We start from the raw sequence: 54,311 nt of genomic DNA on the forward strand, positions 1-54,311 counted from the left end.
CGGACATATGGATGCAAGCGATCCGATCAGACCCTGAAAAAAACTCTTGTGGCACGGGGGCCGTCCACATATGGGTCCCGGCCCCTTACGCGCAATCGCGCGCTAGGCCGGGACGACGATGAATTTAGACCCGCGCCTCACATCGCCGACAGCAGTCTGTCGCCGCAATAATTTGCCGAAAATTTTCCGCCACACTGCCGCTTGATCGCGGCGCAGCGGGCTGCGGGGGAGGCGTTGGCGGGAACGCTGAAGGCGCAGCTCAGGCCGTCGGCGCTGCGGCCGATCTTGCCACCGGTGGCGAAGGCAGCACTTGAGGCGCTGATGCAGCATACCAGCAGTGCGGCGGCGGCAATCTCGATGATCAATCTCATGCGCAAACCTCCCTGAACCAAGCCTCCCGAATTATCGCGCGATATCGCGGCCTTGCTACGGGTCTATATCATCAAAGCGGCAGACGCAGATGGTGGTAAATCGGCCCGGTATTTGCATAAAAACCATGCATGCATTGCACAACGAGACCTGTAGCGGGTTTCGATCCCGATGCAAGACGCGTATCATTTCGAAGAGGTGCTTCGGGTTTGGGGCACTTCAGGTTCACGAGACTTCAGTTCAAGGGATCGAGCGTTTGTCAGATCAAACTCCCCCGGTACATTTCCCGGCGCTCGGCGAGCCCATCGATGAGTTGGCGCTGGCCGAGATCAAGGGCGCGATCCTGGCCAAGCTGCGGCTGGCGATCGGCAAGGACGCCGGCATGGCCACCCGGCACGACTGGTACAAGGCGGCAGCATTGGCGCTGCGCGACCGCATCGTGCACCACTGGCTCACCGCGGAGAAGAAGAGCTACGACGCCGGGCGCAAGCGCGTCTATTACCTCAGCCTGGAATTCCTGATCGGTCGTCTCTTCACCGATGCGCTCAACAATATGGGCCTGTTGCCGGTGTTCGAGGCCGCATTGGGCGATCTCGGCGTGGCGTTGTCGGACTTGCGCAAATGCGAGCCGGATGCGGCGCTCGGCAATGGCGGCCTGGGGCGGCTCGCCGCCTGCTTCATGGAGAGCATGGCGACCTTGGCGATCCCCGCCATCGGCTATGGCATCCGGTACGATTTCGGGCTGTTCCGCCAGATCATCGCGCAAGGCTGGCAGCACGAATATCCCGACGAATGGCTCGGCTTCGGCAACCCCTGGGAATTCCAGCGGCCGGCCGTGATCCACCACATCCATTTCGGCGGCGGCGTCGAACGCGTCACCGACGCCAAGGGCCGCGAGCGCGTGATCTGGCATCCGGCGGAAACCATCCAGGCGGTCGCCTATGACACACCGATCGTGGGCTGGCGCGGCCAGCACGTCAACGCCTTGCGGCTGTGGTCGGCGCGCTCGCCCGACCCGCTCAAGCTCGACGTGTTCAACACCGGCGACTATCTCGGCGCCGTCGCCGAGGAAGCCCGCGCCGAATCGATCTGCAAATTCCTCTACCCGAACGACGAAAGCCCGGCCGGACGCGAGCTGCGGCTGCGCCAGGAATATTTCTTCGTCTCGGCCTCGCTGCAGGACCTGGTCGATCGCCATCTGGCCTCGGACGGACAATTGCGCAGCCTGGCGACCAAGGCCGCGGTGCAGCTCAACGATACCCATCCGAGCCTCGCCGTCACCGAGCTGATGCGCATCCTGGTCGACCTGCATAATTTTCGCTGGGACGAGGCCTGGCAGATCACGGTGGCGACGCTGTCCTACACCAACCACACGCTGCTGCCGGAAGCGCTCGAGACCTGGCCGATCGAATTGTTCGAGCGCCTGCTGCCGCGGCACCTCGACATCATCTACCGCATCAATGTCGCGCATCTGGCGCTGGCGGAACAACACTGTCCCGGCGACATCGATTTCCGCGCCTCGGTCTCGCTGATCGACGAGAGGTCGGGGCGCAAGGTGCGGATGGGACAGCTCGCCTTTGTCGGGTCGCACCGCATCAACGGGGTTTCGGCGATGCATTCCGACCTGATGAAAGAGACGGTGTTTCACGACCTCAATCATCTCTACCCCGGCCGCATCACCAACAAGACCAACGGCATCACCTTCCGCCGCTGGCTGACGCTGGCCAATCCGAAGCTGACCGACCTGTTGCGCCAGACCTGCGGCGAGGCGGTGCTCGACGACCCCTCGCAGCTTTCGCTGCTCGAAGCGCGCGCCAGCGACGCTGTGTTCCAGCAGCAATTCCGCGCCGTCAAATATCACAACAAGATCGCGCTGGCGCGGCTGATCGGCGAGCGCCTCAACGTACGGGTCGATCCGGCGGCGCTGTTCGATGTCCAGATCAAGCGCATCCACGAATACAAGCGCCAATTGCTCAACATCATCGAAGCGGTGGCGCTGTACCAGGCGATCCGCGACGAGCCGCAGCGCGACTGGGTGCCGCGGGTGAAAATCTTCGCCGGCAAGGCGGCGGCGAGCTACCGCTATGCCAAGCTGATCATCAAGCTGATCAACGACGTCGCCGAAATCGTCAACAACGATCCAGTGGTCGCCGGGCGCCTGAAGATCGTGTTCCTCGCCGACTACAATGTCAGCCTCGCCGAAATCATCATCCCGGCCGCCGACATCTCCGAACAGATCTCGACCGCGGGCATGGAAGCCTCCGGCACCGGCAACATGAAGCTCGCGCTCAACGGCGCGCTCACCATCGGCACGCTCGACGGCGCCAATATCGAGATCCGCGATCACGTCGGCGCCGAAAACATCGCAATCTTCGGCATGGAAGCGATGGACGTGGTGGTTCGGCGCAAACAAGGCCTGGACGCGACCGACGTGATCCGGCGCTCGCCGCAGCTTTCGCGCGCCATCAACGCGATCGGCGGCGGCGAGTTTTCGCCCGACGATCCCGGCCGGTTCGAATCGATCGCGCACGCGCTGCGCTATCTCGACCACTACATGGTCAGTGCGGATTTCGATTCCTATTACGAGGCGCAGCGCGGCATCGACGCGCGCTGGCAGGTGGTACCGGCATGGACCCGGGCCAGCATTCTCAATGTGGCGCGGATGGCCTGGTTCTCGTCGGACCGCACCATCCGCGAATATGCCGAGGAGATCTGGAACGTGCCGGTGAACGGGACACAGCCCGCAGCCTTGCACGAGCCCACCGCGCAGCGCGGGACGCGGTGAAATCATAATCCGTCATTGCGAGGAGCGAAGCGACGAAGCAATCCAGTTCCTGCTTGCAGCCCCTGGATTGCTTCGCTTCGCTCGCAATGACGACTAACGCCCATGCCCCCCGGAACCTCCGATGCTGACGAAAGCTCCACATCTGTTCGACGACGCCACCCGGATCACCGCTGGCGATTCCAGTTGGCAGGGCAGCGCGGGCGAGGATTACTGGGCGTTCGTCGGCCAGTTCGGAGGTGCTACCGCCGCCGCCATCCTGCGGGCGCTGATCGATCACCCGCAACGCGCAGGCGACCCGCTGGCCCTCACCGTCAATTACTGCGCGCCGGTCGTGCAAGGCGCATTCGACCTCGACATTCGGCTGGTCAAGGCCAACCGCTCCTCGCAGCATTGGTCGGTCGAGATGACGCAAGGCAGCGCCGGCGTCGTGACCTTGGCGACCGCCGTATTCGCCGAACGCCGTCCGTCGTGGTCGCATCAGCCGGCTACGCTTCCGCAGGCGAGCCCCTTTGAACAAACGCTGCCCTATCCCTCAAAAATCGCAGCGTCGTGGGTGAAGCAATACGACTTCCGCTTTGTCGAGGGCGAGCCGAAATTCGGCTCCTCGTCGCCGGCCCCGCAGGGCAGCGCACAGTCCAAATTGTGGATCGGCGACCGCACGCCGCGCAAGATCGACGCGCTGTCACTGATGTCGATGTCGGATGCGTTCTTTGCCCGCATCTTCCACGTCCGAAGCGAACTGGTGCCGTTCGGCACGGTCTCGCTGACGACTTATTTCCACACCGATCTGGAAAGCCTCGCCGCGGAGGACATCACCCGCGTCCTCGCGGTCGCCGACGCCAAGATCTTCCATCGGAGCTATGGCGACCAGAACGGCGAATTATGGTCGCCGGGCGGACGCCTGCTGGCAACCACGACGCAGATCGCGTATTTCAAGGCGTAAAGCCGGTTCATACAAATGCCTGACGCCGACACAAACAATAATCCCACGATCGCCTTGCTCGGCGTCCCCATCGAGATCGGGGCGTCGCAGGCCGGCACCTTGATGGGACCTGCGGCGCTGCGCACCGCGGGGATCGCGCGGGTGCTCGAGCAACTGGGCCTGACCGTCGAAGACCATGGCGATCTGGCCACGCCCGGCAAAGCCGCCACCCAGGTTTCACCTAGCGATCCATCGCCCGCGAACGCGAAATATTATGACGAGATCAAAGCCTGGGTTCGCGCACTGAGCGAGCGCGCCTTTCAGATCGCGGGCAGCGGTGCGATCCCGATCTTCATGGGCGGCGATCACAGCCTGTCGATGGGATCGGTCAACGGCGTCGCGCGCTACTGGCAGCAGCAGCAACGGCCGCTATTCGTGCTGTGGGTCGATGCCCATGCCGACTACAACACGCCGGCGACCACCATCACCGGCAACATGCACGGCATGTCGGCGGCGTTCCTGTGCGGCGAGCCCGGCCTCGATGGGCTGCTCGGCGACCAGCCGCGGGCTTCGATCACGCCCGATCAACTCGATTTGTTCGGGGTCCGCTCGATCGACCCTCTGGAAAAGAACCTGGTGCGCGATCGCCGCGTTGCGATCGCCGACATGCGCGCGATCGATGAGTTCGGCGTCGGCGTGTTGATCCGAAAGGTGATCGAACGGGTCAAGGCCCGCAACGGCGTCCTGCATGTCAGCTTCGACGTCGACTTCCTGGACCCCGCGGTAGCACCCGGGGTTGGCACCACGGTGCCGGGCGGCGCGACCTATCGCGAGGCCCATCTCATCATGGAGCTGTTGCACGATTCAGGCCTGGTGCGATCGGCTGATATCGTCGAACTCAATCCGTTCCTCGACGAACGCGGCCGCACCGCGCGGGTCGCGGTCGAACTGATCGGCAGCCTGTTCGGCGACCAGATCACCGACCGGCCGACGCCCAGCAACGCGATATTGCCGGACGAGGGGTGAAGGCCCATTGGGCCGCGCGACCCGCGCATTTCATAGTTTCTGCGACAGGCCGACATAATAACCGCGGCGCGCGCCGAACTGCGGCGCGAACACGCCGATGCCGCTGCCGTCGCGGAGCTCGTAGGTCTTGTCGAACAGATTGACGACATCTAACCGCACCGTCAGCGGCTTGGCCCCGGGCAAGGCTTGAATCTCGCGCGCGACGCCGAGATTGAACGTGGTGTAGGGCTCGTCGAACGAAGAGTTGGCGAAACCCGTCGGCAGCCCGCTGCCATACTTCATGTTGACGGAGAACAGCATCTGGTTCCAGCGGTAGGCCGCACCCGCCGAGCCCGTCCACATCTGCATGTCGTCGGTGTAGTGATAATTGTTGAGGAGAAAAGCGAATTCATCGCTGTCGAGAAGATACTGGTTCGAAACCGGATCGGTCGCCCTGGTGATGTTGAAGGCGATATTGGCATAGGCGCTGAAGTTGCCGTTCTGGTATTTGACCTTGGCTTCCGCGCCCTCGCTATAGGCATGGGCCCAGTTGAACTGGGTGAGGACGACGGCCTGGCCGAACTGGCCGTCGTCGATCAGATCGGTGGCGATCTTGTAGTAGGCATCGAAGCCGATTGTCAGGCCCGGAATCACCGTCTGGTCGATGCCGGCGTCGAAATAATGCGAACGCTCCGGGAGCACCGGATCGTTATTGGTCTGGTCCGGCTGGTTGGTGGTGTTGGCAAACAGCGCGAGGTTCGATTGCGTCGCCTGCGCCTGCATCGGCGGCGTGAAGTAACGGGCGTAACCGATATGGAGGGTGGTGCCGTCGAACGGCTTGTACACGAATGCCGCGCGCGGACTGAACTGGTTGGCGTCGACGAACTGATACAATTGATCGAAGCGAATGCCGTAATTGAAGGTCAGCTGATTGGTCAGCTTCCACTCATCCTGCACATAGGTGCCGATGTTCCAGCCCAGCAATTTGTTGGTGTCGGAAACGGTGAACGGAGCTCCCGTGGGGTTACCACTGTCGGGATCGACATTGAATACGGTCGATATGTTGGAAACGTCGGTCTTCTCCGCGGTCACCATGAAACCGAACCGCAACGTGTGCGCGCTGTTCACATCGTACGACGCGTCGAATTGCGTCCCGTACATCTGGCTGGCGCGGGTGACATCGGAGGCAACACCATTGAAGATGAGGTCGTTGGTCACGTCGGGAATGAAATGAACGTTGGCATAGCGGGAGAACACCGAGATTTGGCTGTCGATCAGTTCGCCATGCGATTGAAGCGCGACGATATTGTAATAGTACTGATCGATTTCTCGCTCGTTGAGGTTTGACGAATTTGCAGTATTTGCGAGATTGCTCAGGGTGGTCAAACCGAGACCATTGGGCAAAATGCCGTTGGAATCCGGGAATACCGGCTGATTGGGATTGTTCGGTATCTGGAACGCGCTGTAGGAGGCTCCCGAAATCACGCTCACCCGCTGTGTGTCGTTGATGGCGGTCGACACGTAGGCAAAGAACTTGCCCTGATCGGTGTGATCGTGGATCGCATTGATCGACGAGGTCGGATTTTCGATCCCGAGGTTATTCCAGTTGCCGCGGCCGGAGAAAAAATACTGCGTGCCGCCAACGCCACCGCCATAGTCGAAACTCGGCGTAATCGTTCCCTGGCTGCCGCCATAAATACTGACGCTGCCGCCGGGCGTGGAAAAGCTTCGGCTGGTGATATCGAGGATGCCCGCGGTGCGGCCACCATACTGGGCCGGCAACGTGCCCGTCAGCAGCGACAGGCTGCCAATGAAATTGGTGTCGATCACGGGACCGAGACCCGACACGCCTTCCGGAAGCACAAAGCCATCGATCCGGGTCTGGACGTTGGCGTATTCGCCGCGAACGTGGAAGTTTGGATTGGAGGCGGCCGAATCGTAGTTCACGCCGGGGAATTGCAGAACCAGTTTGTCGACCGGGGTATTATCACCCTGCGGCGCGGCCTCGATCGCGGCACGGTCGATCGTGTAGGACGACGCGCCCAATTTGGGCAGCATATGATCCCGCGACTGATCGAAGCCCTGCATCTTTCGATCCAGCGCCGCCTCAGCCGGCGTGGGAGCGCCCGCCCCGGCCACCGGCGCCTCCTGCACAGGCTGGTTGGTGCGGCCGACGCCACGACTTGCGACCGCGCGTTTTGAAACGACACGTTTGGCGACCTCACGCTTGGGCTTTTTTCCGGGATCGGCGATCACGACCGGCGGCAGGTCGCTCGTAGCATCGGCTTGCGCCATCGCGGCGTGCGGATTCACGAGATATAGCAAACCCGCCACGATCATTGGCGTGAGAACGGCCGCCGAGCTTTGATACGGCCTGCTGCTGCGTCGGTGATGGTTGAATGGCAACGCTGTCGTCGCCGCGCGGGAGACGATCAGCTCCGAACAAGGGCGACAATCGCCGGATGCAATTTTTACGACAGAGATAGCGTCAAACGCCGACATAGGTCCCCCAAACCGCGGAGATCGAATTCTCCGACAGCATGAGAACCAACGCGGAGGCGCGGTATTCCGTCGCACTTCAAAAGCACGACTGGAATCGATCTAATCAAAATTTAGAATGAATATAATTCTTAGTTGAAGCCAAGCCGCGATCGACGATTCAGCCGCTTAGTAAACGCGCAGGATGACCTGCAAAGAAAAAGGGCGGCTCGCAGAGCCGCCCTTTTTCCTATTTCGTCATTCCGCCGCGAGCTTGACGTCCGGCGCGGCGGCGCGGACATCGGCATCGACGTGGCTTTCGAACTTGGCAAAGTTCTTCTGGAACATGCCGACCAGCGCGCGCGCGGTCTTGTCGAACTCGGCCTTGTCGGCCCAGGTCTTGACCGGATCGAGAATTTCGGCCGGCACGCCCGGCAGCGCGGTCGGCACCGCGAAGCCGAAATATTTGTCGGTGCGGAATTCCACGTTACGCAGCGAACCGTCGAGCGCCGCCGACAGCAATGCCCGTGTCACCTTGATCGGCATGCGCTTGCCGGTGCCGTATTTGCCGCCGGTCCAGCCGGTGTTGACCAGCCAGCAATCGACGTTGTGCTTGGCGATCAGGTCGCGCAGCAGGTTGCCGTACACGCTGGGATCGCGCGGCAGGAACGGCGAACCGAAGCAGGTCGAGAATTCCGGCTCGGGATCGTTGCCGAGGCCGCGCTCGGTGCCCGCCACCTTGGCGGTGTAGCCGGACAGGAAGTGGTACATCGCCTGCGCCGGCGTCAGCTTGGCAATCGGCGGCATCACGCCGAAGGCGTCGGCGGCCAGCATCACCAGATTCTTCGGATGTCCGGCGCGGCCGGAACGCGAGGCGTTGGGAATGAAATCGAGCGGATAGGCCGAACGGGTGTTTTCGGTCTTCGAGCCATCGTCGAAATCAGGTGTGCGGGTGTGCTTGTCCAGCACCACGTTTTCCAGCACCGCGCCGAAACGCTTGCTGGCGGCGTAAATCTCCGGCTCGGCTTCCGCGGAGAGCTTGATGCATTTGGCGTAGCAGCCGCCTTCGAAGTTGAAGATGCCGTCCTCACCCCAGCCGTGCTCATCGTCGCCGATCAGCGTGCGTTTGGGATCGGCCGAGAGCGTGGTCTTGCCGGTGCCGGACAGGCCGAAGAAAATCGCGGAATCGCCGTTGGGCCCGACATTGGCCGAGCAATGCATCGACATCACGCGCTTTTCGGGCAGGTAATAATTCAGCGTCGTGAACACCGACTTCTTCATCTCGCCGGCATAATAAGACCCGCCGATCAGGACGATCTTGCGGGCGAAATCGATTGCGACAACGTTCTCGGATTTGCAGCCGTGACGTTTGGGATCGGCCTTGAAGCTCGGCAGATCGATGATGGTGAGCTCGGGCACGAAGCTCGCAAGTTCCGACGCCTCGGGGCGGATCAAGAGCGTGCGGATGAACAGCGAATGCCAGGCAAGCTCGGTGAAGACGCGGGTCTTGATCCGATGGGTCGGATCGGCGCCGCCATAGAGATCCTGCGCGAATAGTTCCATGCCTTCGGCATGTTTCAGGAAATCGGCATGGAGCGTCGAGAACTGCTCCGAGGTGATCGACTGATTGCCGGCCCACCACATATTCTTGTCGGTGGTGGCGTCGCGAACGGTGAACTTGTCCTTTGGGCTGCGGCCGGTGAACTCGCCGGTATCGGCGCACAGCGCGCCATCGGCCGAAAGCACGGCTTCGCCGGCTCGCACCGAATACTCGGTGAGCTGCGGCGCGCCTAAATTCCAATTGACGCCCTTGAGATTCTTTAAGCCGAATTTGTCGGCACCGAAGGCACCGTTATGCACGCCCGTCTCTTGCACGTAGAACCTCCTCGAACCCGCGTATCTCGATCGCGCGAATGCAGCTAGACGCGCTCCTGTCGCGGTGATCATCGATCAATATAGCCTCCCGGCTACGGTCCGGCGACCTAATACTGATGAACGCCGTCCTTGCCAAGCCGATCCCTCGAGTTTTGGTTTATTGCAGCGCAGCCCGGATATGCCGCAGAAATGCTTGCTGCGGTGCCCGGCGTACGCATCTACCGGGCCGCGCGACACTCCGTCACGCCCGGGTAACTTTGCTGCTGTGCACAATCGAATCCCTTAGAGCGGGATGACTTATCTTCGAATCGTCATCCCGCTCTAGTCTATTGTTTGAGCATGATCTTTTCGGAAAACCGGTTTCCACTTTTCCGGATCATGCTCTAACGCGCCGCGCCTTCGCCGATCAGCGCAAATGGCCCCCATAATGCCGGATAGGCATTCCGCGGCGACGATTTGTCGTTGAGATAGCCAAGCATGGCCTGACGCACCGCTTCGGTGCGGCCCATTTTCGGATCGGCCTTGAGGCGATCGAACGTGGACGTTGCAAGCCGCGTCGCCGCTTCCGAACTGACCGCCCAATGCGATACCAACAGCGCCCGCGCACCCGCATAAAAGAAAGAGCGCGCCAGGCCTGAAAGGGCTTCAGCACCAGGCTTGTCGCCCGCGATCGTATTGCAGGCCGACAGCACGACCCAATCGGCATTGAGTTTTAGCTGCGCCACTTCACTCGACGTCAGCAGGCCATCATCGAGTTCCGAAGGATGTTCCGGCATACTGAGCGCCAGCGACGGTTCGGCCAGCCCTTTCACGTCACCGGCGACGAGGCCATGGGTAGCAAAATAAATGATGCTGTAATCGGCCAGCGGCGCATGCTTGACGGTGGTTTCGCTGGCGTCGGCACCGAGATGGATGTCGGAGGCGGCGACCCCGAGATCCCTCGCGACCGCTTTCAACTCGTCGGCCGTATCAGGCAGTTGCGGCAATGCTTGCGCTAGCATGGCGCGATCGACGCCTGCGCCTTGCCAGAAATCGGTGTAGGCAGCCGACGTCGCACTACGGGTGGCGGACTTCGTATCCGGTGTGGTCGCGGCACGTTGATCGCCGGTCCCGCCCGGCGCTGGATTAAACAGGGGATCGCCAAAGCCGATCATCGGCTTGATGCCCTGATCCTTGCGCGAAAACGCCCGCAGGGCCTTCAGGCTCGCCACCGACGGCAGCACCGATACCGACTGGCGCTTGAGCAGCCAGGCCGCCTCGCGATAACCGTCAAAGGTTTCCGGAATCGCGGCCGGCGGCTTTTCCGTCACCAGCAGATAGAATGGCAGCGCTGTCAGTGCTCCCGAGGGCACCACCAGAAGCCCGCGCTTGTCTTTGACCAAGGCTTCAACCGGGCCCAGCAGCGCCGCATAAAGTTCATTGGCGAGCGTCAGATCGAATAGTCCGGCACGGCCGGACGGATCGCCTTTGCCGATTTTGTTGAGATCAAGCCCGCGACGGAACGCAGCGACCTTCTGCGACATGGCTTCCGCGCCAAGCGGCAACCGCCGCCACGCGAAGCCATCCCGGGTCATCGCCAGAACATAGCTCTCGCTGTCGATCACAGCGAACAGCACCAGGGCTTCGTCAGGCGACAACAGCGACTGCGCTTCCTTGACCGTCATCGGCAACGGGTTGGACAGCGCCGCGAAATCGGGGAACTCGGCTGCCAGGGTTTTCTGCAGGCCAGCGCGTTCGGTTGCGATGGTAGCGAGCCTAGTTCGGCTGCGCTGCTCGGCGGCAGCATCGCGCTTCGCCGCGCCTTGCGAGACCGCCGATACGATCGCCTTGTCCAGCGCCTCGGCTTCCGCGGCGAGATCCTGATCCCTGCGAACCAGTTCGGCGAGGCGATCGGTGCCGGCGGCGAGCCGAACCGCCAGCTTGTTGACCGCGGATGCGGCTGAAGATTGGGTCCCGCGCTGGATCGCATTCAAGGCATCGTCCGACGCCTTCTCGACCGAGACCAACTGCCACGCGTACGCGTCGAACAATACCGGAAGCGCCACGCGCAGCTGCGCGCGTCCGCTGGCGATCGTCTGTTGCACCAGCGGCAAGGCCTCAATGGTTCGTTTCTGGCCCTGATAAAACGAAGCCAGATTGTTCTGCGAGGTCGCGACATCGGGATGATCGGGTCCCAGCGCACGCTGACGGATCGCGAGCGCCCGCTGATATAGCGGTTCGGCCTCGGCCGGGCGGCCGACGCGCTCATCGAGTTCAGCGAGATTGTTCAGCGATCGCGCGACATCGGGATGATCGGGGCCGAGCGCCTTCTCGCGGATCGCGAGCGAGCGCTTGATCAGCGGTTCGGCATCGCCAGCACGTCCCTCGACCTTGTAAACCTGGCCGAGATTGTTGAGCAGCGTCGCCACTGCCGGATGATCCGGGCCTGCCGCCTTCTGGTAGATCGCCAGCGCCTGCTTGAACAACGGCTCGGCGTCAGCATGGCGGCCCTGTCTTTCGTAGAGCGTCGCCAGATTATTCAGGGATTGCCCGACATCGGGATGGGCCTGCCCGAGCGCCTTTTCGCGGATCGCCAGCGCGCGCTTGAACAAGGGCTCTGCCTCGACGTAGCGGCCCTGCCGTTCATACAACGCTGCGAGATTGTTCAGTTCCGGCGCGATCCCGACGCGATCGAGGCCATCGGTTTTTTCCAGGATCGAGAGCGCGCGCTTGTAGAGCGATTCGGCGTCGCCGTCCTGACCCTGGTTGCCATAGAGCAGCGCCAGATTGTTCAGCGCGCCCGCGAGGTCGCGATTGACCGGGCCAGAGGACTTCTCGAGGTCTGCGACCTGGCGTTGCGCCAACGGGATGGCTTCGGAATATTTTCCGGCGCGGCCGAGTTCGCTGATCCGGGCGCTGAGCGCGGCGGTGTCGCTCTTCTGCGCGAAAGACGAAGTGCCGAGACAGGCGTTCGTGATCAGCGCCAGCCCTGTCATCAGAGCCAACCGATTGCCGGATGTCATGCGGGGTTCGTCTCACATTCGACGGCGCGGAGGGCGCTACCTGGATCGTGAGATGGGTCGCGTGAACCTTCGCGTCCGTTCAATGTTCCGGCCTGGTCGACAGCCGGTCGGGACGCGCTTCGCGAGCGTTAGCTCAAAACCTGGCGCGCCTCGCCCACCAGCCGGACCAGCATCTTGCGCAGTTCGTTGCCGTTGGTGACGCGCTCCGGAAAATCCAGCCGCAGGGTCTTGTCACCCGCTTGCATGTCGATCCCGTCAGGGTCGCACCCGGTGCAATGCCAATCCGCGGGCGCCGCCCCGAGCAACTTTGTCGCGTACAGATTCATGGCCTCGCGGTGATCTTCATTCATATGCTCGACGGCGCCCTGCTCGGCCTCCAGCAGCGCGGCCGCATCGGAAAGTTCGGTAAGGAACTGCGCTGGCTGGAGATCCACGATCCGACCGAACCCAGCCACCAGATGGGCGCCCAGGGGACGAATCCGAAAGAACGAAAAATCCTTAAATTCAACAAAGGCTTGCGCCGACGGATGGGCGTTGAGGTAGCGCCGGCGCAGCGCGGCCGCGTCTTCCGACCCTGCAGGTTCCGCACGGCCCGCCAGCATGATCCGGGCGCCCTCCAGCGGGTCGCCCGCGGCCCGCTCATCCAGCATCAGCGAGACCCTGGCATCGCCGAGGATGTTTTTGGTGTGCAGCGCCAGCTGCGAAATCAACAGAATCGGCGAGCCGTCGGCGTGGCTTGCGACATTGACCAGCGAACAATACGGGTCGCCGCTGCCGGCCATCAGGGTCGCCAGGGCCCCCTGCCGGCTGCGCCGGAGCAGGGATCGGGCCAGTTTGACAGGGTTAAAGTCGGTTGGGGGCTGCATCGATCACTTCTCGGTATCTCATTGCAAAACGAGCCCTTTTTGAGCTAAACTAGTGTACATTGAGCTGGAAGTGCCGGACGGTTTCCGGCGTTTGTGGAACTCGGTCACACTTCAGCCCAGCTTGCATTGCTCGTAGACCGTGTTCGAAGCCACTGATGCGGCGCATCGCTGGATAGCTCGCCGTTCCGGCCACACCGTTTTTTCGAAAGCAGGCTCATGCCCACAATCGCCTTGGTCGATGACGACCGTAACATTCTGACATCGGTCTCGATCGCTCTCGAAGCCGAAGGCTATCGTATCATGACTTATACGGATGGCGCTTCCGCACTCGATGGTTTTCGCACCAGCCAACCCGATCTCGCCATCCTCGATATCAAGATGCCGCGCATGGACGGCATGGAGACGCTGCGGCGGTTGCGACAGAAGTCGGATCTGCCGGTGATCTTCCTGACCTCCAAGGACGAGGAAATCGATGAATTGTTCGGCCTCAAGATGGGCGCCGACGATTTCATCCGCAAGCCGTTCTCGCAACGCCTGCTGGTCGAGCGCGTCAAGGCCGTGCTGCGCCGCGCCGCGCCGAAAGATCCGACCGCGGCACCCAAGGAGACCGACGCCAAGGCGCTGGACCGCGGGTTGTTGCGCATGGATCCCGAGCGTCACACCTGCACGTGGAAGAACGAAGCCGTGACCTTGACGGTGACGGAATTCTTGATCCTGCAGGCGCTGGCCACCCGGCCCGGCGTGGTGAAAAGCCGCAACGCGCTGATGGATGCGGCCTATGACGATCAAGTTTATGTCGACGATCGCACCATCGACAGCCACATCAAGCGGCTGCGCAAGAAGTTCAAGGTCGTGGACGACGATTTCGAGATGATCGAAACCCTGTACGGTGTCGGCTACCGCTTCAAGGAAACCTGATCTTGCAAGAAACCTGACGGCTTGCGCGCGCAGGCCGCGCGCATTGCCGGCTGACGCCGCGGTCCGTCTCGGATAGGATGCGCGGCAAGATGCGAGGCGCCAGGCGCGCCGCGGGGACGTTTCGAAACAACCGGCAGTTCAGCCATTGCTCGATCGAACGCTGTCTGATCCAAATTTGAATGACGAGGACGCAGCCGCGTCGCTCGCCGCGGATCCGGCTGCCGTTGACGCCCCGCGCCCCCGGGGCTTGCAAATGCTGTTGGGCTGGCTCGGCCGCGTCGGTCAGTTTTTCCTGGCGCTGTCGTTTTCCAGTCTGACCCGCCGCATCGTATCGCTCAATCTCGCCGGCCTCGTCGCGCTGGTGGCGTGCATTCTCTACCTCTCGCAATTCCGCGCCGGCCTGATCGACGCCCGGGCGCAAAGCCTGCAGGTATCCGCCGAGATCATCGCGGGCGCGATCGCGGCGTCCGCGACCGTCGACACCAACACCATCACGATCGATCCCGACCGGCTATCCGACCTGAAGACCGGCGAAACCTACGGCGCTCCGGACGAATATTCCGGGCTGGATTTTCCGATCAATCCGGAGCGGGTGGCGCCGGTCTTGCGGCGGCTGGTGTCGCCGACCAATACCCGCGCCCGAATCTATGACCGCGATGGCGGGATGATCCTCGATAGCCGCAGCCTGTACGGCAAGGGCGACGTGTTTCGCTTCGAGCTGCCGGCGTTGCCGGAAGAGCGGCCGGGCCTTCTCGAACGCAGCATGATCGCGATCCGGACCTGGCTCAATCGCGGCGACCTGCCGATCTACCGCGATCTCGGATTGGAAAACGGCAAGGGCTATCACGAGGTCGCCGAGGCACTCGATGGCCAGAAGGGCAGCCAGGTCCGCATCAACGAGCGCGGCGAGGTGATCGTCTCGGTCGCGGTGCCGGTGCAGCGCTTCCGCGAAGTCTATGGCGCGCTGATGCTGTCGACCCAGGGCGGCGACATCGATGCGATGGTCACCGCGGAGCGGCTCGCGATCCTGAAAGTCGGCGGCGTCGCCGCGGCGGTCATGATCGTGCTGTCATTGCTGTTGGCGAGCACCATCGCCGGACCGGTACGCCGGCTCGCCGACAGCGCCGAGCGGGTTCGCCGCCGTATCCGTACCCGTGTCGAGATTCCCGATTTCACCCGCCGCCGCGACGAAATCGGCCATCTCTCCGGCGCGCTCCGCGACATGACGGACGCGTTGTATAATCGCATCGAGGCGATCGAGATGTTCGCCGCCGATGTCGCCCATGAATTGAAGAACCCGCTGACGTCGCTGCGCTCCGCGGTGGAGACGCTGCCGCTGGCGCGCAACGAGAACAGCCGATCGCGCCTGCTCGCGGTAATCGAGCATGACGTCAAACGGCTCGACCGGCTGATCACGGACATTTCGGATGCCAGCCGGCTCGACGCCGAACTGCAGCGGCAGGATATGGCGCCGGTCGACGTTCGACGCCTGCTCGGCACCCTGACGACGGTCGCCAACGAAACCAAGCTCGGCCACGATGTCGGCGTCCAGATCCGCTTCGAAGGGCGCAGTCCCGGCGATACCTTCTCGGTGCCCGGCCATGATTCGCGGCTCGGGCAGGTGATCTCCAATTTGCTGGTCAACGCCCAGTCGTTTTCCAATGCCGGCGGCAAGGTGCGCATCGTCTGCCGCCGCGTCAGAGCGGAAATCGAAATCGTCGTCGACGACGACGGGCCAGGTATCCGCGAGGATGCGTTGGAGCGGATCTTCGAGCGCTTTTACACCGACCGGCCGCATCAGGGCTTTGGGCAGAATTCCGGACTGGGACTTTCGATCTCGAAACAGATCATCGAAGCCCATGGCGGCCGCATCTGGGCGGAAAATCGCGCCGGCCCCGCCGATCCCGATGGCGAGGCCACGGTGGCCGGCGCACGCTTTGTGGTCCGGCTGCCGGCGCCATGACGGACGCCGGCGCAGCCAGCGTCCACGCATCCGCGGTGCTGGTGGGTGATTGCGCGGTCCTGATTCGCGGGCCGTCGGGGGCCGGCAAATCGCGGCTGGCGTTCGAACTCATCCTGGCCGGGCGTTCGGGGCAGATCCCCGCCGCGGTACTGGTCGGCGACGACCGCGTTCATCTCCTCGCCTGCGACGGACAATTGCTGGTCCAGCCCGTGCCGCAGCTGGCCGGCCTGATCGAGATTCGCGGGCTCGGCATCCGCCGCTGCGACTTCACCGCGCAGGCCATCGTCGGCCTGGTGGTCGACCTGGCGGCCGTCGATGCCGAGCGCCTGCCAGCGCCGGACGCGCTCCAAATCAGCATTAAAGGTGTCAAGATACCACGAATACCGGTTGGATCGGGCTTAACAGCGCTGCCACTGATTGCGGCGGCATTGACGACAACCGAAGGTACCCCGACCTCCTCGCTTTCGACCGATTGCGTGAAGGGAATTAGTAACCATATCAGGCCCAGTATCGCGACCGAATGACCGGCGCAGCCTCCCCTTGCAAGGCCAATTTCCGGGAGAAACGCAAAGATCCCCTCTTGCGCGGGGGCTCTGGATGGTCAAAGTGGCGCGTTCGTGCGGTGCACCAAAAAGCACCCACGAGGAGTTTCCGATGATTGGTCTAGTGCTTGTGACCCATGGGCGCCTTGCCGACGAGTTCAAGGCGGCGCTCGAACACGTCATGGGTCCGCAAAAACAAATTGAAGCTGTCACGATCGGGGCCGAAGACGACTCCGATTTGTGTCGAAGCGATATTATTGAGGCGGTCAACCGCGTCGATAGTGGTGATGGCGTCGCGATCCTGACCGACATGTTCGGCGGCACGCCGTCGAACCTTGCGATCTCCTGTATGAGCCGTCCGAAAGTGGAAGTGCTCGCAGGCATCAATCTTCCGATGCTGGTGAAGCTTGCCAAGGTTCGCGAAGAGCGCTCGCTTCCCGACGCCATTTCGATGGCCCAGGAAGCCGGACGCAAATACGTCACCATCGCCAGCCGCGTGCTCGCCGGCAAATGAGCGAGGACGACGCGCCGCCCGAAAATAATGCCGGGCCAATTGTCCCGCCGGATGCGCTGTCTCGAGAACTCCCCATCATCAACAAGCGCGGCCTTCACGCGCGCGCTTCGGCAAAATTCGTTCAGATGGTCGAACGCTTCAAAGCCGAGGTCTGGGTCACCCGCGGTAATGAGACGGTCGGCGGCACCTCGATCATGGGATTGATGATGCTGTCGGCGGGACCGGGGACATCGATCACGGTCTCCGTGGCCGGCCCTGAAGCCGAAGCGGCGCTCGCCGCGATCACCCAACTGGTGGCCGACAAATTCCACGAAGAAAATATGTGACCGGCGCGGTCGCCGGCGCAAGAGCTGGCGACGCCACACCTGACCGCTAGAGACTTTTATTTTGACGCGTTTTCTTCAAGCGAACCGGTGTCCACTTCGCTGGAAAACGCTCTATTTTCCCGGCGGCACGATATAGACTTTCCAGGTGGTCGACGGGCCGGAATGGCCGTGGAAGAATCGCTGCGTCATCATCACGAGATTCTCGGCGCCGGCGGCATTCGCCTCCATCCAAGCTTCGCAGGTCTTGATCCGGTAATCCGACCTATCGCAGATGCCGATGAAGCCGAGCCGCCTCGCCTCCTCGAGCGAGGTCAATCCCGACGACCAGGTCTCGCCCGGCGTGTACGGCAATGGATGATCCGGACTGTAGAACGTCATCGGCTCGCCGATCTCGGTGGTGCCGGCGACGATGGGCCAGCGCGAGCCGAAGCGCTCGTGCCAGGTCTGGGTCAGCTCGCGGGCAAGCTCGGAACGGGCGCTATAGCCTGACGCGCCGTTGGGATTATCGGCGATTTCAAGCGCCGCGATCCGGGGCGCCGCCGCCAGCGTTGCGAGCGTGATCACAAGCCAGGTCGCGGCCAGGTAAAACACTGCGATCTTCGGAATGCGCAGCGAAGGGATCGCCACCAGCGCCAGCGGCGTCAGAAAAAACAGCGATATCCCCCAGTCGGTCTTCAAATAGACGATGAAGGCGAGCGCGCCGAGCGCCGGCCCGATCGCGACCACGATCTGGATGATCCAGACATTGAGGGCCTGCGAAATATTGACGGCCTGGTTCGGTCCCCGCGACCAGGTCCGCGTCACCAGTGACGACGGTTGACGCTTGAAACTTGTCCACCACCCCGGCGTCAGGACCAGCAGCAGCGCCGCCAGCGCGATCGGGGCTGCGAGCAGCGCCAGATTGTGAGCGACATAGCCGATGACAAGCTGAAGGCATTGCGCCCGGTCGGTCAGCGAATAGATGTCGCCGGCATAGGACAGCGGTGCGAAGTCGACCTGTTTCAGCCACCATAGATGCGGCAGCATCGCCACCACCAGCGTGCCGATCGCGACCCACGGCGCCGGCGAACGCAGGAACAGCCATCGGTCCGGATGCATCAGCGCGGCGATGCCGACCGCGCCGATCATGGTCAGCACCCAGTATTTCGTCATCAGCGCCAGCGCGCCGGCAAGCCCGAGCCACAGCCCGGCGCGCACGGTGCGCTTTTCGAACGCCTGCAGATAGGCCAGCACCACCAGCGGCAGCGTCACCAACTGCAGCAGGTCCGGATTGTATTTAAAGCCCTTGAAATTGAAGATCGGATAGAGCGCCAGCATCAGCACCACGAAAAACGCGCGGCGCCGATCGACCACGCGCAGCGCAATGAACCACGAGATCACGAGGCCGGTAGAGACGGTTGCCATCGCCAGCGCGTAAGTGGCCCAGTTGGCGACCGGAAAGACCTGAAACCAGAGGCCCGCAACCCATCCCGACAACGGCGGATGCTTGCCGTAACCAAGCTGGAATTTCTGCCCCCAGGCATAGGCCTCGGCGACATCGAAATGAATGTCCTGCGCCGCCTTGAGCTGGATCAGGATCAACGTCCACAGCATCGCATGCAGGAGCGCGAAACCGACCACCAGCCACGGGCCCGCCTTGCGGCTCGACGCCGAGGCGGTGAGCAAGGCCGCCAATCGCCGGACACTGGGCCTGCGGCGCGCACGCGACGTCGCGGGTAAAATGGATGCAGTCGACATGGCCTGTGCGTAGCGTGTTTTGGCGCCAAGTGGAATCAGCTTGCCGTGAAGATGGGCAACAACAACTCTAATTCAACCTCGCTGAATCAGGCCATCTCCGGGCAAACGCGAAAGCGTCTGTTCCGAGCGGGAATCCGCCGCCACCTGATCGGGATATGGCCCTAAAAAGCCGCATTCCGGTTGCCGCAGCGGGGTGCGAATGCTATCCCGCGCCCATGACAACTGCCCCTATTTCCAACATCCGCAACTTCTCCATCGTCGCCCATATCGACCATGGCAAATCGACCTTGGCGGATCGCCTGATCCAGATGACCGGCGGCCTGACCGATCGCGAAATGGCGGGCAAGGAGCAGGTGCTCGATTCGATGGATATCGAGCGCGAGCGTGGCATCACCATCAAGGCGCAGACCGTCCGGCTCAAATATCACGCCAAGGACGGCAAGGATTACATCTTCAATCTGATGGACACGCCGGGCCATGTCGACTTCGCCTACGAAGTCTCGCGCTCGCTGGCGGCCTGTGAGGGCTCCCTGCTGGTGGTCGATGCCAGCCAGGGCGTCGAGGCGCAGACGCTCGCCAACGTCTATCACGCGCTCGACGCCGGCCATGAGATCGTCCCGGTGCTCAACAAGGTCGATCTTCCAGCCGCCGAACCCGAGCAGGTCAGGCAGCAGATCGAGGACGTGATCGGCATCGACGCCTCCGAAGCCGTGATGATCTCGGCCAAGACCGGCCTCGGCGTGCCCGACGTGCTGGAGGCCATCGTCACCCGCCTGCCGCCGCCGAAGGGCGACCGCAACGCGACCCTGAAGGCGCTGCTGGTCGATAGCTGGTACGACGTCTATCTCGGCGTGGTGGTGCTCATTCGCGTGGTCGACGGCACGATCAAGAAGGGCGACCGCATTCGCATGATGGGCACCGGCGCCGCCTACGATATCGAGCGGGTCGGCTTCTTTACGCCGAAGATGACGCAGGTTGACGAGCTCGGCGCCGGCGAGATCGGCTTCATCAACGCCGCGATCAAGGAAGTGGCCGATACCCGCGTCGGCGACACCATCACCGACGACCGCAAGCCGGTCACCGAAATGCTGCCCGGCTTCAAGCCGGCGATCCCGGTGGTGTTCTGCGGCCTGTTCCCGGTCGATGCCGACGATTTCGAGACGCTGCGCGCGGCGATGGGCAAACTGCGGCTCAACGACGCCAGCTTCTCGTTCGAGATGGAAACCTCCGCCGCACTCGGCTTCGGCTTCCGCTGCGGCTTCCTCGGACTGTTGCACCTGGAGATCATCCAGGAACGGCTGTCTCGCGAGTTCGATCTCAATTTGATCGCGACCGCGCCGTCGGTGATCTACAAAATGAGCCTCACCGACGGACAGGTGATCGAGATTCACAATCCGATCGACATGCCCGACGTGGTGAAGATCGCCGAAATCCAGGAACCCTGGATCGAGGCCACCATTCTCACCCCCGACGAATATCTCGGCAGCGTCTTGAAGCTGTGCCAGGACCGCCGCGGCTCGCAGAAGGAACTGACCTATGTCGGCTCCCGCGCGATGGTGAAATACGATTTGCCGCTCAACGAGGTGGTGTTCGATTTCTACGACCGTCTGAAGTCGGTCTCCAAGGGCTATGCCTCGTTCGACTATCATTTGACCGACTACAAGCCGGCCGACCTCGTCAAGATGCAGATCCTGGTCAACAACGAGCCGGTCGACGCGCTGTCGATGCTGGTACACCGCCAGCGCGCCGAAGGCCGCGGCCGCGCCATGGTCGAGAAGATGAAGGAGCTGATCCCGCCGCACATGTTCCAGATTCCGATCCAGGCGGCGATCGGCGGCAAGGTGATCGCGCGCGAGACCGTGCGCGCGCTGCGCAAGGACGTCACCGCCAAGTGTTATGGCGGCGACATCACGCGCAAACGCAAGCTTCTGGAGAAGCAGAAGGAAGGCAAGAAGAAGATGCGGCAGTTCGGCAAGGTCGACATCCCGCAGGAAGCTTTTATTGCCGCGCTGAAGGTCGATAGCTGAGCTCTTGGCTCCGTCCTTCCGGGATGCGCGCAGCGCAGACCCGGAATGCCTGCGGAAATGCCGGCCGGCCCCTCATCATGCGTAAATCTTAAGGAGTTTCTGGGACTTTCCCGCAGTCCTCTTTCTCGCGGAATTTCGGCATCCCATGTTCAAGCTTCGATCGATCGGCGCCCGGCTCGTTCTGGCGATTTCCCTGACCGTCGCCGCGGCCTGCGCCATTCTCGGCACCTTTTCGATGATGCAGCAGCGCGCGCTGACCCGGCTGGCGCTCGAGCAGCAGCTCAAACTGCAATATGACAGCGTGATCGCCGCGCTCGACTACGAGGGGCGGGCCGCGCTCGCGGTCAGCGCCACCATCGCGAGCCTGCCCGCAACGGGCGATGCCCTCGCCAACGGCGACCGCGACAAGCTCGACGCGCTGCTGCACGGAACATCGGCGGCGCTGAAGGCGCAAGGAATCCCGCTGATCAGTTTCCACGCCCCGCCTGCCATCGCCTTCTTCCGCGCTCATGATCCGAAGACGTTCGGCGACGACATCTCGTCGCGCCGCGCCACGGTGGTGGAGTCGAACAGGACCGGCAAACCGATCGTCGGCGTCGAGCCGGGACGGGATTCGCTGAGCATTTTCGCCATGACGCCGGTCATGCGCGACGGCAAGAGCCTGGCGGTGGTCGATATCGGCGTGCCCTTCGGCAAGGAATTCGTAGACCGCGCCAAGCAGCGCTTCGGCGTCGATCTTGCCGTGCACTGGCTCGAAGGAGGCACCTTCAAGACACTGGCATCGACCTTCGGCGAGCGTGTGATCGCGACGCAGGACGAGATGAAAAGTGCGTTCAATGGCGCAGCATTGCAGCGCGACGCCAGCCTGGACGGTCATCCGGCCGCGCTTTATCTCAGCCAGATCAAGAACTATGCCGGCCAGCCGGTCGCGGTACTTGAAGTCATCAAGGACACCACCGCCTATGAGACGGCCGCGGCCAGCTCGCAACACGATCTGATGATCGGCACCGTCATCATTCTGGCCGCCGCGGTTCTGCTGGCCTTCCTGCTCGGCCGCGGCCTGTCGCGGCCGCTGACCGCGATCACCGCCGTGATGAATCGGCTCTCCAGCGGCGATACCGACGTGAAAATTCCCGGCGGCGACCGCAAGGACGAACTCGGCAGCATGGCGGCGGCGGTCGATGTATTCCGTCGCAACATGATCGAGGCCAATTCGCTGCGCGACGCGCAGGAGGCCGCCAAACGGCAGACCGAGGTCGAAAAGAAAGCCTTGCAGCGCCAGATGGCCGACCGCTTCGAGGCCGACGTGAAGAGCGTGGTCTCGGCGGTGGCGCAGGCGACCAAGGATATGCAGCGCGTCGCCAGCGAGATCACCACCAGCGTCAACGGCACATCGCAACGCGCGGCCGCGGCCGCCGCCGCGTCAGACGAAGCGTCGGCCAGCGTCAACACCGTCGCCGCGGCCACCGAGGAACTGGCGTCGTCGGTTGCCGAGATCGGCCGCCAGGTCACCCATTCGAGCCAGGTCGCCGATGGCGCGGTGGTCAAGGCCGGGCAAACCACCGAGATGGTCGGCAGCCTCTCCGCCGCCGGCGAAAAGATCGGCGACGTGCTGCGTTTGATCGGCGCTATCGCCAGCCAGACCAACCTGCTGGCGCTCAACGCCACCATCGAGGCCGCCCGCGCCGGTGACGCCGGCCGGGGCTTTGCCGTAGTCGCCGCCGAGGTGAAGGAACTCGCCAGCCAGACCGCGAAGGCCACCGAGGAGATCGCCGGCCAGGTCAGCGCGATCCAGTCCGCCACCGGCACCTGCGTGATCGCGATCGGCGACATCAGCACCACGATCCGGGAAATCAGCGGCATCGCAACCACGATCGCGGCCGCCGTCGAGGAACAGGATTCGGCGACCCGTGAGATCGCGCGAAGCGTGCAGCAGGCCGCCGCCGGCACCGGCGAAGTCTCACTCAATGTCGCGGGCGCGAGCCAGGCCGCCGATCAGTCGCGCGCGCTGGCCGATAACGTGCTGGTCGCCTCCGGTGAACTCAGCCAGCACGCCGCGACGCTGTTCACCAGCGTCGATACGTTCCTGGCCGGGCTGCGCAACGCCGCATAGGCCCGCCCCGCGCCGTCCCGCCCATCTTGATCGGTGGCGGCGGATGGCCCACCATGGGTCTTCACTCAACAAGCACCCTGCCAAAGGGGCGAGGAAACCCATGAACAAGCTTCCCGGCTTCGGACTTATCGAGCGCGCGCGAGCGCTGGCGCCGCTGATTGCGCAAGAGGCCGACGAAATCGAACGGACCCGACGGCTGACGCCGCCGGTGGTCTCGGCCTTGATCGAGAACGGGCTGTACCGTTCGCTGCTGCCGCAGAGCCTCGGCGGCGCCGAGGCCCCGCTCGAGGTCTTCATGCGGATGCAGGAAGAAGTGGCGAAGGCCGACGCCTCCACGGCATGGTGCCTTGGCCAATGCAGCGTCTGCGCCATGACCGCGGCCTATCTCGACCCTGCGACGGCGCGCGAGATTTTCGGCGCGCCCGACAGCATTCTGGCCTGGGGTGCGGTTGCAGGCGAGGTGCAGGCGGTGCCCGGCGGCTACCGCGCCTATGGCCGCTGGAACTTCGCCAGCGGATCGCGTCAGGCCAACTGGCTCGGCGCCCATGTCCAGGTCGTCGAGGCCGATGGCAAGAAGCGGCTCAAGGCCGACGGCACGCCCGACATCATCACGATCCTGTTCCCGATCGCGAGCGCCACGATGTACGACGTCTGGGACGTGATCGGTCTTCGAGGCACCGGCACCGACTCCTATTCGGTCGACAATTTGTTCGTGCCGGAGCGCTTCGCGGCGCGGCGGGACGATCCGGCGGCGGTGCTTGAAAAAGGCCCGCTCTACCAGCTCACGACCCACATCACCTTTGGCATGGGCTTCGCCGCGGTCGCGCTCGGCGTCGCGCGCGCGACGCTCGATGCCGCGACCGATCTGGCGCGTGGCAAGACGCCCCAGGGCATCAAGGCGATGCGCGAGAACAATGCGGTGCAGGGCTTGATCGGCCGCTCCGAAGGCAATTGGCGCGCGGCGCGCGCCTATCTCTACGCGACGGCGGCCGAGGTGTGGGGTGACCTGACACGGACCGGGAAATATACCGAAGCGCATCGCGCCGCACTTCGGCTCGCCGCGACCTGGACCATTCATCAATCGGCCTCGGTGGTCGACACCGCCTATCACATGGCGGGCGCGACCGCCGTGTTCAGCGCGAACCCGTTCGAGCGCCGCTTCCGCGACATGCATGCGATCGCCCAGCAGATCCAGGCCCGCGATACCCACTATGAGGATGTCGGCCGCGCCATCCTGGCGACCGATCCCGGCGCCGGTACAGATGTCACGTGAGCCCGCGATGAGCCCGAACAAGACGAATTCCCCAAACAAGACGCGCTCGGGCTTTTCAGACCCGGCCGTCGAGGCCGCTTTCGACTCCTATCCAAAGCCGCTCAAGGCAAGATTGCTGGCGCTACGCCGGCTGATCTTCGACACCGCAAGGACCGTCGAGGGCGTCGGCCCGCTCCAGGAGACCCTCAAATGGGGGCAGCCGAGCTATCTCACGCCGACGACCAAGAGCGGCAGCACGATCCGGATCGACCGGATGAAATCGGCCAACCAATACGCGATTTACTTCCATTGCCAGACCAATCTGGTCGAGACCTTCCGCGAACTGTATCCGGCCGAACTGAGCTATGGCGGCAATCGAAGCATCATCCTGAACGCGGACGACGAGGTGCCCGAACCGGCGCTGCGCCACTGCGTGGCGTTAGCGCTGACCTATCATTTGAACAAGCGGAAGGGCGGCGGGACGCGATAGTTTCCACCGTCATTGCGAGCGAAGCGAAGCAATCCAGGACAACAAGCAAGAACTGGATTGCTTCGTCGCTTCGCTCCTCGCAATGACGGAGTTATGTACGTCAAGCGACGCGCGCGGCCTTCGCGACGGCGGTCAAAGCCCCGCCATCGATTCCGCGCTGGGCCGTCAGCATCGCGACGATCTCGGCATTGGGCCGGGCGTGGCTGAACAGAAAGCCTTGCCCCTCATGGCAGCCCTCGGATCGCAGGCAGGCCAATTCGGCTTCGGTCTCGACGCCTTCAGCGGTGATGGTGACGCCGAGGCCAACGCCGAGGCTGATGATCGCCCGCACGATCGCCTGGGCGTCGTTATTGGTCCCAAGACCGCGCACAAACGATTGGTCGATCTTGATCTTGTCGAACGGGAAGCTGCGCAGATAGCTCAGGCTCGAATAGCCGGTGCCGAAATCATCCATCGAGATGCGCACCCCGAGCGCACGCAACGCATGCAGCGTCGCCAACACCTGGCTGCTCTTTTCCAGCAGCAGCGTCTCGGTGATCTCGAGTTCCAGCCGCTTGGCCGGCAGGCCGGATTGCTTCAACGCTTCCATCACCACCGACAACAGATTGCCGGCGCGGAATTGCAGCGGCGACAGATTTACCGCGACCCGGACGTCGTCCGGCCAAAGTACGGCGTCCATGCAGGCACGGCGCAGCATCAGGCCGCCGAGCGCATTGATCAGGCCGGTCTCTTCGGCCACCGGAATGAATTCAGCCGGCGAAACCATGCCGCGTTCGGGATGCGGCCAGCGCACCAGCGCCTCGAAGCCGGTAATGCGTCCGCTCGAAAGATCGATCAGCGGCTGATAATACGGCCGCAGCACCTCGCTTTGGATCGCGTCGCGCAGATCGATCTCGATCTTGCGACGGCCTTGGGCGCGCGCGTCCATGCCGGACTCGAAGAAGCTGAAGGTGCCGCGAGAATCGTTCTTGGCGCGGGAAAGCGCCATATCGGCGTGTTTGAGCAGTTTCTCGGACTCCTCGCCGTCGCCGGGCGCCATCGCAATGCCGATGCTGGCGCCGATCACGACGGAATGGCCATCCAGCAAATAAGGTTCGCCGATCGCCTCCAACAGCCGCCGCGCCAGCAGGACGGCATCTTCCGGCCGGGCCAGCCCGCTCTGGATGATCGCGAATTCGTCGGAATTGAGCCGGGCGAGCGTGTCCTGCTCGCGCAGGGTCGATCGCAGGCGCTTGGCGACGCTGCGCAACAGCTTGTCGCCGACACCATGGCCAAGCGTGTCGTTGACCGCCTTGAAATTGTCGAGCCCAAGCATCAGCACGGCCATCTTGTCCGAACTGCGCCTGGTATGCTGCAGCATCTCATCGATCTCCTGGCGCAGCAGGCCGCGGTTCGGCAGCCCGGTCAGGCCGTCGTGCTGCGCCATGAAGGCGAGCCGCGCCTCGGCGCGCTTGCGCTCGGTGATGTCCATCAGCGACAGCAGCACGGCGGGTCGGTCGCCATACACCAGTTGCCGCGAATAGATCGCCAGATCGATCAGGGCGCCGTCGGCCCTGACATGTTTCCAGGTGCGGGCGGTCAATTCGTCGCTCGAATGGTCGCCGGCCCAGGGCGGTTGGGAGTCGAAGGCCTGCACGTTGCCGATGGTGAGCTTTTCGAATTCCGCGCGGCTATAGCCGTAATGCGCGATCGCCGCGTCATTGACGCCCAGGATGCGCTCGTCGTCCAGCGCGCAGACGATCATCGGAACCGGATTGGAATCGAACAGCAGCCTGAACGAAGCCTCGCGCTGCTTCAGTTCGGTGATATCGACGCGCAGGCCGATGACGCCGCCATCCTCGGTCAGCCGTTCCTCGATCAGAATGCAGCGGCCGTCGGCGAGCACCTGCTCATGGCGTTCCCCGGGCTGATAGAGCCTGGTGAGCCGCTCGGCGATCCACGCTTCCTCGCGGCCGATCGCCTCGGGATAATCGCCGCGCTCGACGCCGATGCGGATAGTATCTTGCAGGCGCGCGCCCGGCTCGAACAGGTCGGAGCTGCGGCTGTAAATCTCGGAATATTTCTTGTTCCAGAGAATATAGCGGCCGTCGGCATCGAGAAACACGATGCCCTGCGGCAGGATGTCGATGGCCTGGCGCAGCCTCTCGTGGGATGTCCGCGCCTGCGCAATGGCGGCCGCGGCCTCGGCGCGCATGCGCACGGTCGCGCCGATCTCGGAAACCGGGAGCTTGCCGCGCTTGACCGGCGCGCGGACTGCAATCGCCGCGCGCTTGAGCTTCCTGGTTTTCTTCGTCTTCTTCGGCCGGCCTATCGGCATTGTCGCGCCCCGCTCGCATTCTGCGTGGTAGTTCTCCGACAAGTAGCTGAAAAATTGGTATCTTCTGCCTCCCGATGATCGCGGCGCCGACTTTTCGGATGGCGGCCGGATGCCTTCTTGTGCCTGTTAAACAGGCGAATTCGCGCGACACGTGTGGGATCGCGCCGGCGCACCGGCTCGGGCTGCAACCGCGCAGGGCAAAATCCACCGCGTTGCATGATCGATGTTTGATGCCGGCTGCGATTGCCCAATGAATGCGCGGCGACATCGACGTCGCGCCCGAAGATTCGACAATCATCGACAGGGTTATCGGACGGTTAAGGTGCCGCGCCCAAGGATGCTGACAAGCGTGCTAGTTCGATATCTCGATGCGCGTGTTACGCGGTCCGCTGTGCTCGACCAGCGCGAACAGCGCCGCGGCATGCGACGGGTGTAGCCGGACGCAGCCATGAGAGGCGGGACCACCGAGCTGCGAGATGTCGTTGGTGCCGTGAATGGCGAAGCCGTAATAGAAGAAGATCGCATGCGGCATCGGCGCATTGTAGTACTTGCGCGAGAAATAACGCCGCGCCATCGATTGCGGATGGAAGGTGCCGTTCGGCGTGCCGTAGCCGTCGCGGCCGGTCGAGACCGGCCAGTTGTAACGCATCGAACCATCGACGCTCACCGCCATCCGCTGCGCTGACTTGTCGATCTGCACCACGACCTCGGCCCGCGCCGGCGTCAGCGCCAATCCCGACAACAGAACCACGACTGAGGCCAAGGCCGCGAATATCGGCCGTATTGACGCTAGTCTTTGCACGATGACGCCCCCGACACCTGAAAACTCAGCCGGAGTCATCATCTGATTTTCAGATGGTTGTTGTAAATAGCGATGACGGAAGGCGGGCACCCACGTGCCGTTAGGCTTAACCTGCAGCGACCGCGCGCGAGACGCATTCCCGGCGACGCGCCATCGTGCCGATCAAGCGATTGCGACCGGTGCCATCATTCGCGCCGGCTGTTTACATGCTAGGCTCGGGCCATAGAGTGACCCCATGAACCCACGCCTGATTCTGATCCCCCTGGTGATCGCAGCCTTTGTCGCCAGTGCCGGCGCCGCATCGGCGCAGGACAAGGGCACCCTCGATCCAAAGCCGCTGCCGCCGCTGGCCAACCCCAACGATCCCACGGTCGGCGCCAAGCAATTGTTCGGCCGCAAGATCCTGCCCGCGGCGATGCCGACGCGGGTGATCGGTTTCTATTCCAAAGGCTGCATCGCCGGCGCCGAAGCGCTTCCGATCAATGGCGACACCTGGCAGGTCATGCGGTTGTCACGCAATCGCAACTGGGCGCACCCCGACATGATCGCGCTGTTGGAGCGGTTGTCGGCCAAGGCGCACAAGGATGCCGGCTGGCCCGGGATCTTGATCGGCGACATGGCGCAGCCGCGCGGCGGTCCGATGATTACCGGGCACGCCAGCCACCAGATCGGGCTGGATGCCGATGTCTGGCTGACCCCGATGCCCGACCACCGGTTGTCGCGCGAGGAGCGGGAGGACAAGTCGGCGGTGATGATGGTGCGTTCCGACCGGCTCGATGTCGACCCGAAAGTCTTTACGCCGGGCCATCTCGCCGTGATCCGCGACGCCGCCCAGGAGCCGCGGGTGCAACGCATCTTCGTCAACGCGGCGATCAAGAAGGCGCTGTGCCGGGACGCCAAGGGCGATCGTAGCTGGCTGTCCAAGATCAGGCCGATGTACGGCCACGACTATCACTTCCACATCCGCATCACCTGTCCCGCCGACGCCAAGCAATGCGAGCCGCAACCGCCGCCGGCGGACGGCGAAGGCTGTAGCGCGGCCGACTTCGCCTACTGGTTCCAGGATTCAGTGATTCATCCGAAGCCGCCGACAGAACCGCCGAAGCCAAGCCATCCGATCACGCTGGCACAATTGCCGCCGGATTGCCGCCAGGTGCTGGCGGCGCCAGACGCCAAGCCATGAAGCGGTGCAAAGGGTCGTTTCAAGGGTGGTTTCAGGGTGGTTTGATTGGGCCTGGAAACGCGGTAATATGCCTGATCGCCGCGCCGTAAGCGCAGGCGAAGCTTCGGATCAGGGCTACTGGTCTTAATCTATTCCCGATCAACGGACGGCGTCGTTTGACGGCCGCTGTCGTGTCCAGGAAATATTGAAGGATTCATCATGCGCATCAGTGCACGCAACCAGCTCAAGGGCACCGTCGTCGAAGTGACGAAGGGTGCGACCACCTCGCACGTTCGCGTCGATATCGGCAACGGCCAGATCGTCACCTCCTCGATCACCAATGAAGCGGTCGACGAATTGGGCATCAAGGCCAAGGGCCATGTCACCGTGGTGGTGAAGGCTTCCGACGTCATGATTGCGGTGGATTGAACATGCGACATGCTCTGCTGATCGGTTTTGTCGTGCTTGGTTCGACTTCCGCATGGGCCGCGGAAGAGCCGAGCGGCTGCGACAAGTTCAAATGGCCGATCGAGCATGAGCGCGCTGCACTGACCGCGCCGGACCGAATCAAGCTCGCGTCCGGCGCGGATGTCGCCGCGGTGCCGGCCACGGGAATCACGTTGGCGTTGCTGACGCCGGCCGAGGCCAAATTGCCGACCCCGCCCGAGCGCGCGCCCAAGGATGGCACCTTCGCCGGCTTCACCAATTTCAAGAGCGCGCCGAAGGCCGGTCTCTACACCATCAGCCTGTCGGCGGGTGCCTGGATCGACGTGGTCCAGGACGGACACGCGCTGAAGCCCAAGGGTTTTAGCGGCGCCACCGATTGCGACGGCATCCGCAAGACCATGAAATACGAACTTTCGGCGAGCCCGTTCGTGCTGGAAATCAGCGGCGCCAGGGAGAATGCCGTATCGGTGGCGATCCTGCCGTCCGAGTAGACGAAGGAAGCCTTTTAGGCTCACCCTCAGCCTGTTATATTTTGACCGCGATATCCCGATCGGCCGTAAGCCTTTCGGGATTGACGGAAGGTGCTTCCGTTTGTCGCAGGCCGTTATTTTCAACGCCCGGTTTGCGCGCGCTTGGCGCCGCGAACGCGGATGGGAGCACCCACATGCATCGTCTTGCCGGAATTTCTCTCGTTGCCTTCACGATCCTGTTCGGATCGCTCTGGTCGCCCGCCCAGGCGCAAGACAAGAGCGGCGATAACAGTCTCACGGTATTCGCCGCAGCTTCGATGAAGAACGCGCTCGATGAAGTCGACGCGGCTTACACCGCCAAGACCGGCGTCAAGATTTCGGCGAGTTATGCCGCGAGTTCGACGCTGGCCAAGCAGATCGAACAGGGCGCGCCGGCCGACGTGTTCGTTTCCGCCGATACCGACTGGATGGATTACGCGACGGCCAAGAAGAACATCAACGAGCCGACCCGCGTCAATCTGCTCGGCAACAGCATCGTGCTGATCGCCCCGAAGGACTCCAAGATCGACAACGTCGCGATCGGACCGGGTTTCGATCTTTCCAAGCTCGCCGGCGACGGCAAGATCGCGACCGGCGACGTCAAGGCGGTCCCGGTCGGCAAATACGCGCAGGCCGCGCTCGAGAAGCTCGGCGCCTGGCAGGCGGCGGCGCCGAAATTCGCGATGGCCGAGAGCGTGCGCGCGGCGCTGGCGCTGGTGGCGCGCGGCGAAGCCGTGCTGGGCATCGTCTATTCCACCGACGCCAAGGTCGAACCCGGCGTCAAGATCATCGGCACCTTCCCGGCCGATTCGCATCCGGCGATCATCTATCCGGTCGCGGCGACCTCGACTGCGAAGCCGGATGCCACCGGCTATCTCGCCTTCCTGAAGACCTCGGCGGCCAAGGCGATCTTTGAGAAATACGGGTTCACTTACCTCGTCAGCCCGACGACGTAAGACGTGCTCGACATCTCCCCGACGGAGTGGACCGCGATCCTGCTGTCGCTCCGCGTCGCGACCATCGCGACACTGGTAGCGACACCGATCGGGATCGGCGTCGCGTGGCTTTTGGCGCGGCGCGACTTCTGGGGCAAGGCTTTCGTCGACGCGCTGATCTATCTGCCGCTGGTGCTGCCGCCGGTGGTGACCGGCTATCTGCTGCTGCTGACCTTCGGCAGACGCGGCCTGGTCGGTGCGTGGCTGGCGGATCATCTCGGCATCGTGTTGGCGTTCCGCTGGACCGGTGCGGCGCTGGCCTGCGGCGTGATGTCGTTTCCGTTGCTGGTGCGCCCGATACGACTGTCGATCGAGGCGGTGGATCGTAGGCTGGAGCAGGCCGCGGCGACGCTCGGCGCGGCGCCGTGGCGGGTGTTCCTGACCGTGACCTTGCCGCTGGCGCTGCCCGGCGTGCTGGCCGGCATGGTACTCGGCTTTGCCAAGGCGATCGGCGAGTTCGGCGCGACCATTACCTTCGTGTCGAATATTCCCGGCGAGACCCAGACCATTTCGTCGGCGATCTATTCGCTGATCCAGACCCCTGATGGCGACACCGCGGCGTTGCGGCTGGTGCTGGTTTCGATTTTCATCGCCACCGCGGCGCTGCTCGCCTCCGAATTGTTCGCGCGGCGCGCCACGCAACGGCTGCATGGGAATTGATCATGCTGCGGGTCGACATTGCCAAGCAACTCGGCGACTTCACGCTGGAAGCCGATTTCACCAGCGAAGGCCGCGTCACCGGATTGTTCGGCGCATCGGGCGCCGGCAAGACCTCGCTAATCAACATGATCGCGGGCCTGGTGAAGCCCGATCGCGGCACCATCGCGCTCGACGGCGAGACGCTCGACGACAGCGCGGCGGGCGTGCATGTTTCACCTCATCGCCGCCGCATCGGCTATGTGTTCCAGGACGCGCGGCTGTTTCCGCATCTCGACGTCCGCGCAAACCTCGACTACGGCCGGCGCATGAACGGCCTCGCCGACGATCCGGCGCAGCGCCAGCGCGTGATCGAGCTGCTCGATATCGGCGGACTGCTCGATCGCCGCCCCGGCAAGCTCTCCGGCGGCGAGCGGCAGCGCGTCGCCTTCGGCCGCGCGCTGCTGTCAAAGCCGAAGCTATTGTTGCTGGACGAGCCGCTGGGCGCGCTCGACGAGGACCGCAAGCGGGAGATCCTGCCCTATCTGGTGCGGCTGCGCGACGAAGCCGGCATTCCCATGGTCTATGTCAGCCACGACGCCGCCGAGTTGCGCCAGCTCGCCACCCAGATCGTGATGCTGAAAGGCGGCCGCATCACCGCATTCGGCGGGGTCAAGGTGTTGACGCCGTAGTGCCTGTCACGACTGGCTCATCTTGTTTTTCCTTCTCCCCTTGTGGGAGAAAGTGCCTTCGCCAACGGGTCGGCGCGAAGCGCCGCCCGATGACAGGCTCCGCGAAGGCGGATGAAGGGTCGCAACATAACGAGAGGCCGTGACCCCTCACCCGTCTCGCATCTTCGATGCGAGCCACCCTCTCCCACAAGGGGCTAGGGGAAAAAAGTATCGCTGCGACTGCTAAGGCGTCCCTCTAAATCCCCGCCACCGACGACCAGATCTCCGACAGCTTGCGCTTGAATGACGCCCTGCGTGTTTCGGGCACCGGCTTGTCTTCGTCCTCCGGCAAACGAAGACCGACCACGTTGACGCGGCCGCCGCCGATGTTGCGCGCCACCAGCACGATGATGTCGAGCGTCAGCTCCGCACCTTCCTTCGGGGCGTGATCGAGATGGATGTCGAAATAATCCGCCAGGGTCAGCTTGAGGTCGTCGTCATTGGCTTTCACGCCATAGATCTCGGCGAGTTCGCCCAGCGTGTGTTCGGCGGAGACGGTGAAATCACCCAGAAGATGCGGATCGGGCGCCGAGCTCGGCAGCATGTCGACAAAGAAGCGATCGAGCGCTTCGGCTTTTTCCGGCGGCGCCAGCAGATAGATATAATCGCCGGCGGCGACGGGATCGGCCTCGACCGGCGAGAGAATGCGCTGGTCGCGGATCACCAGCGTCGGCTTCGACCAGGACGGAATCAGCCCACGCTTCAGATACAGGCTTTTCGGACGCACCGGATAGCCGACCAGTTGCTGTTCGAGCTGGCCCGGCAGATCGAGCTCGACCCGCCGCGGCCCGCGTTCGGCGCGCGGCAGCGCCACATGCAATCGCCGCGCGGCCGCGGCCAGGGTCCAGCCCTGCAGCAACAGCGAGATCAGGACGACGACAAAGGCGACATCGAAATACAGATAGGCTTTTGACAGCCCCACCAGCATCGGGATCGAGGCCAGGAAGATCGCGACCGCGCCGCGCAGGCCGGTCCAGGCGATGAAGACTTTTTCTCGCCAGTTGAAGCGAAACGGCGCCAGGCACAGGAACACCGCGAGCGGCCGCGCCACCAGCATCAACACCAGCGCGACACCCACCGCCGGAATGACGCTGCTGACCAGCCGTTGCGGCGAAACCAGCAGGCCGAGCAGCACGAACATCACGATCTGCGCCAGCCAGGTCGCGGCATCGAGAAACGTCACCACCGAATTGTGCGCCCGCGTCGGCCGGTTGCCGATGATGATGCCGGCGAGATAGACCGCGAGAAATCCCGAGGCATGGGCGATTTGCGCGCCACCGAAGATCACCAGCGCGGCGGTGGCAACGAAAGGCGCATGCAGGCCCTGCGGCAACGCCACGCGATTGAGCCCCAGCACCACGAGACGGCCGCCGATCACGCCGACGATGGCGCCCAGCACCGCTTCCTGGGCAAATTCACGGGCGACATGCCAGAACGAACTGGAGCCGCTGGAGATCAGCTCCACCAGCATCAGGGTCAGAAACACCGCGAACGGATCGTTGGTGCCGGATTCGACCTCCAGCGTCGCGCCGACCCGCGGCCGCAGCCGCAAGCCCTGCGCATGCACCAAGAGAAACACCGCCGCCGCATCGGTCGAGGCCACCACCGCGCCGACCAGCAGCGCTTCGGTCCAGTTCAGGTCGAGCGCATATTTGGCAACGGGCGCGGTGATCAGGGCCGTCAGCAACACGCCGACCGTCGCCAGCACCATCGACGGCGCCAGCACGGCGCGGATGCTTTGGAAACGGGTCTTCAGGCCGCCGTCGAACAGGATCAGCGCCAGCGCCACCGAGCCCACCAGATAGGTGGTGCGCACATCCTCGAAATTCAGGCGGCCGGGCCCGGCATCGCCGGCGAGCATGCCGATCACCAAAAACACCAGCAGCAAGGGCGCGCCGAATCGCAGCGCGAGCAGGCTCGACAGGATGCCGGCCATCACCAGAACGGCGCCGAGCAGGATGGCGATGCTGACCGAGTCGAGGGAAGCCATGGACGCTCGCAAATCACGGTAAATAGCTGCAACTGCATCCTTATCGTCGCCACACAGCGACGCCAAGGGCATTCGAGGCGATTTGCGCCGACGGCGACAATGTGCCCATGGACGAGGTCTGACCGGCTGGCCTTGCGATGTCGTTGCGATGGCATCGCGCCCGTGATTGTGGGAACCTGCCGGGCATTCGAATCGAGAGATGAGACTTCGACGATGGAAATGAGCGACATCCTTGATTTCCTGCATTCGGCCGCGCGATCGGTCGGCGCCGAAGTCACATCGCAGTGGTTTTACTTGCAGCTCGGCCTGGTGATGGCCGGCGCCGGAATATCCCTGGCCACCGGCACGGCGATTCGCGCCCATACCGACCAATCGACGCTGGCGAAGGACTGGCCGGCGGCGCTGCGGATGATGCTCCGCGTGCTGGTCATCTATTCCTCGACCGCGGTGTTCGCGGTGCTGATGCGGCTGGCGCGCTTCGTCATGGTGGCATCGACTTGGCCGAGCCGCAGCTATTTGCTGGCGATCTCCGCCAAGCTTGCGTTCGCGTGGCTCGCGATACGTCTGGTCACCTCGGTGATCCGCAACGAATTCATCGTTCGCCTGGTGTCAATCACGGCGTGGCTGGTGGCGGCGCTGAGCATCATCGGCCAGCTCGACCCCACGCTCGACGCGCTCGACTCGGTGTCGATCGCGTTCGGCGGCCTGCGGCTGACCCCGCTGTTGGTGATCAAGCTCGGCGTGATGCTGTCGGTGGCGCTGTGGCTGACCAATATCGTCAGCAACTTCGCCGAGACCGAAATCACCCGCTCCGGCGATCTGACGCCGTCGATCCAGGTGTTGCTGGTCAAGATCGTCCGGCTGGCGCTGATGGCGCTCGCGGTCGCGATGACGTTGAGCGCGGTCGGCATCGATTTGTCGGCGCTGGCGATCTTCTCAGGCGCGGCCGGCGTCGGCATCGGCTTCGGCCTGCAGAAGATCGTCGCCAATTTTATCAGCGGCATTATTCTGTTGGTGGACAAATCGGTCAAGCCGGGCGACCTCGTCACCATCGGCGACAGTTCGGGGCGCATCAGCGCGATGAAGACGCGCTATATTTCGGTCGCCGCCGGCGACGGTCGCGAATTCCTGATCCCGAACGAAGATCTGGTGACGCAGAAGGTCACGAACTGGACCTACACCGACAAGAACACGCTGGTGAAGGTCAATTTCGGCACCAATTACGACGCCGACCCGCGGCTGGTCTGCAAGCTGGCCGCCGAACTCGCGGCCGGTACGCCGCGCGCGACCAAGGGCAAGATTCCGAACTGCATCCTGACCGAGTTCACCGAGGCCGGCATGAAGTTTTCGTTGACGTTCTGGATCGCCGACCCCGACGGCATGGACAATGTGAAGAGCGAGGTGATGCTGTCGCTGTGGGACGCCTTCAAGCGCGAAGGCATCCGCGTGCCCTATCCGGTCCGCGAAATCCGGATCCGCGGCGGCGCGCTGCCGGTGGATAACACGGTGGTGGAAGTTCCGACCTGATGCCGTTCCGGTGCATCACGGATGCCTTCCGGAAATAGAAGCCGGGGCTATCCGCGCGCTTCCTCTCACCTCTCCCCGGCGGGGAGAGGTGAAGGGAGGTCGCGGCAGATTCGATCAATAATCATCGGGCTCTAGAGAAGAAATCAGACGGAAATTGGCTCAAAATCGGCCCGGGCGGGCGCCGGTTCTGTCAGGCCAAAGCGAGATGTCAAGCCAACCCCGGCTTAACCTTGGCTTGCACTGCTCGCTCCGATCATTAAATTAGACGGTTCAAATCCCCTTTGTGGCCTTCCAGAGCCCTGCCCGCCAAAGCATGATCCGCCCATGAGCTACGTTGAAGCCTCCGACATCCCCTCCCGCAAAACCGGGCAGATCAAGTTGCATGGGCCAAGCGGCTTTTCGGGCATGCGCAAGGCAGGCGCCATGGTCGCCAAATGCCTCGATGAATTGACCGACATCGTCAAACCGGGGCTGCCGACCTCCGAGATCGACGAATTCGTCCGCGATTTTGCCTTCCGGCATGGCGCCTATCCGGCGACCCTGATGTATCGCGGCTATCGTTATTCGACCTGCACCTCGATCAACCATGTGGTCTGCCACGGCATGCCCGGCGACAAGGTGCTGAAGGACGGCGATATCGTCAATGTCGACGTCACCTTCATCGTCGAGGGCTGGTATGGCGATTCCAGCCGGATGTATGCGATCGGGGCGATTGCCCGCAAGGCCGAGCGGCTGATCGAAGTAACCTATGAATCGATGATGCGCGGCATCGCCGCGGTGAAGCCCGGCGCCACCACCGGCGATATCGGCCACGCCATTCAAAGCTTCGTCGAGCCGCAGGGCATGAGCGTGGTGCGCGACTTCTGCGGCCATGGCCTCGGCCGCATGTTCCATGACGAGCCGAACATCATTCACGTCGGCCGGCCCGGCGAAGGCGTCGCGCTGAAGCCCGGCATGTTCTTCACCATCGAGCCGATGATCAATCTCGGCAAGCCGCACGTCAAAATCCTGTCCGACGGCTGGACCGCGGTGACCCGCGACCGTTCGCTGTCGGCGCAGTTCGAGCATTCCGTCGGCGTGACCGCGACCGGCGTCGAGATCTTCACGCTGTCGGAACGCCACGGCGAAAAGCAGATCACCACGGCGTAAGTTTTAGCCGGCCGGCTTCACGCGCAGCATTTCCAGCAGGGATTTGAAGGCGCGGCCGTATTCGGCGCCGGCTTTGGCGATGTCGCTGCGCCCGGCGCACGCCACCGCAGCCTCAGTCACCGCGCCGAGCAGCAGGCGCGCCAGCGGCTCGACCGGTTGCCTGGCCACCAGTCCGGCTTCCATCGCGGCGGCGAGCGCATAGGGGATCTGGCCGCCGAAATGCTCCATGTCGATTTCGCGCCAGCGATCCCAGCCGAGCACCGCCGGACCGTCGCGCAAGATGATCTGACTGATCGGCTTTTTGGCGCAGGCGGAAAAGTAGAACTGCGTCCCCGCCGCCATCGCGGCGAGAATATCCTTTTCGGCCATCGCGACGCGTTCGATCTCGGCGGCGAGATCGACTGAGACCGCGGCAAACACCGCCTCGAACAGCGCTTCCTTGGTCTTGAAGTGATGATAGATCGCGCCTTTGGCGACGCGGGCTGCGACCGCGATGTCGTCGACGGTCGTATTTTCAAAGCCGCGGTCGCCGAACAGATGGCGCGCGGTTTTGAGAATTGCCGCCCGCGTGGTCGCCCGCCTCTCGGACTGTGTCGCCATCGGCTCTTCCTACAATCATTCCCAAATCTTTGCCAATCCGGATCGCCGATTGACTTACCGACTTGTGGTCGGTATATACCGACTATTGGTCGGTTTATGGAGAGACGCGATGCCAAGCAGAGCAACGGTTGACGCCTTCGTGGCCCTGGTCGAATCCGGCGACTATGTCGGGGCGATCGAGCAATTTTACGCGGCCGACGCTTCGACCCGCGAAAACAACGGAGCGCCGCGGGTCGGCCGCGACAATCTGATGGCGATCGAGCGTCACGTCATGGCAGCCCACAAGCAGATCGACGCGCGAAAACTGGCTCCCGTGCTGATCGACGCGGACACGGTCGCGATTGTCTGGAGATTCGAATTTACCACGCTGCACGACACCATGCGCACGATGGAAGAGGTCGCGTGGCAAAAGTGGCGCGGCGAGCAACTGCTCGAGGAGCAGTTCTTCTACGACCCGCAGCAGATGCTCGCTGAAAGGCCCGTGGCGCGGCAGGAGGCCGCGACCGCCTCGTAAGGCGTTTTCATGCGAAGTACGTAGGAAGTAGCGAGTAGCCCGGATGAGCTCTTTCGATATGCGGGACCTGGAGACCCGGATATCGCAAGGGCTCATCCGGGCTACATCCTACATCTGTGGCCGCGTCTATTCCGAATCGGTTGCGAGATAGATCAGGGCCGCGAGCGGCAGTGCGATGCCGATCCAGGAAACCAGCGCCCAGCCGCCATTGGCATAGGCCCAGCCCCCGATCGCCGAGCCCGCGGCCCCCGCCAGGAAGAACGTCGTCATATAGAGCCCGTTGAGGCGGCCGCGGGATTCGGCGCCCTGCGCGAACAGCGTGCGATAGCCAAGCACGACATTGGCCTGCACCCCGAAATCGATCGCGATCGCGGCGATCACCAGCACCGCCATCGACAGGGTCGAGCCGAAATCGACCAGCCGCGTCAGCGCAAAGCCGCCCGCGGTGAGCAGCATCACCGCCGCCGTCGCCGGCCGTGTCCATCCACGGTCGGCGACGCGGCCGGCGAGCGGTGCCGCGATCGCGCCGGCGACGCCGGCCAGCGCGAACATCGCGATCCCCCGCTGCGTCAGATGGAAGGCGGGACCCGCCAGCAGCAACGGCGCGGTGGTCCAGAACATGCTGAACACGCCGAACAACGCGGCCTGATACAGCGCACGGCGCCGCAGCACGACATTGGTTCGCGCCATGTGCATCATCGATGCCAGCAACTGACCATAGCCGAGCCGCGCCGTCGGCAAGCGCTGCGGCAGCATCCGATGCAGCACTACAGCGAGCAGGATCATACCGCAGGCGGACACCTTGTAGACCGCGTGCCAGGACGAGGCGGCGGCGATGAAGCTGGACGCCGGGCGCGACAGCAACACGCCGATCATCAGGCCGGTGGTGACATTGCCGACGACGCGGCCGCGAATCTCGGGCGGCGCCATGTGCCCGGCGTAAGGGATCAGGATCTGCACCGCGACCGAGCCGAACCCGATGCACAGGCCCGCGATCAGAAACGGCAGCGGATGGGTGACGAACGCCGCCGCCAGCAGCGCCAGCGCGCCGAGGCTCGTGATGCCCACGACCAGACGGCGATTTTCGACGAGATCGCCGAGCGGCACGATCAGCAGCAGGCCCGCGCCGTAACCAAGCTGGGTCACGGTCACGATCAGGCCGGCCGATTGCGGCGACAATCCCAGATCCGCGGCGATCGGGCCGATCAGCGGCTGCGCATAATAGAGGTTGGCGACAATCAGCCCGCAGGACATCGCCAGCAGTATGGTCAGCCAGTTCGAGAGGATGTCGGGCGGGCGCGGCAGTTCAGAAGCAATCGTGGTCACGCAGGGTCTCCATACCGGATATGAGGGAATGCTCATGTTGCGAAATGAGCAAAAGACAAAATGAGCGGAATTCAGGTCAGCAACTTCATCGCGATCTCGATCGTGATGGATGGATCGGGAGGGGCGCGACCCGCCTTGCCGACGACACGCATGCCCTGGGTCAGATAGACCATCACGCGCGCGGTCTCCTCCGGATCGACCCCTCTTGGAACGGAGCTGTCGAGATGACCCTCGCGGACCAGCCCCGCCAGCAACGCCTCGTTGTTGGCGAGGCTGGCGCCGACGCGCGCCGCGACTTCGCGGTCGAAAATCGCGAGTTCGACAGCGCTGCCGACCACCAGGCAGCCACGGCGGCCTTCGACACCCCTGGAGGATTCGAGATAGAACGCGAACAAATCGCGCAACCGTTCGCGGGCCGATTTTGCCGCGCCGGCAACCTGTTGCATCTGCGCGGTCCGCAGCAAAGTGTAGCGGTCGAACGCCGCGAGGAAGATGTCGCGCTTATCCTTGAAAGCCTTGTAGATGCTGCCCGACGCCAGCCCCATCGCATCCGTCAGGTCGCCGATCGACGAGGCGTGATAACCGCGCTCGCGAAACACCCGGATCGCGCCGTCGAGCGCCTCTTCCATATCGAACTCGCGCGGGCGCCCGCGAACCGGGGCGGCATGCGAGCCAGCTGTGACCATCTTGATCATCACCGCGATATAGGGAACGATCATTTCCTATTCAAGTCACAGATGCGTCAGCGGAACGTCTTTGCTTGTCGGCTGCTGCCGGCTCGGGGGCATTCCGCACTTCACGGTTGCAAAACCCGCAGCGCTCGGCATGCTGCGCGACCATGGTCGGCAAAACCAGCGAACCGCAAATTCCGTCCGAACCCGCCGAGGCGCCGCATTATCACGGCCACCGCGAGCGGCTGCGGGAGCGGTTTTATGCAGCCGGACCGGACGCGCTGAGCGACTATGAATTGCTGGAGATGGCGTTGTTTGCAGCGCTGCCCCGGCGCGACACCAAGCCGCTGGCGAAAGCGCTGCTTAGGAAGTTCGGCTCATTCGCCGAAGTCGTTCATGCGCCGGTGGCGCGGTTGCGCGAGGTCGAAGGCATCGGGGATGCCTCGATCAACCAGATCAAATTGCTGGCGGCGTCCGCGAGCCGCGTTGCCAAGGGCGAAATCAAGCGCAGCATCGCGCTGTCGTCCTGGAACGACGTGATCGATTATTGCCGGACCGGCATGGCGTTCGCCGACAAGGAGCAATTCCGCGTGCTGTTCCTCGACAAGCGCAACCGGTTGATCGCCGACGAAGTGCAACAGACCGGCACCGTCGATCACACGCCAGTATACCCGCGCGAGGTGATAAAACGGGCGCTGGAATTATCCTCGACGGCGATCATCCTGGTGCACAATCATCCCTCCGGCGACCCGACACCGTCGCAAGCCGACATCACGATGACAAAAGCGATCGTCGCCATCGCCGAGCCGCTCGGCATCTCGGTGCACGACCACATCATCGTCGGCAAAGGCGGGCACGCGAGTTTGAAGGGGATGCGGCTGATCTAGACCAGGAAGCAGGGTTTCGTATCGACGCGGCGTTCGGCCCTCATCCAGCGGCTTGTTTGACCTCGCGTCGCGGATCGTAGGCGAATTCGAGCCGCAGGCCGCTTGGCTCGCGAACGAAGAAGTGGATCTTCGGCCCCTTCCCCGAAAGCTCGGGCGCGCACTCGACGACAACGTCCGGCCATTGCGCGACACGCTGGTACAGCGCGTCGAGCCCGGCGCGATCCGGAACAGCCAAAGCGAGATGGTGCAGGCCGACATTGGCGCGGCGGTCGAACGGGACCGCTTGCTCGGGCGCCTGCACGCGCCACAGCGTCAGGATCGTATGCTTGTCCGACACAAAGACCGCCGGATAGTCCGGACGTTCACCGACGACGGTCCAGCCCAGACATTCGCAAAAGAATTGCCGCGTCTTCTCGAGATGCAGGACGCTGAGGCCAATGTGATCAACGCCCGCGGTGGATGCTGTGGGATGCTCGGTCATGTCAAATATTCTCCTTGGAATTTGGCAGATTGATCCAGCGCAGCGGGAGTGCATGCGCGCGATAGAAAATGCGGTGCGGCTGAAACCGCAACAGGCGCTCCGCGCCGGGGACGCCTGCTGTTTCGCGAGCCTCTAGAATGACCGTCGCGTCTCCGGTCATCTGCAGGAGATCGCCGGTTTCGAAATCGATGAAAACCAGGCCCGCGCGCGGATTCACGATGATATTGCCGAGCGTATTGAAGAAGCGATTGCCCGAGTAGTCGGGAATGGTCAGGCCGCCATCCGCGTCGATCCGGACGAAACCGCGCCCCCCGCCACGATGGGAGACGTCGGGCCGATGCCGCCCGTCATCACCCGTGACATAGGAGGCCACGAACAAGGTGTCCGCCGTCCCGACCATTTCCGCGGCACGGCCTTCGAGCCTCGGAAAGGCGGCGCGATCGGCCGGAGACGGGAGGGCAGGATCGCCGACGAAGCTGAATTCGCGTGGTCGGATATATCGAGGGCAGTTACCAAAGGATTGCTCGACGGCAACGCCAAAACCCTGCGACGTCGTCCGGTGAATCAAACCGTTCAACCGGTTGCGGCGTCGGGTGTGAAGCTCGATTCCGAGGAGTGCAATACCGTGCCCGTCCTCCATGCCTGCATCGGCAGGATCCATGGGATCCCGTGGCAGCGCTACGTCGAGGTGATGGGCGTCCGGCGTACTAAGAAAGCCCGGCCAGCCGGCACGGACCGTTGCCCATGCGTCGCCCGATCGATCGACGCTGCCGAGCACGATAAAAGGGAGCTGCGGATAGAACAGCCGATGTTGTTCGATCAGATGATCCCGGATCGCCCGGCGACCGACCGCGTCCATTTTTCCGGCAACACCGGCATGCAGCTGCAACGCCAGCTCACCCTCATGCCATGGGCTGAGGGTACCCGCATCTGGCGCGGCGTCGCGGCCCGTCGCAACGTCACCAGCGGTCCGCGGCCAACCCGCAGCGGGCCGGATGTCCTTCTGTTCGAGTTGGCTGGTGGCGAGAGGCATGATTCGTCGTCAGGCATGAAGTGAAGCAAGGGTCGCGCTGTCGCGACCGGGAGCCGCAGGTTTATGGCTGCAATGGATTTGAGGGAATACGTCGATTTTGATCACCTGTTTCCCAAAAAATGAGAAAGCGATCCATTGTCGACGGCACACGATCGCGGGAGGCAAGCCCCCTCACGTCGGGGTTTGGGCGACAATGGAGCTCAAGCCACAGAGCCCATCGCGGCAAGCGATTTACGCAAGCGTGGCGCCGCGAAGTCGAGGAACCCGCGCATCTTCAGCGGCATCTGGCCGCGGGAGACATGGACGAGATGGATCGGCGCGGGCTCCGGTTCGTAAGCTTCGAGCACCAAGCCCAGCTTTCCTGCCCGCAGCGCCTCCAAGGCCTGATAGTAGCGCAGGCGCACGAAGCCAAGGCCTCGGATTGCCGCGTCCAGGGCAGCCTCGGTCGTCGTCGCGAGTCGCGGCGCGATCGGTATCTCGATCGTTGCCTGCCTGTCGGGAGAACGGAAGCGCCAGAGCAGATCCGACGTGGGAAAACCGATCGCGATGCAAGGCTTCTGCCTGAGTTCGTCCGGCACCCGAGGCACGCCTTGCTCGAGGAGCTTTGGACTTCCGCAGATGACCAAGCGCATCGACCCGACCCGCGTAGCGATCATGCCGCTGTCAGGCAGCGCCCCAATGCGGACGGCCATGTCGATACCATCGTCCACCAGGTCGGCAATGTGGTCGCCCAAGGCAAGCCGAACGTTGATGGCCGGGTAGAGCGCCAGGAAGTCGGCGATGATGGGCAAGACGTGCAGGCGGCCGAACAGCAATGGCGCGGTGATGACGAGTTCACCCGTCGGCATCGTGAACTCGCCGGCGGCCTCGCGTTGCGCGTCGTTGACCAATTCAAGGATATGGCGGGATGCGGCCGCATAGGTGACGCCCGCATCGGTGAGCGTGAGCTTGCGGGTTGTGCGTGTCAGCAGCTGCGTCCCCAACAGCGCCTCAAGCTCGGCGACTTTCCGGCTGAGCGTGGGTACGGGAATCCGCATCTGCCGAGCGGCGGCTGACAAGCTCCCATTCTCGACAGCCGCAAGAAACATCGACATGGCCTCGAGGCGATCCATCGTCTTGCTCATTTTCTGATAAGATGCCTCTGAATCTTAGCAGATTAACCTGACGGTTGAGAAGGCTGTTGGCAGACGGGTTGCGACGGCCGAGTCGTCCGCCCGCCTTCGATTGATCGACGCATCGCTCCGGGAAAGGCTGCTGTCCCTCATGCCTTTCCGGTGGTTGGCAAAGACCGCTTCGCCTGCGGCCAAACTCCGCCAAACTATCGGCAGGCCATCACCAGGGCTGGCCTTTGCCAAACGACCAGTCCTCTTTGTTGACGAACACCATGTTGATCATGATGTCGTCTGGGCGTACGCCGAGCTTGCTGTTGAGTTCGTCAGCAATCTGCCGGTAGAAGGCAAATTTCAGTTCCTTGGTGTTGCCGACGGTGCTGGTCACCTGGATCAAGATGAAGTCAGGCGACCGATCCATACCGAGGAAGTGACGATCGTAGATGAGGTTCTCGGGCGCGTGCTCATTGACGACAATGAAGCGATCGCCATCCGGAGCCTTGAGGACGTTAACGATCCCCTCGTACACAATGTCGGCGACTTTGGCGCGGTAGTCCGCATGTTTTCCCTTGATCAGATCGATACGTGCAAACGGCATAATATTTTCCTTTGTTTGGTGGGTTTAGAGACGGGTTGTCGCGGTGGTCGAGTTAGGGCCGGTTATCCAGTTCCGGGACGCCGCTGCTGCGATCGGCGTAAGCGGCCAGGAAGGTCGGCCGGCGTTGCCAGCGCTGCCAGAACGCATCGATATGTTCGAAGCGCTCGTCGAGCGGAGTTGCGTTGACCGGAAACTTTGAGAAGGCGATCGCGGTCGCCATGGTGATGTCCGAGAAGGTCGGCTGGTCGCCGCCAAGCAGCCAGTCTCGGCCGTCCGACAGATGCTGGTTGACGAGGGCCGCATGGGCCAACGCCTCTTTGCGGCAATGCTCGCCCCAGGCGTGATTGATCGTGAGTTCGAGCTTCGGCCCCAGCCCCTGATGGAGGACATGAAACGCGGTGACGATCCGGTAGAGGATGTGCACCCAGATGCGGTTATCCCACATGTTGTCGAGACCCTGCTGCTGCGGGGTTTCGCCCTGGATTCGCCGACCGGGGAAAGCCTGGTCGAGATAGCGGACGACGGCGGCGGTTTCGGAAATGTAGGTGCCGTCAGGCAGTTCAAGCGTGGGAGTTTCACCCCATGGGTTCATCTTCAAATGACGCCACTGCCGTTGTTCGCCAACAGGCGTCATGTCGTAGACGCGTTCGTTGAACTGATCGGCGATGCCTTTCTCGTGCAGGAAAATGCGCAGCCGCTGGGGGTTCGGAAAGGCTGAGGGCGAGGTGAAGAGGTTGAGTTTCGTCGTCATGGTCTTGGTTCCCTGTTTGAAGCGGCTTGCAGATGTTTTACCTGACGTCAGGTAGGTAACTCTTGGTCTGAGCTTTAAAGCTTCCCTTTTGCGGTGTCAACACCTATCTGTCGTCAGGTAAGAAGCGGAGGCGATAATGGTTGCGGACACCAATACCAAAGAGCGGATCATGGAGGCGGCGCGGCTCACCGTGCAGGATCTTGGCTATAGCGGACTCAGTTTCCGCGAGTTGGCGAAGGACGTCGGAATCAAGAGTGCCAGCATTCACTATTATTTTCCGAGCAAGGGCGAACTGGGAGCGGCACTGGCCAGTCGCTACACGAAACACTACGCTGAATATTTCGACGGGCTACTTGAGCAAGGGCTCGATGCCCAAACCTGCATGGCGCGCTACACGGATGTCTTCGCAGATACTTTGCGCAATGAAAACCGCATGTGTCTCGCCGGGATATTATCGGCCGAGCGCAACGAACTTCCGGAGGAAGTTAGAACCGAGGTCGTCAAGTGGGGTGATATGAACGAGCGTTGGATCGCACGGGTGTTGGCCATGCGCAATTCCTCGAAACCCAAGGAGATCCCGGGTCGCGCACGTGCTATTTTTGCCGCAGTCTCCGGAGCGCAGTTGATTGCCCATAGCCGCGGCGATGTCTCGGTCTACGAGGAGATCATCGCAGCATATCGAGCAAGCGGTCTAATTCCCTGATCGTGCTTCCGCCAACAAACGCCCGATGATGCCGCAGCGGGGGATCTAATCCGTCGCCAGGTCGTAGTCGTGGCGCAAAGCGCGTTGGACATGGAGCGCCGCGCGTGCCGCCGTGTTGGCGTCGGCGGCGCCAGCGGACAGCACACACATAGACCAGTCACTTCCAACCCGGTTATCCGGGCCGCGATTGATTGCGATCGTGCGAATGTCGGAGCAGCCGGGCTGCCTTTTCATTTCGGCTAACGCCCGCGCCTGCAAATCTCGGATCGAAAGCAGGATCTTTGCCATTCAGGGCGTGGCCTTTATTTCGAAGCCTTTGCCAGCTTGTGCTTCAAGTGGCCGGTTTCGTAATCACGGCGTAGCTGGCTCAACGAAGTTTCGTTCAGTTGAGGAAGAACCTCGCTCAGTGTCCTGGTTTCAGGATGCCCGGCGGCGTAACTCTGTCCGTAAATCTTACGCAACGTCTGGACGGTCGTAGTTCCGTGTTTGTGGCTGATTTCACCGTCGTGGTTGCGGTGACGGTTGTCGAGACCTGCGTTGCTCATGGTGCTCTCCATTGGGCCTACAGCCGGAAAGCATCCTCCTGCCTCGACCAAATAGCAATCTTGCACCGCAACCGGGCATCAAGGCGGGCGCGATCGCGCAAAACCGTTGGGTCCTGGCGACCCGGTTCCCGAAGATCATCTGATGCGGAAGATCGATGCCGCTATCGGCATCTGCACGACCCGCTACAAAACCTTCCAGAACAGCAGGATCATGATGGCATAGGCCGCGACCAGCAAACCGGCGCCCAGCAGGTTCACGAGGGTTCGTCCGGACTTCGCGGGTGTCAGCCACCAGCCGAGCCGGTTGGCGGTCCACGGCACCAGATACGAGGTCAGGATGACGCTGAACGCGTTGCCGATGAACAGGGCGACCGGGAAATCCAGCTTGAATACTCCGGCCAGAATCGGAGTGCCGACCAACAGGCCCCACAGGAATACGACCGGATAAAGCGTCAGCAGCACGATCATGTTCATCTTCCACGCGGCGGGCGCCGGCGCACCCTCCGGCGTGGCGTCGCGAAACCATTGCTCGAATCCGCTTTGCGCCATTCGCGTGTGGAATTCAGCCGTCAGCGGTGCGACCTCGTCGAGCAGCTGAATTCGTTGCGGTGACTCGAGCCACGCCTGCAGATTGGTCTCGCTGTCGAAACGCAGGATCGCGATAAAGTCTTCCTGCACGCCCGGCACTGCCGGTTCGAAGCGATAGCCCTGCAACCCCACCGCCTTCGACTGCGCCGCGGCGACCTTCTGCTCCCATTTCAGGTATTCAGCTTCCATGCCGGGCTTGACCCGCGTGCTCATCACCGCGGAGACCGGCGCGGTGCGCGCCGCACTGGCATCGTCGCGCACGATATGCACGTCGTCGCGTCCCACCAGCATCGGGGTGGCCCCTTCGATGCGGGACTGCCGTTCGGATGAGCCCAGCCACCGCTTGGCGTCTTCCAGGCTGGCGAAGCGCTGCAGGATCACCCAGTCGACCTGCAGCGGCGGGTGCGGCGGCATCAGCCGCTGCTCGATGAAGCCTTCGAAGCTTGCGATCACCGTGCTGGTTTCGCCCTGCCAGCGTGCGAACGCGTCGGCGCTGTCCGGCCGAACGCAGGTTTGCGTGACGATGCTGACGCTGGTCGCGGCATCGCTCATGAAGCGGCAGCGAGTTTGGCGAACAGGCGGTCGGGCGTGAATGGCAGATGGGCAAACCGCACACCTGTGGCATTGGCCAACGCATTCGAGACCGCCGGCGCCACCGGATTGATGCCGCACTCGCCTTGCGACTTCGCGCCAAGAGGCCCGATCAGGTCGATCGTATCGGCAAAGAAGATGTCGGTATGCGGCGTGTCGGCAAAGGTCGGTATGCGGCAGTTGCGCAGCTGCGGATTGACCATGTGCCCTTCGTCGTCATGCACCATGTTCTCGACCAGCGCCCAGCCATAGCCCATCGCAACGGCGCCATCGAGCTGGCCGCGGCATTGCATCGGGTTGATCGGCCGGCCGATATCGGCCGCATGCACGCTGTGCAGCACACGGATTTCGCCGGTCACCCGATGCACGGCAAGCCGCACCCCCTGGACGTTGAAGGCGATGGTGCGCGGCGAGAGATAGGCTCTGCGGGTGACCGAGAAGCGATGGTCGACCTTGGCACCCTCGGCATGGAGGTCACTCAGCAAAATCCGCTGGTTGCCGCAGATGACCGCATCGTTGTCGAGGCGGCATTGGTCGATGGCCACGCCGGTGAAACGACTGGCAAAGCCGATGATATCCTCCGACATGGCTTGCGCGGCCAAATGAACCGCCTTGCCTCCGACCACGACGCCGGTGCTCGCAAAGGTGCCGGTGTCATAGGGGGTGCGATCGGTATCGGCGTTGATGATGTCGATATCGTCGATGCGCGTGCCCAGCATCGATGCCGCGATCTGCTTGTGCGCCGTGGTGATACCGTTGCCCATTTCCGTCGAGCCGCAGGCCAGATGGTAGGTGCCGTCCGGCAGCAGGCGCATCTCGGCGCCCGAGCGATGCTCGGTCGGGGGCCCGCATTCCAGCATCGCCAATGCGACACCCTGGCCCTCCGTCCATTCCGCGCCTTCGGGCTTGGCGACGCCGTTGCCCTTCTTGAGCTCCCGCTCGACGATATCGAGGCATTCGTCGATGCCGTAGCTGCCGAAGCTGGCGTCGCTTGGCTCCTTCCAGATCGATTCGATATTGTCGCCCGGCCGCACCACGTTCTTGCGCCGCATCTCGAACGGGTCGATGCCGAGCAGCCTTGCCAGTTCGTCGATCGCGCATTCCACCGCGAAGGTGGTCTGCGAGGCACCATAGCCGCGAAACCCGCCGCCCGGTGTCATGTTGGTGTAGACGGCGTGGCCAATGCCCTTCTTGTTGGCGCAGCGATAGGCCGCGATCGGGCTCGCCATCGCGGCCGCCAGGGTTTCGCTGCCGTGGCCGCCATAGGCGCCGGTGTTGGAGAACACCTCGACGTCGAGCGCGGTCAGCGTGCCGTCCTTGCGCGCGCCGATCTTCACCCGGGTGGTCATCTGGTGCCGCGTGGTGGCGCCGATGAATTCTTCCTCGCGGCTCCATTCCCACTTCACCGGGCGACCCAGTTTCATGGTGGCGAACAGCACGAGATCTTCCGAAACCAATTCCTGTTTGCCGCCGAAACCGCCGCCGACGCGCTCGGTGAACACGTGCAGGTCGCGTGGCGGAAGCCCCATGATGTAGGCGAGCTTTTTCTGCGCGGCGAACGGCGCCTGCGAGCTGGTGCGGATGTGCCAGCGGTTGTCCTCGCCCTTCCAGGCGATCGATCCATGGGTCTCGAGATGCACATGCTGCACCCGGGTGGTCGAATAGGTCTGCTCGTGCACCACATCGGCTTGCTCGAAGCCCTTGGCGACATCACCGATTTCACCCTGCAGCGTGCAGAAGATGTTGTTGCTGGCGGTCACCAGGTCTTTGTCATGCAGCAGCGGCGCGCCGGGCTGCACCGCCAGGACCGGATCGAACACGGTCGGCAGGATCGCGTATTCCACGCGCAGCGCCCGGCAGCCGGCATCGGCCGCCGCCTCCGTCTCCGCCACCACGGCGGCGACCCGCTGGCCGACGAAGCGCGCGACATTGTCGAGCAGCATGATGTCATCGGGGTCGACCAGATGGTCCTCGTGCAACGCCGAACTGAAAAGACGCTTCGGCACGTCTTCCCAGGTATAGACCGCGACAACCCCGGGCACCGCGAGCGCAGCACTTCGGTCGATCGAGACAATGTGGGCATGGGCATGCGGCGAGCGCAGAACCTTCAGGTGCAGCAGCCCCTCGATCGCCAGATCCATGGTGTAGCGCGCCTTGCCGGTCACGATGGCATCGGTGAACGGATTGGGCAGGCTGGCGCCGAGTGCCTTGCCGGCCTCGTCGGGCTCGATGTTGCAGGTGCCGTGCAGCGCGTCGTTGATCGACCGATAGCCGGTGCACCGACACAAATTGCCCTTCAGCGCGTGCGGCAGATCGGTCTTCTGCGCGTCGGTCAGCGTCACCGCGGTCATGATCATGCCGGCGGTGCAATACCCGCATTGGAAGGCCTGCGCATCGTGAAACGCCTTCTGCATCGGATGCAGTTCGCCGTTGCTGGCCAGCCCCTCGATCGTGGTGATCTCGCGGCCTGCGCCGCGGAACGCCGGCACCAGACAGGAATGGAACGGCTTGCCATCGATATGCACCGTGCAGGCGCCGCAATCGCCGGCGTCGCAGCCCTTCTTGACGCCGAACACATCGAGATCGCGCAAAAAGGTGCGCAAGCACTGGCCGGCGGCCGGCTCGGCGGCGTAGCTGCGGCCATTGACATGAAAATCGGTCACGCGAGCTCCGTGCGGATCTGTTCGGCAAGATATTGCGTGACGTGGCGCTTGTACGGAGCCGATCCATGCACGTCGGCGAAATACGCGTCCGGCGGCAATCGGGCGTCCAGCGCATGGCGCAGTTGTTCGGCCGACGGGCAAGTGGCGAAGCGCAACTGCACCGGCCGCGGCGTCGCCGCCGAGACCGTCAGCAGGAAATCCGCGCCATCATCGCCGACCGTGGCAATGATGAGCGCCGCCGAGCGGCCGAATTTGGTCAGCGACACCTGCCGCATGGCGGTTCGTTTCGACAATGCCGCGGCCGGCAAATGGATCTTGCGCAGCAGTTCGCCCTTTTGCAGCACGTTCTGGTGGTTGCCGGTGACGAAATCGACCACCGACATTTCGCGCGGTTCGCCGTTGCGCGGCCACAGCGTGCAGACGCCTTCAAGTGCCGCGGTCAGCGAGATCATCGCGCCCGCGGGCAGCGACATGCAGACATTGCCGCCGATGGTCGCGGCATTCCAGATCTTGAACGACATCAGGAACGAATCGATGCATTTCCGGAACAGGGGCACCGCGCGCCATCCAGGCGGGCCTTCGAAATCGTGCAGCTCCACGACCCGACATGTCGCGGCGATGTCGAGGCCGGCGTCCGTCGCGGTCAGCGGCGCCCAGCGCAGGCTGTCGAGATCGATCAGCGTGTCGACGGCCACCTGTGGTTCGGAGAACAGCCAGGTCCCGCCGGCCAGCCACGAATAGCCATCACGCCAGCCATCGATGTCGTCAACCGATGCCGGGCGCTTCACTTCAGCGATCGTGGTCAAATTCATGATCGTCCCCGCTCAGGACTTGTAGACTTCGACGGTCTGCATCATGCCCATTTCCTCATGGTTCATCATGTGGCAGTGGACCATGTAGACACCGGTGAAATCGAGGAAGCGTGAGCGGAACACGACCTTGCCGCCGTTGCGCGCCACGATCACGGAATCGCGCCATTCCGGCACCGCCAGCGCCTTGCCGTTGACCGACACCACCTGGAACGGATTGGTGTGGATGTGAAAGACGTGATCGTCGTGTTCATGCGTGTTGACGATCGTCCACTCCTCGACCGCACCGAGCTTGACCCGTTGATCGATGCGGCTGGGATTGAACTTCTTGCCATCGATGAAGAAGCTGAATTCCTGCCAATGGCCCGCAGCATCCGCCTCCGGCGCTGTGGCCGAAAAGGTCACCGTGCGACGGTTGGTGATTTCGGTCTCCTTGATGGTTTGCAGCGGCGGCGGCGGCAATGCGCCCGGCAGCTTCATGTCCATCGGCGCGCCTGACACCACGAGCCTCGCCAATGGGCCGACCGGCGAGGGGTGGCCCTGATCGTAAGGCACCGCGTTCAAGGCATAGGTGCCGGCGGGGCCCGCCTGCACCAATAGATCAGCGCGCTGGCCCGGCGCGATCAGAAGCTGCTTGAGAGGCTGCACGGCCCCAAGTTGAATGCCGTCATAGGCCACCGCGTGCAGGTCATGCTTTTCCAGATCGAGCAGCATGTCATCCTGATAGGCCGCATTGAGGATACGCCAGCGCTGCACCTCGCCTGGACGCATCTCGATCATCGGCCGGCGCTGGCCGTTGATCGCGAGGAAGCGTGTCGCGGTTTCCGGAAACAGCGACTCGAAATCCTCGACCATGCCATTGGCGTCGTAGACCACCTGGGTCAGCACCAGCATCCGCTCGCGCGCGGACGCGATCTGCGGCACATCGGCGAAATCGCCTTCGATGACGACGGCGCCGACCATGCCGCTCGACATCTGGATATCGGCGCTGCCGTGATGGTGGGGGTGATACCAGTAGGTCCCCTTGGTGTGATCCTCCGGCAACTTGATCTCGACGTCGTAGCTACGGCCAGGAGCCATCGAGCGCATGACGTTGTCGGCAATGCCGCTTGGGCTCGCATGCGATCCATGGAAGTGGAAATTGGTGTTGTTGAACTGATGCGGCTGACTGATGTCGGCGGGAAGCCAGTCGCGGTTCGGCGGCAGGTCATTGATCAGCTTGATGCGCAGCGTGTCGCCGGGCTTCATGCGCAAGGTAGGCCCTGGGCTGCCTCCTTCATAGGAACGAACATAGAGCCTGACACCCCCGATCTGCCGGTAGGCGTAACTGACCCGCAGACTGGTGCTCAGCACGCCATTGACGGACCGCCGCACCTCGGGCTCGACCAGCGGCTGATCCATCGCGGGCGCTGGCTTGTCCGGGACCATGCCCATGGTGGGAGACATGTCCATCGATGAGGACATGTCCATCGCGCCGTGCATGGGTTCTTCGGCCCTGACGGCGGAAGCGGTCAGCAAAAACGCGCCGATCCCGATGCTGCCATCCAGCAGCTGGCGCCGTGACAGCTTCTTCATGCGCGCCGCGATGGCGACGACATCGTGTTGTTCTGGTCCTGCTGCATTTAATTACCACGTTGCCGACAATCGATTCGCCTGGAATACACGCCTTTAGTAAATTCGACATGAAAGAAACGCGTCGAAAAATGCTGGCTGTAGAAGTATTTGGCGGCTTCGGCGGCAAGGCTTGCCTTCGGATCACGGCATCGCCGAATCGGCCGCCTGCGCGGCGCGCCGCTGCAACAGCGCGCGTTCGCGGTCATTGCCCGCCAGTTGCGCGGCGGCTTCGAAGGCAGCGCTTGCCTCGGCGTAGCGGCCAAGCTTGTGCAGCAGGTCGCCGCGCACGCTTCCCAACAGGTGATACGCCCTCAGCGCGGGCTCGCCCGCCAGACGCTCCACGATCGCCAATCCCGCGGCCGGGCCCTCGGCCATACCGACCGCCACCGCGCGATTGAGTTCGATGATCGGCGAGTTCGCCAGCTTGGCGAGTTGGGCATAAAGCGCTGATATGCGCGGCCAGTCGGTGTCAGTGGCGGCCGATGCGCTGGTGTGGCAGGCGACGATCGCCGCCTGCAGCGCGTAGAAGCCGCCGGCGCCGCCAAGCTGGCCGGCCTGGGCCAGCGCCAGCATGCCGCGCCGGATCTGCAACTGATCCCAGCGCGCGCGATTCTGCTCCATCAGCAGGATCGGCTCGCCCGCGCTATCGACGCGCGCGGCGGTGCGCGAGGCGTTCAGCTCCATCAACGCGAGCAGCCCATGAGTTTCGGGCTCGTGCGGCGCGATCGAGGTCAGCACGCGGCCCATGCGCAGCGCCTCAAAGCAGAGCTGCGGGCGCAGCCAGTGCTCGCCGCGCGCCGCCGTATAGCCTTCGTTGAAAATCAGATAGACCACCTCCAGCACCGAGCCCAGTCGCTGCGACAGCTCTTCGCCGCGTGGCGTCTCGTAGGCCAGACCGGATTCCGACAGCGTGCGCTTGGCGCGCACGATACGCTGGCCAACCGTCGCCTCCGGCACCAGGAAGGCGCGCGCGATCTCCTCGGTGGTGAGGCCGCAGATCATCCGCAGCGCCAGCGCCGCGCGGGCCTCCGGCGACAGCAGCGGATGACAGGCCGTGAAGATCAGCCGCAGCAGTTCATCGCCGATGTCGTCGTCGAGCGCGGCATCGAGATCGGGCATCGCCTGCTGCTCCTGCTCCAGATCGCGGGCGACCATGTCGTGCTTGTGCGCCAGCATCTTGCCGCGGCGCAAATGATCGAGCGCCCGGCGCTTGGCGGTCGCCATCAGCCACGCGCCGGGCTTGTCGGGAACGCCGGTCGCGGGCCAATGTTCGAGCGCCGCCACCAGCGCTTCCTGGGTCAGGTCTTCCGCCAGCGGGACATCGCGCAGCATCCGCGACAGGCTGGTGATCAGCCGCGGCTGTTCGTTGCGCCAGACGC

47 protein-coding genes are annotated in these 54,311 nt (G+C 63.2%); 23 read left to right on the plus strand and 24 right to left on the minus strand.

What is annotated here, in order from left to right; genetic code table 11:
* Positions 1–137: 137 nt before the first annotated feature.
* Entirely contained in the window at positions 138–371 is a 234-nt protein-coding gene (locus GSQ88_RS07280; RefSeq protein ID WP_174247949.1) for a hypothetical protein, read from the minus strand.
* Between the two features lie 254 nt (positions 372–625).
* Between GSQ88_RS07280 and GSQ88_RS07285 the strand changes: the two genes are divergently transcribed.
* The 3 genes from GSQ88_RS07285 to rocF all read left to right on the plus strand — a co-directional run bounded on the left by GSQ88_RS07285 (position 626) and on the right by rocF (position 5,102).
* Entirely contained in the window at positions 626–3,154 is a 2,529-nt protein-coding gene (locus GSQ88_RS07285) for a glycogen/starch/alpha-glucan phosphorylase (protein ID WP_246735112.1), read from the plus strand.
* A gap of 121 nt (positions 3,155–3,275) precedes the next feature.
* Positions 3,276–4,097: an acyl-CoA thioesterase gene (locus GSQ88_RS07290; protein WP_159006713.1), complete on the plus strand. Its 822-nt coding sequence runs from the start codon at positions 3,276–3,278 to the stop codon at positions 4,095–4,097.
* A gap of 15 nt (positions 4,098–4,112) precedes the next feature.
* Positions 4,113–5,102, plus strand: a complete 990-nt coding sequence (gene rocF / locus GSQ88_RS07295; protein ID WP_159006714.1) for an arginase — start codon at positions 4,113–4,115, stop codon at positions 5,100–5,102.
* A gap of 30 nt (positions 5,103–5,132) precedes the next feature.
* Here the strand turns inward: rocF and GSQ88_RS07300 are convergent, their stop codons facing one another.
* The 4 genes from GSQ88_RS07300 to GSQ88_RS07315 all read right to left on the minus strand — a co-directional run bounded on the left by GSQ88_RS07300 (position 5,133) and on the right by GSQ88_RS07315 (position 13,302).
* Positions 5,133–7,376: a TonB-dependent receptor gene (locus GSQ88_RS07300; protein WP_210253769.1), complete on the minus strand. Its 2,244-nt coding sequence runs from the start codon at positions 7,374–7,376 to the stop codon at positions 5,133–5,135.
* 441 nt (positions 7,377–7,817) lie between these two features.
* Positions 7,818–9,434, minus strand: a complete 1,617-nt coding sequence (locus GSQ88_RS07305; RefSeq protein ID WP_159006716.1) for a phosphoenolpyruvate carboxykinase — start codon at positions 9,432–9,434, stop codon at positions 7,818–7,820.
* Between the two features lie 383 nt (positions 9,435–9,817).
* The gene (locus GSQ88_RS07310) at positions 9,818–12,436 is read right to left on the minus strand and encodes a CHAT domain-containing tetratricopeptide repeat protein (RefSeq protein WP_159006717.1); all 2,619 of its coding nucleotides are present in this window, start codon (positions 12,434–12,436) and stop codon (positions 9,818–9,820) included.
* Between the two features lie 128 nt (positions 12,437–12,564).
* The gene (locus tag GSQ88_RS07315; protein WP_159006718.1) at positions 12,565–13,302 is read right to left on the minus strand and encodes a HugZ family pyridoxamine 5'-phosphate oxidase; all 738 of its coding nucleotides are present in this window, start codon (positions 13,300–13,302) and stop codon (positions 12,565–12,567) included.
* A gap of 216 nt (positions 13,303–13,518) precedes the next feature.
* On the opposite strand from GSQ88_RS07315, the gene GSQ88_RS07320 reads away from it, so the two are divergent.
* The 5 genes from GSQ88_RS07320 to GSQ88_RS07340 all read left to right on the plus strand — a co-directional run bounded on the left by GSQ88_RS07320 (position 13,519) and on the right by GSQ88_RS07340 (position 17,565).
* Positions 13,519–14,220, plus strand: coding sequence for a response regulator transcription factor (locus tag GSQ88_RS07320; protein ID WP_159006719.1), 702 nt, complete (start codon positions 13,519–13,521; stop codon positions 14,218–14,220).
* Positions 14,221–14,365: 145 nt separating this feature from the next.
* Positions 14,366–16,183: a sensor histidine kinase gene (locus tag GSQ88_RS07325; protein WP_159006720.1), complete on the plus strand. Its 1,818-nt coding sequence runs from the start codon at positions 14,366–14,368 to the stop codon at positions 16,181–16,183.
* Positions 16,180–16,707 (plus strand): HPr kinase/phosphorylase, encoded by a 528-nt coding sequence (locus GSQ88_RS07330; RefSeq protein ID WP_159006721.1) that lies wholly within the window; start codon positions 16,180–16,182, stop codon positions 16,705–16,707. Before GSQ88_RS07325 ends, GSQ88_RS07330 begins: the two co-directional genes overlap by 4 nt.
* Before the next feature lie 130 nt (positions 16,708–16,837).
* The gene (locus tag GSQ88_RS07335; protein ID WP_100385355.1) at positions 16,838–17,239 is read left to right on the plus strand and encodes a PTS sugar transporter subunit IIA; all 402 of its coding nucleotides are present in this window, start codon (positions 16,838–16,840) and stop codon (positions 17,237–17,239) included.
* On the plus strand, positions 17,236–17,565 hold the full coding sequence (locus GSQ88_RS07340; RefSeq protein WP_159006722.1) for an HPr family phosphocarrier protein: 330 nt from the start codon (positions 17,236–17,238) through the stop codon (positions 17,563–17,565). The genes GSQ88_RS07335 and GSQ88_RS07340 overlap by 4 nt, the downstream gene beginning before the upstream one ends.
* A gap of 111 nt (positions 17,566–17,676) precedes the next feature.
* Here the strand turns inward: GSQ88_RS07340 and GSQ88_RS07345 are convergent, their stop codons facing one another.
* On the minus strand, positions 17,677–19,302 hold the full coding sequence (locus GSQ88_RS07345; RefSeq protein WP_159006723.1) for a glycosyltransferase family 39 protein: 1,626 nt from the start codon (positions 19,300–19,302) through the stop codon (positions 17,677–17,679).
* A gap of 215 nt (positions 19,303–19,517) precedes the next feature.
* On the opposite strand from GSQ88_RS07345, the gene lepA reads away from it, so the two are divergent.
* The 4 genes from lepA to GSQ88_RS07365 all read left to right on the plus strand — a co-directional run bounded on the left by lepA (position 19,518) and on the right by GSQ88_RS07365 (position 25,184).
* Positions 19,518–21,329 carry a translation elongation factor 4 gene (gene lepA, locus GSQ88_RS07350; protein ID WP_159006724.1) on the plus strand — a complete coding sequence of 604 codons (1,812 nt, stop codon included), beginning with the start codon at positions 19,518–19,520 and terminating at the stop codon, positions 21,327–21,329.
* Between the two features lie 145 nt (positions 21,330–21,474).
* A complete protein-coding gene (locus tag GSQ88_RS07355) occupies positions 21,475–23,442 on the plus strand; it encodes a methyl-accepting chemotaxis protein (RefSeq protein ID WP_159006725.1) in 1,968 nt (655 codons plus the stop codon).
* A 100-nt stretch (positions 23,443–23,542) separates the two neighbouring features.
* Positions 23,543–24,715 (plus strand): acyl-CoA dehydrogenase family protein, encoded by a 1,173-nt coding sequence (locus GSQ88_RS07360; RefSeq protein ID WP_159006726.1) that lies wholly within the window; start codon positions 23,543–23,545, stop codon positions 24,713–24,715.
* 7 nt (positions 24,716–24,722) lie between these two features.
* A complete protein-coding gene (locus GSQ88_RS07365) occupies positions 24,723–25,184 on the plus strand; it encodes a DUF1801 domain-containing protein (RefSeq protein ID WP_159006727.1) in 462 nt (153 codons plus the stop codon).
* 100 nt (positions 25,185–25,284) lie between these two features.
* Here the strand turns inward: GSQ88_RS07365 and GSQ88_RS07370 are convergent, their stop codons facing one another.
* A complete protein-coding gene (locus GSQ88_RS07370; protein WP_159006728.1) occupies positions 25,285–27,501 on the minus strand; it encodes a putative bifunctional diguanylate cyclase/phosphodiesterase in 2,217 nt (738 codons plus the stop codon).
* A gap of 352 nt (positions 27,502–27,853) precedes the next feature.
* Entirely contained in the window at positions 27,854–28,264 is a 411-nt protein-coding gene (locus GSQ88_RS07375) for a L,D-transpeptidase (protein WP_246735113.1), read from the minus strand.
* A 274-nt stretch (positions 28,265–28,538) separates the two neighbouring features.
* Between GSQ88_RS07375 and mepA the strand changes: the two genes are divergently transcribed.
* From mepA to modC, 6 genes are all read left to right on the plus strand, one after another.
* Positions 28,539–29,486: a penicillin-insensitive murein endopeptidase gene (gene mepA / locus GSQ88_RS07380; protein ID WP_159006730.1), complete on the plus strand. Its 948-nt coding sequence runs from the start codon at positions 28,539–28,541 to the stop codon at positions 29,484–29,486.
* Positions 29,487–29,684: 198 nt separating this feature from the next.
* Complete coding sequence (locus tag GSQ88_RS07385; protein ID WP_159006731.1) at positions 29,685–29,894, plus strand: TOBE domain-containing protein; 210 nt, start codon at positions 29,685–29,687, stop codon at positions 29,892–29,894.
* A gap of 2 nt (positions 29,895–29,896) precedes the next feature.
* On the plus strand, positions 29,897–30,403 hold the full coding sequence (locus GSQ88_RS07390; RefSeq protein WP_159006732.1) for a hypothetical protein: 507 nt from the start codon (positions 29,897–29,899) through the stop codon (positions 30,401–30,403).
* 173 nt (positions 30,404–30,576) lie between these two features.
* Entirely contained in the window at positions 30,577–31,377 is an 801-nt protein-coding gene (gene modA, locus GSQ88_RS07395; protein ID WP_159006733.1) for a molybdate ABC transporter substrate-binding protein, read from the plus strand.
* A 3-nt stretch (positions 31,378–31,380) separates the two neighbouring features.
* Positions 31,381–32,076 carry a molybdate ABC transporter permease subunit gene (gene modB, locus GSQ88_RS07400; protein WP_159006734.1) on the plus strand — a complete coding sequence of 232 codons (696 nt, stop codon included), beginning with the start codon at positions 31,381–31,383 and terminating at the stop codon, positions 32,074–32,076.
* A gap of 2 nt (positions 32,077–32,078) precedes the next feature.
* Positions 32,079–32,744: a molybdenum ABC transporter ATP-binding protein gene (modC, locus tag GSQ88_RS07405; protein WP_159006735.1), complete on the plus strand. Its 666-nt coding sequence runs from the start codon at positions 32,079–32,081 to the stop codon at positions 32,742–32,744.
* A 235-nt stretch (positions 32,745–32,979) separates the two neighbouring features.
* Here modC and GSQ88_RS07410 read toward each other — a convergent pair whose 3' ends face one another.
* Positions 32,980–34,773: a potassium/proton antiporter gene (locus GSQ88_RS07410; RefSeq protein WP_159006736.1), complete on the minus strand. Its 1,794-nt coding sequence runs from the start codon at positions 34,771–34,773 to the stop codon at positions 32,980–32,982.
* 213 nt (positions 34,774–34,986) lie between these two features.
* On the opposite strand from GSQ88_RS07410, the gene GSQ88_RS07415 reads away from it, so the two are divergent.
* Both GSQ88_RS07415 and map read left to right on the plus strand, forming a co-directional pair.
* Positions 34,987–36,300 (plus strand): mechanosensitive ion channel family protein, encoded by a 1,314-nt coding sequence (locus GSQ88_RS07415; RefSeq protein WP_159006737.1) that lies wholly within the window; start codon positions 34,987–34,989, stop codon positions 36,298–36,300.
* A 324-nt stretch (positions 36,301–36,624) separates the two neighbouring features.
* Positions 36,625–37,449, plus strand: a complete 825-nt coding sequence (gene map, locus GSQ88_RS07420; protein ID WP_159006738.1) for a type I methionyl aminopeptidase — start codon at positions 36,625–36,627, stop codon at positions 37,447–37,449.
* Between the two features lie 3 nt (positions 37,450–37,452).
* On the opposite strand, the gene GSQ88_RS07425 is transcribed toward map, so the two are convergent.
* Positions 37,453–38,049, minus strand: coding sequence for a TetR/AcrR family transcriptional regulator (locus GSQ88_RS07425; protein ID WP_159006739.1), 597 nt, complete (start codon positions 38,047–38,049; stop codon positions 37,453–37,455).
* A 109-nt stretch (positions 38,050–38,158) separates the two neighbouring features.
* On the opposite strand from GSQ88_RS07425, the gene GSQ88_RS07430 reads away from it, so the two are divergent.
* On the plus strand, positions 38,159–38,563 hold the full coding sequence (locus tag GSQ88_RS07430; protein ID WP_159006740.1) for a nuclear transport factor 2 family protein: 405 nt from the start codon (positions 38,159–38,161) through the stop codon (positions 38,561–38,563).
* Positions 38,564–38,689: 126 nt separating this feature from the next.
* Here the strand turns inward: GSQ88_RS07430 and GSQ88_RS07435 are convergent, their stop codons facing one another.
* Positions 38,690–39,889 (minus strand): MFS transporter, encoded by a 1,200-nt coding sequence (locus GSQ88_RS07435; protein WP_246735115.1) that lies wholly within the window; start codon positions 39,887–39,889, stop codon positions 38,690–38,692.
* Positions 39,890–39,960: 71 nt separating this feature from the next.
* On the minus strand, positions 39,961–40,608 hold the full coding sequence (locus GSQ88_RS07440) for a TetR/AcrR family transcriptional regulator (RefSeq protein ID WP_246735117.1): 648 nt from the start codon (positions 40,606–40,608) through the stop codon (positions 39,961–39,963).
* A 119-nt stretch (positions 40,609–40,727) separates the two neighbouring features.
* Here GSQ88_RS07440 and radC point away from each other — a divergent pair, with 119 nt between their 5' ends.
* Positions 40,728–41,447 carry a RadC family protein gene (gene radC / locus GSQ88_RS07445; protein WP_159006803.1) on the plus strand — a complete coding sequence of 240 codons (720 nt, stop codon included), beginning with the start codon at positions 40,728–40,730 and terminating at the stop codon, positions 41,445–41,447.
* Positions 41,448–41,487: 40 nt separating this feature from the next.
* Here radC and GSQ88_RS07450 read toward each other — a convergent pair whose 3' ends face one another.
* The 5 genes from GSQ88_RS07450 to GSQ88_RS07470 form a co-directional block, all read right to left on the minus strand.
* Positions 41,488–41,928: a VOC family protein gene (locus GSQ88_RS07450; RefSeq protein ID WP_159006742.1), complete on the minus strand. Its 441-nt coding sequence runs from the start codon at positions 41,926–41,928 to the stop codon at positions 41,488–41,490.
* A 1-nt stretch (position 41,929) separates the two neighbouring features.
* The gene (locus tag GSQ88_RS07455; RefSeq protein ID WP_159006743.1) at positions 41,930–42,961 is read right to left on the minus strand and encodes a pyridoxamine 5'-phosphate oxidase family protein; all 1,032 of its coding nucleotides are present in this window, start codon (positions 42,959–42,961) and stop codon (positions 41,930–41,932) included.
* A 200-nt stretch (positions 42,962–43,161) separates the two neighbouring features.
* Positions 43,162–44,085 (minus strand): LysR family transcriptional regulator, encoded by a 924-nt coding sequence (locus GSQ88_RS07460; RefSeq protein WP_349628207.1) that lies wholly within the window; start codon positions 44,083–44,085, stop codon positions 43,162–43,164.
* Between the two features lie 208 nt (positions 44,086–44,293).
* Positions 44,294–44,668: a tautomerase family protein gene (locus GSQ88_RS07465; RefSeq protein ID WP_159006744.1), complete on the minus strand. Its 375-nt coding sequence runs from the start codon at positions 44,666–44,668 to the stop codon at positions 44,294–44,296.
* Positions 44,669–44,720: 52 nt separating this feature from the next.
* Positions 44,721–45,419: a glutathione S-transferase family protein gene (locus GSQ88_RS07470; RefSeq protein WP_159006745.1), complete on the minus strand. Its 699-nt coding sequence runs from the start codon at positions 45,417–45,419 to the stop codon at positions 44,721–44,723.
* A gap of 136 nt (positions 45,420–45,555) precedes the next feature.
* On the opposite strand from GSQ88_RS07470, the gene GSQ88_RS07475 reads away from it, so the two are divergent.
* A complete protein-coding gene (locus tag GSQ88_RS07475) occupies positions 45,556–46,122 on the plus strand; it encodes a TetR/AcrR family transcriptional regulator (RefSeq protein ID WP_159006746.1) in 567 nt (188 codons plus the stop codon).
* A 45-nt stretch (positions 46,123–46,167) separates the two neighbouring features.
* Here the strand turns inward: GSQ88_RS07475 and GSQ88_RS07480 are convergent, their stop codons facing one another.
* The 7 genes from GSQ88_RS07480 to GSQ88_RS07510 all read right to left on the minus strand — a co-directional run.
* Entirely contained in the window at positions 46,168–46,410 is a 243-nt protein-coding gene (locus GSQ88_RS07480; protein WP_159006747.1) for a hypothetical protein, read from the minus strand.
* A 14-nt stretch (positions 46,411–46,424) separates the two neighbouring features.
* Positions 46,425–46,667 (minus strand): hypothetical protein, encoded by a 243-nt coding sequence (locus tag GSQ88_RS07485; protein ID WP_159006748.1) that lies wholly within the window; start codon positions 46,665–46,667, stop codon positions 46,425–46,427.
* 183 nt (positions 46,668–46,850) lie between these two features.
* Positions 46,851–47,807: a putative antibiotic biosynthesis monooxygenase gene (locus GSQ88_RS07490; RefSeq protein ID WP_159006749.1), complete on the minus strand. Its 957-nt coding sequence runs from the start codon at positions 47,805–47,807 to the stop codon at positions 46,851–46,853.
* The gene (locus tag GSQ88_RS07495) at positions 47,804–50,509 is read right to left on the minus strand and encodes a molybdopterin-dependent oxidoreductase (RefSeq protein ID WP_159006750.1); all 2,706 of its coding nucleotides are present in this window, start codon (positions 50,507–50,509) and stop codon (positions 47,804–47,806) included. Before GSQ88_RS07495 ends, GSQ88_RS07490 begins: the two co-directional genes overlap by 4 nt.
* Positions 50,506–51,321, minus strand: coding sequence for an FAD binding domain-containing protein (locus GSQ88_RS07500; protein WP_159006751.1), 816 nt, complete (start codon positions 51,319–51,321; stop codon positions 50,506–50,508). Before GSQ88_RS07500 ends, GSQ88_RS07495 begins: the two co-directional genes overlap by 4 nt.
* 12 nt (positions 51,322–51,333) lie before the next feature.
* A complete protein-coding gene (locus tag GSQ88_RS07505; RefSeq protein WP_159006752.1) occupies positions 51,334–52,893 on the minus strand; it encodes a multicopper oxidase family protein in 1,560 nt (519 codons plus the stop codon).
* 180 nt (positions 52,894–53,073) lie between these two features.
* Positions 53,074–54,311, minus strand: a 1,238-nt coding sequence (locus GSQ88_RS07510) for an RNA polymerase sigma factor (RefSeq protein WP_159006753.1), incomplete at its 5' end; no start/stop codon positions are given.

Source organism: Bradyrhizobium sp. S69, from assembly GCF_009766005.1.
Classification (GTDB): Bacteria; Pseudomonadota; Alphaproteobacteria; order Rhizobiales; family Xanthobacteraceae; genus Bradyrhizobium.

Bases quoted from the DNA above. Each gene is read 5' to 3' on its own strand.
- GSQ88_RS07310 (WP_159006717.1), bottom strand. From the start codon at position 12,436: ATGACATCCGGCAATCGGTTGGCTCTGATGACAGGGCTGGCGCTGATC.
- GSQ88_RS07290 (WP_159006713.1), top strand. From the start codon at position 3,276: ATGCTGACGAAAGCTCCACATCTGTTCGACGACGCCACCCGGATCACC.
- GSQ88_RS07485 (WP_159006748.1), bottom strand. From the start codon at position 46,667: ATGAGCAACGCAGGTCTCGACAACCGTCACCGCAACCACGACGGTGAA.
- rocF (WP_159006714.1), top strand. From the start codon at position 4,113: ATGCCTGACGCCGACACAAACAATAATCCCACGATCGCCTTGCTCGGC.
- modA (WP_159006733.1), top strand. From the start codon at position 30,577: ATGCATCGTCTTGCCGGAATTTCTCTCGTTGCCTTCACGATCCTGTTC.
- GSQ88_RS07455 (WP_159006743.1), bottom strand. From the start codon at position 42,961: ATGCCTCTCGCCACCAGCCAACTCGAACAGAAGGACATCCGGCCCGCT.
- GSQ88_RS07390 (WP_159006732.1), top strand. From the start codon at position 29,897: ATGCGACATGCTCTGCTGATCGGTTTTGTCGTGCTTGGTTCGACTTCC.
- GSQ88_RS07505 (WP_159006752.1), bottom strand. From the start codon at position 52,893: ATGAAGAAGCTGTCACGGCGCCAGCTGCTGGATGGCAGCATCGGGATC.
- GSQ88_RS07410 (WP_159006736.1), bottom strand. From the start codon at position 34,773: ATGGCTTCCCTCGACTCGGTCAGCATCGCCATCCTGCTCGGCGCCGTT.
- GSQ88_RS07345 (WP_159006723.1), bottom strand. From the start codon at position 19,302: ATGTCGACTGCATCCATTTTACCCGCGACGTCGCGTGCGCGCCGCAGG.
- GSQ88_RS07470 (WP_159006745.1), bottom strand. From the start codon at position 45,419: ATGACGACGAAACTCAACCTCTTCACCTCGCCCTCAGCCTTTCCGAAC.
- GSQ88_RS07385 (WP_159006731.1), top strand. From the start codon at position 29,685: ATGCGCATCAGTGCACGCAACCAGCTCAAGGGCACCGTCGTCGAAGTG.
- GSQ88_RS07475 (WP_159006746.1), top strand. From the start codon at position 45,556: ATGGTTGCGGACACCAATACCAAAGAGCGGATCATGGAGGCGGCGCGG.
- GSQ88_RS07365 (WP_159006727.1), top strand. From the start codon at position 24,723: ATGAGCCCGAACAAGACGAATTCCCCAAACAAGACGCGCTCGGGCTTT.
- GSQ88_RS07425 (WP_159006739.1), bottom strand. From the start codon at position 38,049: ATGGCGACACAGTCCGAGAGGCGGGCGACCACGCGGGCGGCAATTCTC.
- GSQ88_RS07280 (WP_174247949.1), bottom strand. From the start codon at position 371: ATGAGATTGATCATCGAGATTGCCGCCGCCGCACTGCTGGTATGCTGC.
- GSQ88_RS07355 (WP_159006725.1), top strand. From the start codon at position 21,475: ATGTTCAAGCTTCGATCGATCGGCGCCCGGCTCGTTCTGGCGATTTCC.
- GSQ88_RS07340 (WP_159006722.1), top strand. From the start codon at position 17,236: ATGAGCGAGGACGACGCGCCGCCCGAAAATAATGCCGGGCCAATTGTC.
- GSQ88_RS07430 (WP_159006740.1), top strand. From the start codon at position 38,159: ATGCCAAGCAGAGCAACGGTTGACGCCTTCGTGGCCCTGGTCGAATCC.
- GSQ88_RS07315 (WP_159006718.1), bottom strand. From the start codon at position 13,302: ATGCAGCCCCCAACCGACTTTAACCCTGTCAAACTGGCCCGATCCCTG.
- radC (WP_159006803.1), top strand. From the start codon at position 40,728: ATGGTCGGCAAAACCAGCGAACCGCAAATTCCGTCCGAACCCGCCGAG.
- GSQ88_RS07460 (WP_349628207.1), bottom strand. From the start codon at position 44,085: ATGAGCAAGACGATGGATCGCCTCGAGGCCATGTCGATGTTTCTTGCG.
- GSQ88_RS07480 (WP_159006747.1), bottom strand. From the start codon at position 46,410: ATGGCAAAGATCCTGCTTTCGATCCGAGATTTGCAGGCGCGGGCGTTA.
- GSQ88_RS07370 (WP_159006728.1), bottom strand. From the start codon at position 27,501: ATGCCGATAGGCCGGCCGAAGAAGACGAAGAAAACCAGGAAGCTCAAG.
- GSQ88_RS07440 (WP_246735117.1), bottom strand. From the start codon at position 40,608: ATGATCGTTCCCTATATCGCGGTGATGATCAAGATGGTCACAGCTGGC.
- GSQ88_RS07500 (WP_159006751.1), bottom strand. From the start codon at position 51,321: ATGAATTTGACCACGATCGCTGAAGTGAAGCGCCCGGCATCGGTTGAC.
- GSQ88_RS07335 (WP_100385355.1), top strand. From the start codon at position 16,838: ATGATTGGTCTAGTGCTTGTGACCCATGGGCGCCTTGCCGACGAGTTC.
- lepA (WP_159006724.1), top strand. From the start codon at position 19,518: ATGACAACTGCCCCTATTTCCAACATCCGCAACTTCTCCATCGTCGCC.
- GSQ88_RS07415 (WP_159006737.1), top strand. From the start codon at position 34,987: ATGGAAATGAGCGACATCCTTGATTTCCTGCATTCGGCCGCGCGATCG.
- GSQ88_RS07360 (WP_159006726.1), top strand. From the start codon at position 23,543: ATGAACAAGCTTCCCGGCTTCGGACTTATCGAGCGCGCGCGAGCGCTG.
- modC (WP_159006735.1), top strand. From the start codon at position 32,079: ATGCTGCGGGTCGACATTGCCAAGCAACTCGGCGACTTCACGCTGGAA.
- map (WP_159006738.1), top strand. From the start codon at position 36,625: ATGAGCTACGTTGAAGCCTCCGACATCCCCTCCCGCAAAACCGGGCAG.
- GSQ88_RS07465 (WP_159006744.1), bottom strand. From the start codon at position 44,668: ATGCCGTTTGCACGTATCGATCTGATCAAGGGAAAACATGCGGACTAC.
- GSQ88_RS07450 (WP_159006742.1), bottom strand. From the start codon at position 41,928: ATGACCGAGCATCCCACAGCATCCACCGCGGGCGTTGATCACATTGGC.
- GSQ88_RS07300 (WP_210253769.1), bottom strand. From the start codon at position 7,376: ATGGCGCAAGCCGATGCTACGAGCGACCTGCCGCCGGTCGTGATCGCC.
- GSQ88_RS07320 (WP_159006719.1), top strand. From the start codon at position 13,519: ATGCCCACAATCGCCTTGGTCGATGACGACCGTAACATTCTGACATCG.
- GSQ88_RS07330 (WP_159006721.1), top strand. From the start codon at position 16,180: ATGACGGACGCCGGCGCAGCCAGCGTCCACGCATCCGCGGTGCTGGTG.
- mepA (WP_159006730.1), top strand. From the start codon at position 28,539: ATGAACCCACGCCTGATTCTGATCCCCCTGGTGATCGCAGCCTTTGTC.
- GSQ88_RS07490 (WP_159006749.1), bottom strand. From the start codon at position 47,807: ATGAGCGATGCCGCGACCAGCGTCAGCATCGTCACGCAAACCTGCGTT.